Consider the following 55,286-nt stretch of genomic DNA (forward strand, 5'->3'; position numbering starts at 1 on the left):
CGCGACCTCCTTGACGAAGTCGGCGGTCGCCGGCGCGACGCCGAGCGCGGAGTTGACGCCGGTTTTCTCGCCAAGCGACTGGGCAAGGGCGGGGCCCGCGAAAGCGACGCAGGCGAGAGCGATGAGAGTGCGTTTCATGGTCCAATTCTCCAAAGGATCGCGCAACCGCTTTCCGGCCGCGTTGCGCCGACCAACACGTCGTGAGGAAGGAGGTTCCAAACGGCCAATCCGTTGGGTGCCTCGCACTCCGCGGATTGATCGGGTCCGTCGCCTTGCGACGCAACCGTTCCGGCAGGAACGCTCCGCCGTCATCGCGAAAGCGTCGGCGCGCACGTCATCGATCATCCCTTTCCCGGCAAGATGGATTCGAGCACCTGCCGCGCGGCGCCCTTGATGACGCCGCTCTCGTTCGGGTCCCCCTTCATCAGGGCGAGCGAGAAGTTCTTGGCCTGTTGAAGCGTGATATGCGGCGGCAGCGGCGGCACTTCGGGGTCGGTCTTCACCTCCAGCACGACGGGCATCTCGCATCCCAGCGCCTGCTCCCAGGCCGAGCCAAGCAACTCCGGGCTGTCGACGAAGATGCCGCGCAGGCCGATCAACTCGGCGAAGCGGGAATAGGAGACGTTGGGAATGCGCTGCGAGGCCTCGAATTTGGGATCGCCGTTGATGATGCGCTGCTCCCATGTCACCTGGTTGAGGTCCTCGTTGTTGAAGACGCAGACGATGAAGCGCGGGTCGCGCCAGGAGCGCCAGTACTTCGCGGCGGTGATCAATTCGGCCATGTTGTTCATCTGCATCGCGCCGTCGCCGACCAGCGCGATCACGGGCCGGTCGGGATGGGCGTATTTCGCGGCGAGCGCATAGGGCACGGCGGCGCCCATCGAGGCGAGGCCGCCGGACAGCGAGGCGATCATGCCGCGCCGCATCTTCAGGTCGCGTGCGAACCAGTTGGCACACGAGCCAGAATCGCTGGTGATGATCGCACGGTCGGGCAGGCGCGGGGACAATTCCCAGGCAACGAGCTGCGGATTGACCGGCGCGGCCGGCTGGTGAGCCCGGCCGTCAAGCGTCTTCCACCATTCTGCGACGCCGTCCTCGATGCCCTGACGCCAGGCGCCGTCGCCCTTGGCCTTCAGGCGCGGCAACAGCGCGCGCAGTGTCTCGGCCGCATCGCCCACGAGCCCGACTTCCATCGGAAAGCGGATCGACATCATGCCGGCGTCGATGTCGATCTGCACGCCGCGCGCCGCGCCTTCCTTCGGCAGGAACTCGGCATAGGGGAAGGCGGAGCCGACCATCAGCAGCGTGTCGCATTCCATCATCATGTTATAGCTGGGCTCAGTGCCGAGCAGGCCGATCGAGCCGGTGACCCACGGCAGGTCGTCGGGCAGCGCGGCCTTGCCGAGCAGTGCCTTGGCGCAGCCGGCACCCAGGCGGTCGGCGACGGCGATCACCTCGTCGGTGGCGCCGAGCGCACCGGCGCCGATCAGCATCGCAACCTTCTTGCCGGCATTGAGCACGTCCGCCGCGCGATCGAGATCGGCCTCACGCGGGATGACGCGCGGGGCGCTGTAGCCGATGCCGGAATGCAGCGTGCCGTGAGCGCGGGGCGGGCTTACATAGGGCTCGTCCTGCAAATCATTGGGCAGGATGATCACGGTCGGGGCCCGCCGCGCCAGCGCGATCCGAACCGCGCGGTCGATCAGGTGCCGCACTTGTGCCGGCGAGGAGGCCTGCATGACGTAGGCACCGGCGACGTCCTTGAACATCGAGAGAAGGTCGATCTCCTGCTGATAGTGGCCGCCGAGAGCGTTGCGGGCCTGCTGGCCGACGATCGCCAGCACCGGCTGGTGATCGAGCAGGGCGTCGTAAAGTCCGGTGATCAGATGCGATGCGCCGGGTCCGGAGGTCGCGATGCAAACGCCAAGCTCTCCGGAGAACTTCGCATAGGCACTCGCCATGAACGCCGCCATCTCTTCGTGCCGCGCCTGCACGAAGCCGATCTCGCCTTCCTTGCCTTGAGCCCGGTTCATCGCGCCGAACACGCCGTTGATGCCATCGCCGGGATAGCCGAAGATGTGGCGCACGCCCCATTGATGCAGACGCTGGACGATGAAGTCGGAGACGGTCTGGGACATCGCGGGTGGCTCTCGATTGTGCTGAAGCTCAGAGAACGACTCCTCTTTCGCGATGTTCCTGGGTTGCCGTCGGGAACATCGGTGCCGGAACGATCGCTCGCCTGTCCGGTTGATTCCCATTGGCTGAGTGGAGGAACGACGATGCTGAATCAGGGTGAAATGGATCGCGACGAAATGGGCCGGCTGATCGGCAGCGACAAGGTCGAGGGAACCTCGGTCTATGGGGCCGATCGAAACAAGATCGGTTCGATCGAACGCGTGATGATCGACAAGGTCAGCGGCAAGGTGTCCTACGCCGTGCTGGGCTTCGGCGGATTTCTGGGCCTTGGCAACGATCACTACCCGTTGCCTTGGCAGTCGCTGAAGTACGACACGGAACTTGGCGGGTATGTCACCGGCATCACCACCAAGGAACTCGAAGGCGCGCCGAAATACGCCGAACGGAGTGATTGGAACTGGGGTGATGACGCCGCGGTACGCGGCATCAATTCCTATTACGGCGTTCCGTTTGCGTGACCCTGCAAGTGAGGACAGAACAGTGAGTAAGGAGACCCCTGCGGACGATCCCCGGCAAGAGAGCGACTGGGGCTCGCACCGGCAAACCGACAAGCCCTGGAAGGGCAATCCGGAAAAGGAGCAGGGATCGGACGAGGCGAAGCCCGATCTCGAGAAATGGCACGAGACCAAGACGCACTGACAGATAAATTTTCGGTGACGACGGAGCAAGCGCGGCATCCCGATGCCGCGCTTGCTTTTTGAGCAGGCACTCGCGAATGGCAGTAGCGCCTTCTCGAGCGGAACCATGCTTCGGCAATGCGGTTAGCTCGCGGCCGGCGAGGCGGCTCATGCCACCCCGGCGCAAGGTCTATTCCTGAAAGAGGTGTTGCCCGTGGATGCTCAGACCCGGGAGCGTGGGCCGTCCGCGGAGCGGCCGCAGAGGACGACGGAAGCTCCAAGTACGCCTCCCGATCCAAAAAGCGAGAACAGGCAGCCGGCCCAGGCACCATCGCTGCGTGACCGGCTTCGTGCGCACTGGCTGCTGGCCACCGGCGGCGCCATCGTGCTGATCGCAGCCCTCATCGGCGGTCTGCTCTATTGGCTCGACGCCCGCCACTATGAATCCACCGACGATGCCTTCGTCGCCGCGCGCAGCTTTTCGGTGGCGTCAAAGGTCGGCGGCTACGTGACCGACATCCCGGTGACGGACAACCAGCACGTCAGTGCCGGCGATCTCCTCGCCAAGATCGACGAGCGCGATTACCGTATTGCCATCGATCAGGCCAATGCGCAGGTGGCCAGCGCCAAGGCGAACATCGCCAATGTCGAAGCGCAGATCGAATCGCAGAAAGAGCAGATCAAGCAGACCCAGGCTCAACTCGAACAGGCGCAGGCTCAGCTGCAATTTTCGCAAGAGGAGTTCAAGCGCGCCGAGGAACTCGTCGAGAAGGGGGCCGGCACGGTGCAGCGCCAGCAGCAGACCCGTTCCGATCTTCAGGCCCAGCAGGCCAACACCGAACGCGCCAAGACGGCGGTGACGTCGGCACAACTCGGTATCAAGACATTGCAAGCCCAGCTCGAAGGCGCCGAGGCGCAGCTCGAGCAGTCGCAGGCGCAGCTCGATCAGGCCAAGCTGAATTTGCAGTACACCCATGTCGTCGCGGCGCAATCGGGTCGTGTCGTCAAGCTCTCCGGAGCCAAGGGCACCTTCGTCACGGCGGGACAGAGCCTGATGATGTTCGTGCCGGACGAGGTCTGGATCGTCGCCAATTACAAGGAGACGCAATTGGGCGACATGCGTCCGGGTCAGCCGGTCGAGATCCGCATCGATGCCTATCCCGGCCGCAAGCTCACCGGCCATGTCGATTCCGTGCAGCCGGGCTCCGGCACCGCGTTCAGCCTGCTGCCGGCGGAGAACGCGACCGGCAATTACGTCAAGGTGGTGCAGCGCGTGCCGGTGAAGATCGTGGTCGACAACTGGCCGGCTGGTCTGCCCGTCGGTCCCGGCATGTCGGTCGTGCCCTGGACCAGGGTGCGATGACGGACGCAGTGCAGGGCGGCGCGTCCGCAGGCGGCTGGTCGCCGGAGCGCTCGGCTGCAGGCGGACATAATCCCTATCTCATCGCCTTCGTGGTTTCGATCGCGACCTTCATGGAGGTGCTGGACACCACCATTGCCAATGTCTCCTTGCGTCACATCGCAGGCAGCCTCGCCGTCGGCATCGACGAGAGCACTTACGTCATCACCAGCTATCTCGTCGCCAACGCCATCGTGCTGTCGATCTCCGGCTGGCTCTCGACCGTGATAGGCCGCAAGCGCTTCTACATGATATGCGTCGCGACCTTCACCTTTGCTTCGCTGCTCTGCGGCTTCGCGTGGAATCTTGAATCACTCGTCCTGTTCCGCATCCTGCAAGGTCTCGGCGGCGGCGGCATGGCGACCAGCGAGCAGGCGATCCTCGCCGACTCGTTTCCGCCGCACAAACGCGGCCAGGCCTTCGCGATCTACGGCGTCGCCGTCGTGGTGGCGCCCGTCATCGGTCCGACCCTCGGCGGATGGATCACCGACACCTACACATGGCATTGGGTGTTCCTGATCAACGTGCCGATGGGCCTGCTGTCGCTGTCTCTGGTCGGCACGCTGGTCAAGGAGCCCTCGGGCGCGCAGGAGGAGCGGGAAAGGCTGCTGAGCAGAGGCTTGCGCGTCGACTATATCGGCTTCCTACTCGTTGCGATCGGACTGGGATCGCTGGAATTCGTGCTCGACGAGGGCCAGCGCAACGACTGGTTCGGCTCGAACATGATCATCGTCTTCGCGGTGCTCGCCGTCGTCTCGCTGGTCGCGCTGATCCCGTGGGAGCTGACGCGGGAAGATCCGATCGTCGATCTTCGCCTGCTCGGCCGGCGCCAGTTCGCCGCCTGCTTCCTGGTGATGCTGGGCACGGGCGCGGTGCTGATCTCGACCACCCAGCTGCTGCCGCAGCTGTTGCAGACCGAGCTGAATTACACGGCGATGCTGGCGGGCCTCGCGCTGTCACCGGGCGGTATCGCCACCCTGGTGCTGATGCCGGTGGTCGGCCGGCTCGTCAGCACGGTGCAGCCGAAATATCTGATCATGCTCGGCGCTGCCATCGTCGCGCTCTCGATGTGGCATCTCACCGGGCTCACCGGCGATATCACCTATGGCTATGCGGCGCTGTCGCGCATCTTCCTCGCGCTGGGCCTGCCATTCCTGTTCCTGCCGGTGACGACCGCGTCCTACGATGGCGTGCCGCCGGACAAGACCAACCAGGCCTCGGCCCTGATCAACGTTGCCCGCAACATCGGGGGATCCATGGGCGTCGCCTTGGCGCAAACCGTGCTGGCGCAGCGCCAGCAATTTCACCAGAGCCGCCTGATCGAGCACGCCGCGCCGTCCGACATCGGCTATCAGCAGACCATCGACGCGATGACGCGCTACTTCCAGGCCCAGGGCTCCAACGCGAGCGATGCAGCATCGCAAGCGCTTGCGTGGATCGGGCGCACCCTGCAGCAGCAGGTTGATCTGCTCGCCTATATCGACGTGTTCTGGACGCTTGCGATCATCGCAGTGCTGATGATCCCCACGGCGGCGGTGCTGCGGCCGATCAAGCTGGGTGGGTCGGCGCGGGGGCATTGAGCCCTCCCGTCATTGCGAGCGCAACGAAGCAATCCAGACTGTTGACGCGGAAGCACTCTGGATTGCTTCGTCGCTGCGCTCCCTCGCAATGACGCGAATTTTGGGGGGCAGCTCACCCCACCGCCTCTTTCCGTCCAGGCCCCGCATGCACATGCACCTGCTTGGCATGCAGCGGCTCGCCGCATTCCGAGCACACCATCACGGGATCGAACAGCTTGCCGCAGGACTTGTGCTCGTGCAGCAACGGGCGGCCGCGCTCGTCGCCCATATGGGTGTCGCCCCAATGCACCATCGCCATGATGATCGGGTAGAGGTCGAGGCCCTTTTGCGTGAGGATGTACTCGTAGCGCTTGGGCGCCTCGGAATAGGGAACGCGGCGCAGGATGCCGAAGCGCACCAGCTTCTTCAGCCGCTCCGAGAGCAGGTGCCTTGTGATCTGCAATGAGGACTGAAATCCCTCGAACCGGCGCACCCGCAGGAAACATTCGCGCAGGATCAGCAGCGTCCAGCGGTCGCCGACCACGGCCACGGTGCGGGAGAGCGAGCATTGCTCTTCGTCCAGCGTGTCCCACTTCATGATCGGTCTCCGGCCCGGCCTCGTCAGTCAGAAAAAGGAACGGACTTGAATGTTCGAGACAATTTCGTGGTGAAGCTAGCATTTCGCCTAAAAATTTGACAGTTCTATTTTAGAACTATAGCCTCCATCTCAATCACACAGCGCTCTCACGGAGGAGGCGACCTTGCCCAAGCGAAACGCGACAGCCGCCGTGATCGGGGCCGGCGATTTCATCGGATCCGAGATCGCCAGGAAATTTGCCTCTGAAGGGTTCACGGTCTTCGCCGGCCGCCGCAACGGCGACAAGCTGGCGCCGCTGGTGAGCGACATCGAGGCCGCCGGCGGCGAGATCCACGCCCGCTCGCTCGATGCGCGGAAGGAGGAGGAGATCATCTCCTTCCTCGACGACGCCGACAGGCATGCCCCGCTTGAGGTCTGCATCTTCAACGTCGGCGCCAACGTCAATTTTCCGATCCTCGACACCACCGAGCGCGTGTTTCGCAAGGTGTGGGAGATGGCCTGCTATTCCGGCTTCCTTGCGGGCCGCGAAGCAGCGCGGCTGATGCTGCCGCGCGGCGGCGGCAACATCTTCTTCACCGGCGCGACGGCGTCCTTGCGCGGCGGCAGCGGCTTTGCCGCCTTTGCCAGCGCCAAGTTCGGACTTCGTGCGGTGGCGCAGGCGATGGCGCGCGAACTCGGTCCGAAGAACATCCATGTCGCTCATCTCATCATCGATTCCGGCGTCGATACCGAGTGGGTGCGGCAGCGCCGGCTCGAGGCGCTGGGGCCCAATGCGCTCGACAATCCCGATCTGCTGATGCCGCCCTCGGCGGTCGCGGATGCCTATTGGCAGCTCTACCAGCAGCCGAAGAGTGCCTGGACCTTCGAGATGGAGATCCGCCCGTTCGGAGAGAAATGGTGACCGCGGCGCAAAAGTCCGGTTAAACTGGACCCAATGACCAGGCAAAATTTCCGGGAGGTATTTGAGTGAAGACCGCGATCACCGAGCTGTTCGGCATCGAGCATCCCATCATCCAGGGCGGCATGCATTTCGTCGGCTTTGCCGAGCTGGCCGCTGCCGTCTCCAACGCCGGCGGGCTCGGCATCATCACCGGCCTTACGCAGAAGACGCCGGAATTGCTCGCCAAGGAAATCGCGCGCTGCCGCGACATGACCGACAAGCCGTTCGGCGTGAACCTCACCTTCCTGCCGACCTTCGCAGCGCCGCCCTATCCGGAATACATCGCGGCCATCGTCGAGGGTGGCATCAAGGCGGTGGAGACGGCGGGCCGCAGCCCCGAACAATACATGCCGGCACTGAAGGCCGCCGGCATCAAGGTCATCCACAAATGCACCTCGGTGCGTCACTCGCTCAAGGCCGAGCGGATCGGCTGCGACGCCGTCAGCGTCGACGGCTTCGAGTGCGGCGGTCACCCCGGCGAAGACGACATTCCCAACATGATCCTGCTGCCGCGGGCGGCGGAGGAATTGAAGATTCCGTTCGTGGCGTCCGGCGGCATGGCCGACGGACGCAGCCTCGTCGCGGCGCTGTCGCTGGGCGCGGCCGGCATGAACATGGGCACGCGCTTCATCGCCACCAAGGAAGCGCCTGTGCATCAGAACGTGAAGAATGCGCTGGTTGCGGCGACCGAGCTCGACACCCGCCTGATCATGCGGTCCTTGCGCAACACCGAACGTGTGCTGAGGAACGCCAATGTCGATCGCCTCATCGAGATCGAGCGCGAGAAGGGCGACAAGTTGAAGATCGACGACATCCACGACCAGGTTGCGGGCGTCTATCCCCAGATCATGCTGGAGGGCAAAATGGATGCCGGTGCCTGGAGCTGCGGCATGGTTGCCGGGCTGATTCACGACATCCCCTCCTGCAAGGAACTCGTCGATCGCATCATGAGCGAGGCGGAACAGATCATCCGCAGCCGTCTGATGGGGTTCCTCGACGGAACGGGTCCGGCCCGAAAGGTCGCCTGACACCGCCAAAGTTCTTAACCACGGCGGCACTTGGCCGCTGGAATTGCGCGCGACGCCTCCTAAATAGAGGTAAATTACCTCTTTCAAAATCAATTTCAGGAGGCGTACGTGGTCCTGAAGAGCATTCCTTTCGCAGTTGCCGTTGCCCTCGTCATCGGATGGGGCGGCTTCGCACGCGCCGACGACTACAAGCCCGACGAATATCTCGGTCTCGATCTCTCCAGGGCCGTGCTGTCGCCGAAACGGCTCGGGCCCGAGACGCAGTTCGCGCCGGTTGCGCTGGAAGCGCGCGGCGGCAACGAGGCGCAGGCCCGCGCCGAGCCGGTCGACGTGCCGAAGAAGGTTGCCGCCGAGCGCGTCCGAATAGCCGAACCGAAGGTCGCGCATGCGAGGCCCGCCCAGCCGCGCGGCGCGGCGCGCGCCAAGCTCGCCCATCGTCACGGCAACCCGCTCGACGCGCAGGCGATGGACACCCGCATCCAGACCTGGCCGTGCCGCACCGGCGGCATCTGCGACTGGAAGCGGTAACACGTATCGGGCGATAGCTCGATTGCTGCCATCCTTCGAGACGCCTGCCTTCGGCAGGCCCTCAGGATGACGCCGGGTGTATCTTGCGCCAGATCAGCGAACGGCATTCCCAGTCAGCCTTACCCTGAGGAGACCGCGCAGCGGTCGTCTCGAAGGGCGAGGCGCTTGCTCTGTCGCCGCCGCGATCACATTCGTCATCCCCGCGTCGCAAAACCGTAGGCGCGGGGTCAAGAAACCGTAAGCCGGGAGTCAAGGAGCGCAGGCACCTTCCGTCGCGATTCGACGAAGGTTTCCTGAATGGCAACGCTCCGCGCTTCGCGCGCATGGACCCGGCGGCAATTCCTGGTCCGCTCCACCTCCAGCTTCGCCGTCGCCTCGCTCGGCACGCTCGCCGCGCCCCATCTCAGCCGCGCCGCCGACCGGCCGCGGATCGCAGGCGGTATTCAATCCGGCGATGTCTCCGGCGGCTCCGCCGTGATCTGGGCGCGCGCCGACCGGCCCGCGCGGATGCAGGTGGAATGCTCGACCGTCGAGAGTTTCAGGACCATCATCGCGTCAGCTTCGCGCGACGCTGTGCCCGACGCCGATTTCACCGCCAAGCTGCAGCTCGACGATCTGCCGTCCGGCCAGGACATCTTCTACCGCGTGCGCTTCGACGACATCGCGACCGGCATTGCCGGCGAAAGCCGCGTCGGCCATTTCCGCACCGCGCCGGCCGCCGGCCAATCGATCTCGTTCCTGTGGTCCGGCGATGTGGCGGGGCAGGGCTGGGGCATCGACGTCGCGCGCGGCGGTTATCGCAGCTATCGCACCATGCTCGACAACCACCCGGATTTCTTCATCCACTCCGGCGATCACATCTACGCCGATTGCACGGTCCCTTCCGAACAGAAGCTGCCGAACGGCGAGATTTGGCGCAACCTCGTGACCGAGGAAAAGTCCGAGGTCGCGCATACGCTGGCGCAGTTTCGCGGCAATTACAAATACAACCATCTCGACGAGAATTTTCGCGCCTTCCACGCCGAGGTGCCGATGTTCGCGCAATGGGACGACCACGAGGTCACCAACGACTGGTCGCCCACCGGCAGCCATGACGAGGCCGGTTATGAGGACGACGGCACTCCGCGCCTGGTCGCGCGCGCCCGCCGCGCCTTCTTCGACTTCATGCCGATCCGCGACATCGGCGCGCGGCAGGGCCGGGTGTACCGCAAGATCGCCTACGGCCCGCTGCTCGACGTCTTCATGATCGACATGCGCAGCCATCGTGACGACAGCTGGAACAAGGGCGGTGATCACCGCGGCTGGATTCTGGGCGCCGAGCAACTCGCCTGGCTGAAGCGGGAGCTGGCGGCATCGCGCGCGACCTGGAAGGTGATTGCCGCCGACCTGCCGATCGGCCTCATCAGCCTCGACGCGGTCGCGCTGGGCGATGGGCCGCCCGACCGGCGCGAGCATGAAATCGCCGATCTGCTCGGCTTCATCAAGCGCGCCGGCCTCCGCAACATCGTCTGGCTGACCGCCGACATGCATTACACCGCCGCGCATTATTACGATCCTGGCAAGGCCCAGTTTCAGGACTTCGAGCCGTTCTGGGAGTTCGTCTCCGGCCCGCTGCACGCCGGCACCTGGGGCCCGGGCGAGCTCGACGATACCTTCGGTCCGGTCGCGATGTACCAGAACGGCTGCAGCGAAGCGCAGGGCGAGAATTTGGCGCCGTGTTTCGGATTGCAATTCTTCGGCCGCGTCGACATCGACGGCACCAGCGGCGTCATGACGGTGACCCTGAAGGACGTCGACAATCGCGACCTCTGGTCGGTCGACATCGTGCCGCAGCCGCAGGCACGGCCAGCCGTGGTGGCGCAACATTCATGAGGGACGGCGGGTTCTTTCCGTCGTCATGGCCGGGCTAAACACTTGACCCGGCCATGACGTCGGTAGACATCGTGGCATGAAGCTAACCCGATCTTGATTGGCCGCCGCCCTGCTGGCGCGCTAGACTACTGGCTCCCGCCATCTCTTTTCCATTACCAGAGAGACTGTTCCCCGCGGCCTCACCGCGCGACCGGCGGGATCGATATGTCAGGAGCCTGTTCATGGACAATCTGAAGACCCAGGGCATTAACATGCCAAAGCTCGGCCTCGGCACCTTCCGCATGCAGGGCGATGCCTGCCGCGCCGCGGTCGAGAGCGCGCTGTCGATCGGCTATCGCCATATCGACACCGCCGAGATGTATGCCAACGAAGAATTTATCGGCGCTGCCCTTGCCGCGGCTCGCCTGCCGCGCAGCGAGCTGCACGTCACCACAAAAGTCTGGCACGAGAATTTGGCACCTGACGCGATCCGCCGCGCCTTCGATGCCAGCCTGAAGAAGCTCCGGCTCGACCATGTCGATCTCTATCTCGTGCACTGGCCGTCGAAGGCCGCGAACTGGGGTGCGGTGTTCGAGACGCTGATGAAGCTGAAGGAGGAGGGCCGCACGCGCGCCATCGGCGTTGCGAACTTCACCACGGCGCTGCTCAAGACCGCGGTCGAGGACGTCAAGGCGCCGATTGCCTGCAACCAGATCGAATATCACGCCATGCTCGATCAATCGAAGGTGCTGGCCTATCTCAAGGCCAAGTCGATCCCGCTGGTGGCCTATTGTCCGCTGGCGCAGGGCCGCATCGCCTCGGATCCGGTGCTGGCGGAGATCGGGGTCAAGCACGACGCGACTGCCGCGCAGGTGGCGCTGAAATGGCTGCTCGACCAGGACGGCGTCGCCGCGATCCCGAAGGCCTCGCGCCGCGAGAGCCAGCAGGCCAATCTCGATGCGCTGAAGATCACGCTCGACGATGCCGACCGCGCAAAAATCGCCGCGCTCCCGAAGGACAGGCGCTGCGTCAATCCGGGCTTTGGGCCGGCGTGGGATTAGAAGGCGAGCTGCAAAATAGTCGTAGGGTGGGCAAAGGCGCAGTTGCGCCGTGCCCACCAGATCTCTTCAATCATCGTCGAAGCGGTGGGCACGCTTCGCTTTACCCACCCTGCAAGACTGCGCGCGCAAAGAAATGGCCCCGCGAGGGGCCATTTCCGTATGCGCTCTGCATTTAGTCCCAGTGACGATGGCGCTTTATCACCACGACCCGGTCGCGATTGTGCCAGCCACGATGCCAGCCATGGTCGCGGTGGCTGCGGAATTCGGCGCGAGCGCCGTACGGGCCGTGATGATGGTGATAACCGCCACGCTTGATCACCACGGTCTCTGCGCTTGCCAGCGTCGGCGCCGCGATCGCAAGAGCACCCAGGGCCGCAACCACAAAACCAATCTTCTTCATGATGTCCTCCTCCAAAAGAATGCACATCTAAACCGCACACAGATGCGAACGTTCCGGAGGAACTGCGGGAAAATTCTGAACGTCTGTTCAGGTGGCTAATCGCAACGTTGTTGTCTCGGCGTCGGCGCGCCCGTCGCGACGTATTTGCCGTCCCGGATCGTGTACTCGCCGCGCTCGCTGCGATTGTAGATCGCGCGGAGGCTACCGTCCTTTTCCAGCTGCAGCCCGAACTCACGTGTCTGATGCAGCGAGGGGAGGTATACCATCACATTGAGCAGGCCCTCGGCGCCGATCGTGGCCGACACCACCTCGTTCTCGTCCCTGGCCTCGCCGAAATCGCGCCGGTACATCACCCTTCCGTCCTTCCGGACTTCGTAAGTCAGCAGCGCGCCCTTGTCGCGGTCGGGCCGGGCCGCGCAGTCGACCGCCCACGAGCCGAGCAGGCCCCATTGCTCGACCGTCGCGGTCAAAGTCCCGGCACCTGCCGTGGAGGGGATCGCCGCCCACAGGATCGCAGCCGCGATCCAGCGGCTCAAACAATGCGCCATGTCCTGAAAGACCCCGCCTCGAAGATTTCCAATGTAGCATCCCGCCCGCGTGCGTCCATGGCCGCCGCCCATCGCTCGCGAATTTGATCCGCGTCAATGAGACCGGCCTTGTCCGGGGTAGAATGGCGGTCCCGAAGGCGAACCTGGATAGACCAATGCTGAATCAAGTCATGGATTTTGCGGGCGAAGTGCTGCCGGGGAGCTGTGCTGTGCCGCCGTATTCCGAGACCGCGTTTCTGACCGAGCTGGGCGATCGCTTGAGGTCCTCGCGCATGCGCTGCGACCTGTCGCGCCGCGAGCTGGCCCGCCGTTCCGGGATTTCCGAGCGCTATATCGCCCAGATCGAGGCCGGCAAGGGCAACGTCTCGATCGTGCTCTTGCTGCGGCTGGCCTCCGCGATCCACGGCAGTCAGCCACAGGCGGCCTGACGCTTCGAGGTGACTGCAATGGGGCAACTCGTACTCGCGGCCAAGGTCACCCATGTTCCATCGTTGATGCTGTCGGAGGCGCCCGGGAGCCCGCTACGAGACGCGCGCAAAGCCGCCGTCGGGTCGCTGCGGGAGCTCGGCCGGCGGGCGAAACAGCGCGGCGTCACCAGCTTCGTGGTGTTCGATACCCACTGGCTCTCCAATTTCGGCTACCACATCAATGCCAATGCGCGGCACCGCGGCGCGTTCACGAGCCACGAGGCGCCGCAGATGATCCAGGATCTGCGCTACGACCTGCCGGGTGACACGCGCCTGGGCGAAGCCATCGCCGGCAGGGCCGGGGACGCCGGCCTCAACGTGATCGCCCATCAGGTGGCCAGCCTCGGGCTCGAATACGGCACCATCGTGCCGATGCACTATATGAATCCAGACGGCTTCGCGAAGGTGGTTTCGGTCGCCTCGCCGTTGTTCACCTCGTTCGAGGAGAGCCGGATTCTCGGCGAAGCGGTCCGGCGCGCCATCGATGACTCCGGTGAACGGGTCGCCGTTCTCGCCAGCGGTTCGTTGTCGCATCGGCTGTGGCCGAACAAGAAGCTTGGCCCGGAGGCCTGGACCTCGATCGCCAGCGAGTTCAACCGCCAGGTCGACCTGCGCGTGCTCGAGTTGTGGCAGAGCCGCCGCTATCGCGAATTCCTCGACATGCTTCCGGACTACGCCACCAAGTGCAACGGCGAAGGCGGCATGGCCGACACGATCATGCTGTTCGCCGCGCTCGGCTGGCATGATTATCGCGGCGCGGCCGAGCAGCTCTGCGACTATTTTCCCTCGTCCGGCTCCGGCCAGGTCAACGTGGAGTTTCACGTCGAGGCGTGAGGGCGGCTCAGGCCCGCTTCTCCACATTGGCGCTGCGGGCGGGCACGCCGAACTCCTTGCGGCAGACCTCGGCCAGCACGGCGACGCCCTCGCGGATCTGCTGATGCGAAGGGCTTGCAAAACACAGCCGCAGGCGCGAGCTGGAGTGGCTCTTGTTGGTCGACCATTCCGGTCCCGGATTGATCGAGACGCCGGCGGCGAGCGCGGCCTGATACAGCTTCAGCGTATCGACCTGGTCGGGCAGCTTCACCCAGAGGAAGATGCCGCCCTTCGGCTCCTCGAATTCCGCCGCGGTCCCGAACTGCTCGTTCAGCGCTTCCATCAGCGTGTCGAGCTTGGTGCGCAGCGCCTTGGTCAGCGCCGGCACGTGGCTTGCGAAATGCGGCTTGCAATAAGCGGCAAGCACCATCTGCTCCAGTGCGCCGGAGCCGGCATCCGTCTTCAGCGCCAGCATCCGCGACATCACCTCCCACGGCGCCACGATGAAGCCGACGCGCAGCGCCGGCGCGATTGATTTCGAGAACGAGCCGATATGGATCACGCCGTTCGGGCTCATGGCGTAGAGCGCCGGCGGCCGCTGCCCCGACCAGACCAGGTCGGCATAGCAATCGTCTTCGAAGATCGGGACGCCATACTCGGTCGCGAGCCGTATCAACTCGGCGCGGCGGCTCTCCGGCATGATGCTGCCGGTCGGATTCTGTACCGTCGGAATGGTGTAGATGTATTTCGGCCGGATGCCGCGGCTCTTCAGGTCGGCCAGCGTCGCGCCCAGTGCGTCCATGCGCATGCCGTCCTTGTCGAGGGGGATGCCGACGACGTTGACGCCGAGCCGCGCCAGGCGGGTCAGGGAGCCCTGATAGCTGTCCTGCTCGAAGATCACGGTGTCGCCCCGGGTCAGCAGCGTGGCGTTGACGAGGTCGAGCGCCTGGAGCGAGCCGGACACGATCATGAGATCGTCGACGGTGCAGGTGATGCCGGCATCGCGCTTGAGCTTTGCCACCAGGAATTCGCGCAAGGGCAAATAGCCCTGCGGGCCATGCGCCAGCCCGTAAGTCGCCAGCGACCGGCCCTCCTTTTGCAGGGCGGAATTGGTCGCCTCGATCAGGCCCTCGAGCGGCAATTGCTCGGAATCGTTGTTGCCGCCGACGAAGCTGTATTTGGCAAGGCCCGTCCAGCGCGCAGAAGGGGCCGGCAGCCCTGCGGGAAACAGGGGCGCGAAATCGAAGCTGGACGTCATGGGCGTTCCTCGTCGTTTTTTATTGAGCAGCCGGCCTGGCGAGGACCGTGTGCCGTGATGTCGATCATGTCATCATGCCAGTGTTTTGCCCGACGCGTCAAATAGGGTTCGTAAAATCCGCATCTGTTTTGAGCAGGCCGGCAAGCCATTGATTTCGCAGAACCGTTCTACTGTGCATGGGGTTGTTTTCGCGGTTTTTGATCTGCGGCCGCGCAGCGCTGGCTCGAAGCGCGGCAACGGCCTCTATTTCTTCATGGCCGTCCTGGTCGGACGGCCCTGGCTGATGAACGCGTAATGCGCATTGGCGACGCCGCCAACCATCAGGGCCTCGATCACCGGCTCGGCGATCTCGCCTGTCGCGGCCCAGTCGACCAGGAAATTGGCCCCGGTCCCGCCGCGCACGTCATCGGTCGGAATGAAGATCGAGACGGTGGCCAGCGGCCTCAAGGCCACCGGCGCCTTCAGATAACTCTCGACCTGCTTGCCTGCGGTGTCGAAATAGGCGATGCGTTTGAGCACCAGTGCTTGCGTCTCGGAGGCGTTGTGAACACTCAGGGTCACCGAGAAGTCGACGCGCAGCTTGCCCTGGCTCATTGCGACGCTGGAATAGGCGGGCACGTAGAACCCGCCGGAGACGGCTAGTTCCTCCTTCGGCATTGCGGTGAGGGAATCGGCAAAGTTCTGTTCGATATTGACCTTGGATTGTGCGGCGGCGGGCACGGCAAAGGCGAGCGGGCATAGCAGCATTGCTGCGAACAGCCCGCTTCGCATGTGACGAATTGCTCGCTTGCCGCGCCGCAACCCGGCTCTAGGGTGCGGCAAAACGGACCAATTTGGCATGCACGAGCTCATTCGCGACATCACTCTCTGTATTCTGTTTGCCTGGATGCTGGGCCTGCTCGCCCATTTCTCCCGGCAACCGCTGATCTTGGCCTATCTTATCGCCGGCTTCTGCATAGGTCCATTCGGCGCCGGCTGGGTCCATTCGCAGGAATCGATCAGCGTCATCTCCGAGCTCGGCCTGATCTTCATGCTGTTCATGATCGGGTTGGAGATCGACCTTAAGAAGATCGTGCGGGCGGGAAAGGTGATCCTGTTCGCGGCGGGCGGCCAGCTGCTCGGCGGCTGCCTGCTCGGGGTCCTGTTCTTCGTCGGCATCGGCCTGTCGCTCGGCGGCGGCCATTTCGATGCGGTCTATCTCTGCGTCGCCTGCGCGCTGTCGAGCACCGTGATCATCGTCAAGGTGCTCTACGAGAAACGCGAGCTCGACACGCTGCCGGGGCGCATCACGCTCGGCGTGCTGGTGCTCCAGGACATCTTCGCGATCCTGTTTCTGGCGGTGCAGCCGAGCCTTGCCAATCTGGAAGTCAGCGTCATCCTGCTCTCGATCGGCCGCGTCGCGGTGCTGGTTGCCGCGGCGCTGCTGGTCAGCCGCTACGTGCTGCCGCGCGTGTTCCACCAGATCGCCCGGCGTCCGGAGCTGATCCTGCTCGGCGCGCTGGCCTGGTGCTTTCTCGTCGCCGAGACCGCCGAGCGGCTGTCGCTGTCGCGCGAGATGGGCGCGTTGATCGCCGGCGTTTCGCTCTCGACCTTTCCCTACGCGCTCGACGTCACCGCCAAGGTCACCACGCTGCGCGACTTCTTCATCACGCTGTTCTTCGTCGCGCTCGGCATGACCATTCCCGTGCCCGGCCTCTCCGTGATCGGGCTGGCGCTGATGATCGCGGCTTTCACGGTGGTCAGCCGCCTCGTCACCACCTTCACGCCGCTCTATCTGATGAAGCAGGGCCTGCGCGCCAGCCTGTTGCCGGCGCTGAACCTCGCGCAGATCTCCGAGTTCTCGCTGGTGGTGATCCAGACCGGCGTCAACGATCACCATATCGCAGCGCAGACGGCGAATGCCGCCTCCTTCGCCTTCGTGGTGCTCGCGGTGCTCTCGACCTTCGCGATGAGCCGCAGCGACGAGATCACCCGCTGGGCGATCGGCCCCTTGAAGCGGATCGGCCTGCGCGATCTCGACCACGGCAACGGCCATGGCGAGGAGGCACACGAGGGCGGCCATGGCGAGGCCCGCCGTATCGTCATCCTCGGCTTTTTCCGTGCGGCGAGCGCCCTGCTGGCCGAGATCGAACGGCAGGCCCCGGTGCTGCTGGAGCAGATCACCGTGATCGATTTCAACCCCAATGTGTACCAGACGTTGCTGTCGCGCGGCCTGCACGTGATCTATGGCGACATCAGCAGCGCCGATACGCTGCTCCATGCCGGGGTTGGCAAGTCCGAGATGATCATCCTCAGCGTGCCGGATGCGCTGCTGAAGGGCGCCAGCAACGAGAAGCTGGTCCGCCACGTCCGCGCCCTGAACCCGACCGCCATGATCGTTGCCACGGCCGATCTCCTGTCGGACGTGGACGAGCTCTATGCCGCCGGCGCCAGCTACGTCACCGTGACCCGGCTCAGCGACGCTCATGAACTCCTTACCGTGATCGAGGCCGCGCAGGCCGGCCTGCTCGACGACAAGCGCGCCGAGCTCGATCAGCGGCTTGGTGAGCGCCGCGAAGTGCTGCCCTGACGGGCGCCTGAATTCCTGGTATCTTCGGTGCAAGCCTGTCCCAGCTTGGCAGGCCTGCCCGCGGCATATGCGGTTGCGTCCAGGACACTAGCGCCCCGGCTCAACTCCGGCTAAGCCTCCCGCTCATAACCGATAGAGATTGGGACATGCCCGATAGCGTCCAGGAAGTCTTGCAGGCCTTTGCCCGGGGTGAGCTCGTCGTCGTCACCGACGACGACGACCGTGAGGGCGAGGGCGACCTCATCGTCGCCGCCTCGCTCTGCACCGCCGAGAAGATGGCGTTCATCATCCGCCATACCTCCGGCATCGTCTGCGCGCCGATCACGACCGAGGATGCGCGCCGGCTGCGGCTCGATCCGATGGTCGCCCACAATGATTCCGCGCACACCACCGCGTTCACGGTGTCGATCGACTACAAGCCCGACGGCGGCACCGGCATCTCGGCCGAGGAGCGCGCCTCCTGCTGCCGCGCGCTGTCCAATCCCAATGCCGGCGCCAATGATTTCGCCCGCCCCGGTCACATCTTTCCGCTGATCGCCAAGGACGGCGGCGTGCTGCTGCGCTCCGGCCATACCGAGGCCGCCGTGGATCTCTGCAAGCTCTCAGGCCTGCCGCCGGTCGGCGTCATCAGCGAGCTCATGAACGACGACGGCAGCGTGATGAAGGGCGAGCAGGTCGCCCGCTTCGCCGCCCAGCACAAGCTCAAGCACGTCACCATCGCCGACATGATCGCCTATCGCCAGGCGCGCGAGAAGCTGATCGAGCGGGTCTCGACCTTCGTCACCGAAAGCCCGATCGGCCCCTTGCAGGGCTATGCCTATCGTTCGCCGTTCGATTCCATCGCCCACGTCGCATTCGTCTACAACGGCGTCGGCGACGGCAAGAACGTGCTGACGCGCTTTCACAAGCCGAACATCGTCAAGGACATCTTCACCGGCCACAAGCGCATGGCCGCCGTGCTCGAGCATTTCAAGAAGTCCGGCCGTGGCGTGCTGGTCTATTTGCGCGACGGCGCGGCCGGTGTCCCCGTGGCGGCGCTGCCGGACGAGTCTGCGTCGGAAGCCGACCGCAACCGCCAGTGGCGCGAGGTCGGCGTCGGCGCGCAGATCCTGCGCGACCTCGGCGTCACCTCGATCCGGCATCTCACCTCCTCGGTGCACGATTACAAAGGCCTGTCGGGCTTCGGCATCGAGATCGTCGCCAACGAGCTGCTCGAAAGCTGACGACGCCGTTGCCGGGTTCGCGCCGGAGCGCGCCCCGGAATGACCGAAATCAGGATGCAATTGCACTTGTTGCCGCGGCGCTTTAGTTTGTCGGGCAAATTTTGACGGAACCAGACGAAAGGACGTTTCATGAGCGTGCGCCCCCAGGCCAAGGACAAGCCGGCTGCGGCTTCTTTCCAGTGGGATGATCCGTTCCTGCTCGACGAGCAGCTGACCGAAGACGAGCGCATGGTGCGCGACACCGCTCGCGCCTACGCCCAGGACAAGCTGCTGCCGCGCGTCACCAAGGCTTATCTCGAGGAGAAGACCGACCGCGAGATCTTCAACGAGATGGGTGAGCTCGGCCTGATCGGCATCACGCTGCCGGAGGAATATGGCTGCGCCAATGCGAGCTACGTCGCCTATGGCCTCGTCGCGCGCGAGATCGAGCGGGTCGATTCCGGTTATCGCTCGATGAACTCGGTGCAGTCCTCGCTGGTGATGTACCCGATCTACGCCTATGGCGACGAGAATCAGCGCAAGAAGTACCTGCCGAAGCTCGCCAGCGGCGAGTGGGTCGGCTGTTTCGGCCTGACCGAGCCCGATGCCGGCTCCGACCCGGCCGGCATGAAGACCCGTGCCGAGAAGGTCGCGGACGGCTATCGCCTCACCGGCAGCAAGATGTGGATCTCGAACGCGCCGATCGCGGACGTGTTCGTGGTCTGGGCCAAGTCGGCCGCGCACGACAACCAGATCCGCGGCTTCGTGCTGGAGAAGGGCATGAAGGGCCTGTCCGCACCGAAGATCGGCGGCAAGCTCTCCCTCCGCGCCTCGATCACCGGCGAGGTCGTGATGGACGGCGTCGTGGTTGCGGAAGACGCGCTGCTGCCCAACGTCTCCGGCCTCAAGGGTCCGTTCGGCTGCCTCAACCGCGCCCGCTACGGCATCTCCTGGGGCGTGCTCGGCGCGGCCGAGGATTGCATGCATCGCGCACGCCAGTACACGCTCGACCGCAAGCAGTTCGGCAAGCCGCTCGCCGCGACCCAGCTGGTGCAGAAGAAGCTCGCCGACATGCAGACCGAGATCGCGCTCGGCCTGCAGGGTAGCTTGCGCGTCGGCCGCCTGATGGACGAGGGCAAGTTCGCGCCCGAGATGATCTCGATCATGAAGCGCAACAATTGCGGCAAGGCGCTCGACATCGCCCGCGTCTCGCGCGACATGCACGGCGGCAACGGCATCTCGATCGAGTACCACGTGATGCGCCACGTCCATAACCTCGAGACGGTCAACACCTACGAGGGCACTCACGACGTCCACGCGCTGATCCTCGGCCGCGCCATCACGGGCATTCAGGCGTTCTTCTGAGAGCGCGCGGGTACGAGGCGGCAGAACTCTCCAACTCCGTCATGGCCGGGCTCGTCCCGGCCATCCACGTTGTAGCTCCAGCGAAGAACGTGGATGCCCGGCACAAGGCCCGGCATGACGAAGTCAGCAAGGAATGAGCAGGCCATGTCCGACAATGACGACGTCCCGTTCAACCGCAACTTTCCGCTGAAGGCCGGCATCGTCGAGGAAGTCCGGCCCGGCGTGCGCCGCGTGCTCTGCAACAATCCGAGCCCGTTCACCTTCACCGGCACGGTCAGCTACATCGTGGGCCGAGGCAATGTCGCGATCATCGACCCCGGTCCTGATGATGCGGCCCATGCGGCTGCGCTGCTCGATGCCGTGCGCGGCGAGACCGTGAGCCACATCTTCGTCACCCATACCCATCGTGACCATTCGCCGAACACCGGGCGGATCAAGCAGGCGACCGGTGCGCCGGTCTACGCCGAAGGCCCGCACCGGGCCTCGCGCCCGCGTTTTGAGAGCGAGAAGCACAATCCGGAATCCGGCGCCGACCGCGATTTCGCACCGGACGTCAACATCGCCCATGGCGACGTCGTCGAAGGCGACGGCTGGCGGCTCGAGGCCGTGGCGACGCCGGGGCACACCGCCAATCATCTGGCGTTCGCCTGGCCGGAGCGAAAATTCAACTTCGTCGGCGATCACGTGATGGGGTGGTCGACCTCGATCGTGGCGCCGCCCGACGGCTCGATGATCGACTACATGGACTCGCTCGACCGCCTCGCCGCACGCGAGGAAGACCTCTATTTCTCCGGCCACGGCCCTGAGATCCCCGACGGCCAGCGCTTCGTGCGCTTCCTGATCCGTCACCGCAAGGCGCGCGAAGCCTCGATCCTGCATCGCCTCGCCAAGGGCGAGACCGACATCCCGACCATGGTCCGCGCGATCTATATCGGCATCGACCCCAGACTGACGACGGCCGCCGGCTATTCCGTGCTGGCGCACCTGGAAGATCTGGTCGCGCGCGGCGTGGTCGCGACGGATGGCGATCCCGTGATTGGCGGAACGTACCGGATGGCGTGAGCAGCGAATGGCGAGTAGCGAGTGGACATCGCTATTCGCTACTCGCCATTCGCTACTCGCCATTCGCCAATTTCACTTCTTCACCGTCTTCGCCGGCACCTTCGGTGGCGCCACCGGGGTCTTCTTCACCGGCTTGAGCGCGTCGGCATCGGCGGCGGTGTTGAGATCGTCGATGAATTTCTTGACGCGGGCGGCATTGCTGCCGAGATCTCTGTCGAAATTTCGCGAGGCCGAGCGGATGTCGACACGGGAATCGTCCCCGTCCGGCACGAATCTTATCGAAATGTCCTCGCGAAACCCCATGATCGGCGTCCGCGCCACCGCCTCGATGCGGCCGATGCGGCGCGGCGGCTGCGGTGCGCGATCGTCGATGACGATCCATTTGCGCTTGTTGACGAGCTGAAGCGCGATCGCATAGGCGCGGTCGACGGAAATCTCGAGCTCGACGGGCTCGATATCAGGGTAGAAGTGGCGCTGCTGCTCCGCCGAATAGAGACCGGCATAGACCGCGGTGTTGGTGCCCTCACCGGTGCGCAGGCGCGATAGCGCCTCGAAACGCGGCGGATCGATCGGGTCGGTGGTGATGTCGTAGATCGGCGGCAGCTTGCGATATTGCAAGGCCAGATAGGCGGGATAGGCCAGGATCGCCCCGTCGATCAGGAACGCGAGCAGGATGCGCGCCATGCCGCGCGAGCCGTTCTGCCAGATCGCGGCAAAGCCGGCGAGCCCGAACAGGATCGACAGGCCTGAGATCGCGAGCCCGCCGAAGAAGGTCGCAAGCGCCGGCTTCGGCTCCAGGAAATCGAAGCGGACGATGATGACCGAGACCACCACCGCCACCACCGCGAACACGGCCAGATTGCGCGCCCAGCTCGCGAGACTGGACACGGGCTCCGACTGATAGGGAGCGAAAAACCTGCGGGCCATCGGGTGAGCTCTGCCGGGGTCTTTTGGGGCGATGCCGGCCGATTTGGCGCGACGATGCGCCGTTGAGACCACGGCCCGGAGGTAAATTCAAGGGAGTCCGGGTTGTTACTGCCTGTCATTCCGGGGCGATGCAGGCATCGTCCCCGGAATGACGCGTGAGGCAGTTACGCCGCCGCGTTCGGGAAGCGATAATCCTTGAACTGGTCGCGCAGCGCCGTCTTCAGGATCTTTCCGGTGGCGGTGTGCGGGATGCCGTCGACGAAAGCGATGTCATCGGGCATCCACCATTTGGCGATCTTGCCGTCCATGTATTTGAGGATGTCCTCGCGCGTGGCCTGCTGGCCCTGTTTGAGCTGCACGATCAGCAGCGGCCGCTCGTCCCATTTCGGATGGTAGACACCGATCACGGCGGCTTCGGCAACCGCGGGATGGCCGACCGCGAGGTTCTCCAGGTCGATCGAGGAGATCCATTCGCCACCGGACTTGATCACGTCCTTGGAACGGTCGGTGATCCGCATGTAGCCGTCCTCGTCGATGGTCGCGACGTCACCGGTGTCGAAGAAGCCGTTCTCGTCGAGGATGCTGCCGTCGAGACGGAAATAGGCCTTGGCGACGGCAGGGCCGGCAACCTTGAGGCGCCCGAATGTCTTGCCGTCCCAGGGCAGCTCCTTGCCGGCATCGTCGGTGATCTTCATCTCGACCGCGAAGGGCGCATAGCCCTGCATCTGCAGCACGTCGAGCCGGGCCTCGCCGGTGGCGTTCTGGAACGGCGGCTTCAGCGCCGCGACGCTGCCGATCGGGCTCATCTCGGTCATGCCCCAGGCGTGGCGCACGTTGGAGCCCATGTCGAGGAAGGCCTTGATCATCGAGCGCGGCATCGCTGAGCCGCCGCAGATCACCATCTTCAGGTCGGGCAGCTTGAGATTGTTGGCGGACATGTGCTGGAGCAGCATCAGCCACACCGTCGGAACGCCGGCGGTGTGCGTCACTTTCTCGGTCGAGAGCAGTTCATAGACCGAGGCGCCGTCGAGCTTGGCGCCGGGCATGACCAGCTTTGTGCCCTGCGAGGGGGCGGAGAAGGCAATGCCCCAGCTATTGGCATGGAACAGGGGAACCACCGGCAGCATTGTCTCGGACGCACTGGTGCCGAGCGCATCGACATTGTTGGCCATCAGCGCATGCAGCACGTTGGAGCGATGCGAATACAGCACACCTTTCGGATCGCCTGTCGTGCCGGACGTGTAACACATCGCGGCCGCCGTGTTCTCGTCAAAGTCCTTCCATTTGAATTTGCCGTCGGCCTCCGCAATCCAGTCCTCGTAGGCGACGACATTCTTCAGCGTGGTCTCGGGCATATGCGCCTTGTCGGTCAGCACGACGTAGCGTTCCACGCTCGGCAGCTTGTCGGCGATCTTCTCCAGGACCGGAATGAAGGTGATGTCGGTCATCACGATGCGGTCCTGCGCATGGTTGATGATCCAGGCGATCTGCTCGGGGAAAAGGCGGGGATTGACGGTATGGCAGATGGCGCCGATCCCCATGATGCCGTACCACACCTCGAGATGGCGCCAGGTGTTCCAGGCGATCGTCGCGACACGGTCGCCGAGCTTGATGCCTTCGCGATCCAGCACCTGCGAGACCTTGAGCGCGCGCTTGTGGATTTCGGCGTAAGTGGTGCGATGGATCGGTCCCTCGACCGAGCGTGTGACCACCTCCTGCTTGCCATGGATTTTGGCGGCGTGTTCGATGATCCGGTGGCAGAGCAGGGGCCAATCTTGCATCAAACCAAGCATTCCGACGTTCCTCCGAGAAGTCGCTGGGCGCGTTGTCGCTCTCAGCGTTGGGCCAAAGATTGCCATGGGTTTTAGCGTGCCGGACTTTCGCCGCAAATGGTCTTGTCGCGGCTATATGTCCGCTGGCGCGGCAATGGTTACCGCTGCGCTCGGGATGTCGCTGGTGCTCGCCGAGAGAGCAGAGGCGCGAAAATATACATCCCCGCTGGATATCTTCGGTATCGCCGCACCACGGCCGCGCCCCGCGGTTCATTCCGCCAGGATCCCGCTCCCGAGGCCGCGCCCCCAAGAGGCGCCCAAGGCTTTGCACGAGAAGGCTTTGGACGAGAAGGCCTCAGGCGAGGCCCCGCCGGAGCCGGGCGGCAAGCCTCTCGCGGACAAGCCCGGTGCCGACAAGCCCGCCGAGGCTGCGGCGCCACCCGAGAAGCCGGTCTCCGCCTGTCGTCTGGCGCTGACCGAGGAGATCGCGATCGCGCCCTCCATTCCGGATATCCGCGGCCCCGGCGCCTGCGGCGGCGAGGATCTGGTGCGGCTGGAAGCCATCGTGCTGCCGGACAAGCGCAAGGTGACGGTCAAGCCGGCGGCGATCCTTCGCTGCACCATGGCCTCAGCGATCTCCGATTGGCTGCGCAACGACATGGCGCCCCTGGCCAGCAGCCTCGGCTCGACCATTGGCGAACTCGATAATTTCGACAGCTTCGAGTGCCGCGGTCGCAACCGCGTCGCCGGTGCACTGCTGTCAGAGCACGGCAAGGCCAACGCCCTCGACGTCAGGGCCATCAAGCTGGCCAACGGGCAGTCGATCGGCCTCACCGACCGCACCATGTCGCGCGAGGTGCGCGAGCGCGTGCTGCATTCGGTCTGCTCGCGATTTTCCACCGTGCTCGGCCCGGGCTCGGACTGGTACCATGAGGACCATATCCATCTCGATCTCGCCCAGCGGCGCAACGATTACCGGATCTGCCAGTGGAACGTCTGGGATCCCCTGCCGCAAATCGCCCCGCTGCTGCCGGCGGAGCGCCCCGAGGAGGCGCCGCCGCGCGAGGTCGCAGCCAAATCCGAGACCAAGGACGGAGCCGACGACGAGGCGGCGGAGAAGCCGGCGGCCGATGCCGGCAAGTCCCAGCCGCACAAGCCGGCAACAAAAAAGCGCCGGTGAAACCGGCGCTTTTGGATCTCGGAGATCAGCAGGCGATCAGTAGCTGCCCGCCTGGCCGGTCTGGCTGCCGCCGAGCGCAAGCCGCGAATTGTAGGGCGAGTCGCCGTGCTTCGGCTCGAGCACCACGACGAGGGTGCCGAGCTTGACGCGATCATAGAGATCGATCGCGTCCTCGTTGGTCAGGCGGATGCAGCCTGACGAGATCGAGGCGCCGATATATTCCGGCTGATTGGTGCCGTGGATCCGGAACAACGTGTCTTTGCCGCCGGAATAGAGGTAGATCGCGCGAGAGCCCATCGGATTGTCCGGACCGGGTGCGACATAGGTCGGCACGCCCAGGCGCGAAATTTCGCCGGGAGTGGGGTGCCAGGCCGGCCATTCGGTCTTGCTGCCCACCTTTGCGATGCCCGACCAGGCCATGGCTTCTTCGCCGACGGTGATGCCGTAACGGATCGCCTTGCCGCCATCCAGCACGTAGTAAAGATAGTGATTGTCGGAATCGACCACGATCGAGCCCGGCGATTCCTTACGGTGGTAGTCGACGATGGCGCGGCGGAACGGCTCCGCAACCGGGGTATTCTCGTACCGGACCTTGGCGAGCAGTTCCTTGTCCTTCGGCTTGAAGGCCTTGGTGTCGGTCGCCTCGAAATGCGTGGCCTGCATGCAGCCCGACAGCATCAGGCCGGCGGCCAGAATTCCCAACTTAACTTTCAGCGACGACATGATTTGGTTCCAATCAAAGCAATACCGTGCAGAAGGCCTGAGCTTACCGCCCAAGTTCCTCGACTCCGTTAATCCCATTATCGTTGAAATCTGCCACAATTCCAGCACTGAAGGGCTTATCCCGCGCTGCGAGACCCGAGCTGTGGCTTTTCTGCCGCAAATTTGCGGTTCCGCGAAGATTTTTGGGCTGAGGGAGCCGGACTGTCGATTCCGGGCCACAGTTGAGCCATGGCGCCGCCACAAATGCAAACGCTCTCTTAATGTGGTTGTCATCGTGAACTTGTCAGAATCGCGCTAAGGGCTGTCGTTCTGTCGCAGGTTCTCTGGAGTTGTGCATGTTTTCGGTGTTTGTTCCCTCCGAGTCCGCCCTGAAGAAGGCTGTCATCGAAGATCTCTCCGCGTTGCCCGAAAGCGCGGTCTGGATTGATCTCGTCAATCCCACCGCGGCCGAGGACAAGGCGGTGGAGCGGCTTGCCGGCATCGCCATCCCGACCCGGGAAGACATGCAGGAGATCGAGATCTCCAGCCGCCTCTATATCGAGAACGGCGCGCGCTACATGACCGCGACGCTGATGTGCCACTCCGATACCGACATGCCCCGGACCACGGCGGTGACCTTCATCCTCGGCGACCACCGCCTGGTGACGGTGCGCTACGAACTGCCGAAGCCGTTCGCCCTGGTCGAGGCCAAGCTCGCCCGCTCCTGCACGCCTTCCATCACCGGCGAGATGGTGCTGATGGAGCTGCTGGACGCCGTGATCGACCGCTGCGCCGACATCCTCGAGCGCTGCGGCGCCGAGATCGACCAGGTCAGCCACGACATCTTCGAGCCCGAGAGTGAGCGCCACGGTCACGCCAAGCAATATTCCCAGATCCTGATCTCGATCGGCCGCAAGGGCGACCTGACCTCCAAGGTGCGCGAGAGCCTTGTCTCGATCGGCCGCGTCGTCGCCTTCCTCTCGGCGGTGGTGGAGGGGGTGAAATGGTCGAAGGACATGCGCGAGCAGCTCAAGACCATGCAGCGCGACGTCTCCTCTCTGACCGACCATGCCTCCTACCTCTCCAGCAAGATCACCTTCGTGCTCGACGCCATGCTCGGCGTCGTCAATCTCGAGCAGAACAACATCATCAAGCTGTTCTCGGTGATGGCCGTCGTGCTGATGCCGCCGACGCTGATCGCCTCGATCTACGGCATGAACTTCAAGGTCATGCCGGAACTGGAATGGGTGCACGGCTATCCCATGGCGCTGGTGATGATGTTGATCGCCGCGATCGTCCCGTACTGGCTCTTCAAGTGGAAGAAGTGGCTGTAATACTACCGAGACCTTACACCGTTCGCAGAGACATCACGCTTGGTGTCGCAGAATAGAGCGGGATTGAGGCAGCGCGGTGATGTGTTCGCCGTGCCGCAATTCCTCCGGTAAAATTTGAGCGGTGGGCTGAACGTTTGCGCGAAACTTGTCTGCGATAAGCAGTGCGTAGCCGCGAGGAACAACCATGGTTGAAAAACACATAACGTCGCCCCGCAACGTCATCGACCTCGCGAATTATCGCCAGGTCCTGGCGAGCGGCAAGGCGTCGTCGATGTCGGCGCGCATGTGCCGGCACTGTGGTGCTCCGCTGCTCGACGGTGAGAACGACGACGACTGCTCGACCGCATTCAGCACGGCCGCTCCGCTGCCGCGCGAAAGGTCACGTCGGATTCGAGTCGATTGAGGAACGGAAGGCGAGGGCGATCCAGGTCTTGCGGCGGCGTTGTCTGGATCGCCTCGCTTCCCTAGACACCAATTTCAATTCTGTCATTGCGAGGAGCACTTGCTGCGAAGCAATCCAGAGTCTTTCCGCGGAAAGAATCTGGATTGCTTCGCTGCGCTCGCAATGACGAGAAGAACTTACACGTGCTGGCCGCCGTTGATGTGGATTTCCGCGCCGTTGACGTAAGAGCTGGTGTCCGTGCACAGCACGTAGATGATTTTTGCCACTTCGTCTGGCGTGCCGAGGCGGTGCAGCGGAATCTGCTGCTCGACGATCTTGTCGGTGCCGGGCGACAGGATCGAGGTGTCGATCTCGCCCGGTGCGATCGCGTTGACGCGGACGCCGACGCGTCCGAAATCGGACGCCATCTCGCGCGTCAGCGATGCGAGCGCGGCCTTCGACGTAGCGTAGGCGGCGCCTGCGAAGGGATGCACGCGCGAGCCCGCGATCGAGGTGACGTTCACGACCGAGCCCTTGGCCGCCTTCAATTCCTCGATCAGCCCGCGCGCCATCATGATCGGCGCGAAGAAATTGACGTGAAAGACGTGCGTCCAGGTGTCGAGGTCGGTGTCAACAGAGCCGAGGCGCGAGCCGCCGGGGCCCTTCGGCGAGATCGCGGCGTTGTTGACCAGCGCATGCAGCATGCCGCCTTCGAGGCGGTCGCGGATGTCGGAGATCGCGCGGGTCGTGTCCGCGGGATTGCTGAGATCGACCTGGATGTGATCCTCAGGGCCTGCATCCCACGGACAATCCTCCGGGAACGGATGCCGCGAGCAGGTGATGACACGCCAGCCCGCCGACGAGAAGCGGATCACGGTGGCGTGGCCGATACCGCGGCTGGCTCCGGTCAGGAGCAGCGTGCGGCGCGGCGCATTGGACGAATGCGGCATGGACATCTTTCAGGTCGCCCCAGAGCTCACGGATACATCCGCGTCTTGGACCACGGTTGGCCGGCCGCGTCACGGCGAAATTCGATGCGGTCGTGCAAGCGGAACGGGCGGTCGTGCCAGAACTCGATTCGCGAAGGCGTGACGCGCCAGCCGCTCCAGCCCGGCGGCCGCGGCACGTCGCCGATGACATGTCGGGCCGCGACTTTGGCGATGGCTTGTTCGAAGGCGAAGCGGCTCTCGAGCTCCTGGGACTGCTTGCTCGCCCAGGCGCCGATCTGCGCCTGCTTCGGTCGCGTCGCGAAATAGGCGTCGGCTTCAGCCTCGGTCACAGGCGTCACGTTGCCGCGGATGCGGACCTGACGGCGCAACGACTTCCAGTGAAAAAGTAACGCAGCCTTAGGATTTGCAGCGAGTTCACGACCCTTCTGGCTGGCGATGTGGCTGTAGAAGACAAAACCCTCGGTATCGAAGCCCTTCATCAGCACCATGCGCACATCCGGCAGCCCATCGGGGTCGACGGTCGCGAGCGCCATGGCGTTCGGATCGTTCGGCTCGCTCTTGATCGCCTCGTTCAACCAGGCCTCGAACAGAGCAAATGGTTCGTCGGCGGCGGTAAAATCACCGGATGTTAAGGGTGTCTGGTGTTTGATCGAGGTCGTGTCGGTCATGTCTGGAGTCCGAGTTGCGTCCCGCGGCCCAAAACGCGTTGTTGTCCGCTGCCGCCCTATATAGGGCATGGGGATGCGTTGGCCTATCGGCGATCCGGCCATCAGGCTTCGTGATGACGATGATTTTGATCGGGCTCGGCACCGGCGGCTGCAGCTTTTCCCGCAATGACACCAGCGCCTATGCCAAGGCCGACGACAGCGACCTCACCGGTTCGATCGCGCGGCCGAAGGACGCCCCGCCAACCGAGACCGATCTCGCCTTCGCCCGCAACGCCGCCTCCGACGTCCTCAGCAAGGGCGACAGGGATTCCAGCCAGCACTGGGAGAATCCGGAGACCGGCGCGCGCGGTTCGGTGACGCCGATCGCGCAGTCCTATGCCGCCGAGGACGGCCGCAAATGCCGCGATTTCCTGGCGAGCTACGTCAACGGGGCGACCGAAAGCTGGCTCCAGGGCGCCGGCTGCCAAAGCACCCGTGGCCGTTGGGAGATTCATACGCTAAAGCCGTGGCGGAGCTAGGATTCGGTTTGCGGGCCTAGTTGCAAAAATGCCACTCCACCCCCACATGGATTGCAGGTGGGGCGGGGAGCCCTTTGAACAATTCGAAGTCCTGAAGGAGACGTGACGGATGCGCGACCCCTATGAGGTCTTGGGGGTGCCGCGGAGCGCAAGCGCTGCCGCGATCAAGAGCGCCTATCGCAAGCTTGCCAAGAAGCATCATCCCGACAGCAACAAGGACGACCCGAAAGCCGCGGAGCGCTTCTCCGAGATCAACTCGGCGAACGAGATCCTCGGCGACGAGGACAAGCGCAAGCAGTTCGACCGCGGCGAGATCGACGCCGACGGCAAGCCGCGCTTCCAGGGTTTTCCGGGCGGTGGCGGGCCGCGCGGTCGCGCGGGCGCGGGTCCCGGCGGGTTCGAAAGCTATACGTTCCGCTCCGGCGGCGGTCCCGGCGCGGGCGGCGGCGGGTTCGAGGATATCCTCAACAGCATGTTCGGCGGCGGGATGCGTGGTGCACGGCCGGGGGCCGGCGGCGCTGGTCAGTTCGAATTCGACACCGGCGGCGTCGGGCTCGATCTCGACGTGAACGTTGCCATGTCCGTCTCGTTGGAAGAGGCGGTCAAGGGTGGTGAGAAGCGCGTCCGGCTGCCGACCGGCAAGGAGCTTAACGTCAAGATTCCGGCCGGCGTCGCCGAGGGCCAACAGATCCGGCTCCGGGGGCAGGGCGAGTCCGCGCAGGGCCATCCTCCCGGCGATCTCCTGATCACCATCAACATCGCGCCCCACGCCTTCTTCAAGATCGACGGTACCGATCTGCGGATCGATCTGCCGGTGACGCTCTATGAGGCGGTGCTCGGAGCCAAGGTCCGGGTGCCCACCCTCGGCAATGCCGTGGAGCTTTCGGTCCCGAAAAACACCTCCAGCGGCCGGACCTTCCGCCTCAAGGGCAAGGGCTTGCCGAAGACTGGCGGAACCGGGGATCTCTTCGTCACCATCAGGATTATGCTACCGGACGGGAACGACGCAGAGCTTGAAGCATTGATGGAGAAATGGCGGGACCAGCATCCCTACAATCCACGTAGCGGGCTTGGTTAGGGCAGGATCCAAACTGAAGGGGTTTCTCCTAAAAGCCTGAGGCATCGTCGGGGAGATGATGCTCATCATATGCCAGGAGCGTGGTAGCGCTTCGATGCTCGACGTGTCGGTTGTCCGGCGGGGCAGCCGATAAAAAGGTGCGGCCTCGAGAGGGGGACCAGCGCGGTACCAAAAACCCCAATCGAGGCCGCTCGCGTCGATCGGCGGATCGAACGCTGCTCATTTTCGCGTGATCATCCGGTGCGATAATGAGACGCGCCGATGTCTTCATTCCAAATTTTCAATGTCGGAATCTGGGCACCGCGTTCGAGCGGTTGTCTAGGTGCCGTTTTTCTCGGCTTGATCGTAGACCGCCTGGGCCACCTTGGTGAGCCGGTCGCGATCGCCTCCGCCGCTGACGACGTAGCCGACGCCGCGTTCGGCCCAGAACAATGCACCGTCCTTGTCCGTCTTGGCGTAACGCATCTGCGTCGCACCATTCTCGGTCTTGGCGGTGTAGATCGTGTAGCGCTCGCCCGAGGCGCCCTCGTACATCAGGAACGAGGCCGGACCGTTCGGACCCGGCAACAGCCGGCCGCCGACGAGCTTCAGTCCGCTCGCCTCCAGGTTCGGCGCGAACACGGTCCAGCCGCAGCGCCGGGTCAGCCAGGCCTGCAGGTGGTCGCGCTCGTTGCCGCCGACCTCGACGGGGTGGCGGACCTCGACGACGTAGAGGCGGTGGGCGTCGAGCGCGTCCGCCGTAAAGCTCTGGAAGGTCGAGGGGGCATTGGCGGCGCCGTGCGCGACCCAGCCGGCAGAACCGCCGGCGAGGAACGCAACCAGCACCGCCGCGGCGGCGCCATAGAGCCATTGCCGCGGACGGCGTTCGAGCCGTTCGAGCTCCAGCCGGGCCGGCACCGGCTCCTGGGCGATGGCATCGTAGCGGGCGTGCAGCATCTCCGCCATGGCGCGCCAGGACTGCACGCGCTCGGCCTCGTCGGGATGGGCGGCAAGCCAGGCCTCGACGTCGGCGCGGCGCTCGGCCGGCAGCTCGCCGTCGACATAGGCGTGCAGTTCGTCCTCGGTCACTGGGATATTGCGGTCGTTCATGTCGATCGTCTCTGGCTCTGTGGCCCTGAATGTCGTCCTAAACTCAACGTCACGCGCGGCATCGGCACGATGCCGGCGGATGCCACGCGATGCATCAACCCTGCCATCATTTCACCCGCCTGAGCGTCGGGCGCTCGCCTTCCAGCGACGCCTTGACGTGGGCGCGGGCCCGCGCAAGGCGCGACATCACGGTGCCGATCGGCACGCCCTGGATGTCGGCGACCTCGCGGTAGCTCATGCCTTCCAGCATCACCAGGAGCAGCACCGAGCGCTGCTCCTCGACCAGCGTCGACAGCGCCCTCTCGATGTCGCGTCCCTCGGCTTCGGTGCCGCTGGCATCCGGATTGTTCTCCGTCAACTGCATGAACTGCGGCCGCCTCGCCAGCGAGCGCCGCCTGTTCTTGTTGAGGTTGGTCAGGATCGTGTAGAGCCAGCTCCTGACATCGCCTCCGAGAAACAACCGCTCCGAACGCAGCGCCCGCACCAGCGTGTCCTGCACCAGGTCGTCGGCCGCGTCCGCGTCGCGCGTCAGCGCGCGCGCGTAGCGGCGCAACGCCGGGATCATGGCTTCCACACTCTGGCGAAACGCATTCATTGTGGGTCTTGACGTCCTGGTATCAGGCGCGAGCGCCTCAAGGATCATAACACCCGAACGGAACGGCTATTCCGGCGCTCGAAACAGCGTTAACGCGGCGTATTTGGGCTGTACCGCGGGGGAGGGCTGGTGTACCTCCAGACCTCACCAAGAGTTCGACGGGACGTTCAAAAATGGCGCAGAATTCGGGTCTGATGCAAGGCAAGCGCGGTGTGGTCCTCGGCGTTGCCAACAACCGCTCGATCGCCTGGGGCATCGCCAAGGCATGCCACGCCGCCGGCGCCGAACTCGCCTTCACCTATCAGGGCGATGCGCTGAAAAAGCGCGTCGAGCCGCTCGCCGCCGAGATCGGTGGTCTCGTGCTCGGCCATTGCGACGTCACGGATGCCGCGTCCATCGACGCGGCGTTCGCGGTGCTGCAGGAGAAGTGGGGCAAGATCGACTTCCTGGTGCACGCGATCGCCTATGGCGAGCAGCTCGACGGCCGCTACGTCGACACCACGGCAGAGAACTTCTCCAAGTCGATGCTGATCTCCTGCTACTCGTTCACGGCCGTGGCGCAGCGCGCCGAGAAGCTGATGACCGACGGCGGCTCGCTGATCACGCTCAGCTATTACGGCGCCGAGAAGTGGATGCCGCATTACAACGTGATGGGCGTTGCCAAGGCGGCGCTCGAAGCCAGCGTGCGCTATCTCGCCGCCGACCTCGGCGAGAAGAACATCCGCGTCAACGCGATCTCGGCAGGTCCGATCAAGACGCTGGCGGCGTCCGGCATCGGCGACTTCCGCTATATCCTGAAGTGGAACGAGGCCAACGCGCCGCTCCGGCGCAACGTCTCGACCGAGGACGTCGGCGGCAGCGCGCTGTATCTCCTCTCCGACCTCTCGCGCGGCGTCACCGGCGAGGTGCATCATGTCGATTCCGGCTATCACGTGCTCGGCATGAAGCGGCCTGACGCGCCGGACATTGCGTTCGGTGGCAAGGACTAGTCCTCATCCGGAATGCCCGTGCCCACGATCTATTACCTTCGTCACGGCGAGACCGAGTGGAATGCACTCGGACGCCTCCAGGGCACCAAGGACATTCCGCTGAACGCGCGCGGCCGTGACCAAGCCGTGCAGGCCGGCGGCATATTGGGCGATCTGTTAAAACGCGAGGGCCGTGACAAGGCGGCGTTGCCCTACGTGTCGAGCCCGCTGGGCCGCGCCCGGCAGACCATGGAGCTCGCGCGCGGCCGGCTCGAACTGCCGGTGGCGGACTATGCGCTGGACGATCGGCTGCGCGAGATCGGCTACGGCAGCTGGGAAGGACTGACGCTGGCCGAGAGTGAGGCCACCGATCCCGAAATCTATGCCAGGCGGCTCGCGGACAAATGGACGGTGGGCCCCGCCGGCGGAGAGACCTACGCCGATGTGCAGGTCCGCGTCCGCGCCTGGTACGACCAGCTTCGGACCGACACCGTCGCGGTCGCCCATGGCGGCACCTGCCGGGCCCTGATGGTCTCGCTCGGCATCGAGACCCCGGCCAGTGCCGCCGAACTCTATATCGAGCAGGGCGCGGTCTACGTGTTCCGCGACGGCCGGCTGGAGAAGTTCAACTAAGCCCGGCGTGCTGCCCCATCCTCGGCCGTGATGCCGGGCTTGTCCCGGGCATCCACGCACTTACTCGCTCGTGGCCGGCCCAGAACGTGGATGGCCGGGACAAGCCCGGCCATGACGACTGGGGCATATTTGACCCCTATATCAGGGCGAGTTAAGCCAGCGCTGACTTACCAGCCAGCGAGCAGCGATGTCCTTCAACACCTTCGGCCACATGTTCCGCGTCACCACCTTCGGCGAGAGCCATGGGGTGGCGATCGGTTGCGTGGTCGACGGCTGCCCGCCGATGATCCCGCTCACCGAGGCCGACATCCAGCAGGACCTGGATCGCCGCCGGCCGGGCCAGTCGCGCTTCACCACCCAGCGCCAGGAGCCGGACCAGGTCAAGATCCTGTCCGGCGTGATGGCGCATCCGGAGACCGGCGTGCAGGTGACGACGGGGACCCCGATCGGACTCCTGATCGAGAACACCGACCAGCGCTCGAAGGACTATTCCGAGATCAAGGACAAGTTTCGCCCCGGTCACGCCGACTTCACCTATGAGGCCAAATATGGCCTGCGCGATTATCGCGGCGGCGGCCGCTCCTCCGCGCGCGAGACGGCGACGCGTGTCGCCGCCGGTGCGATCGCGCGAAAAGTGCTGCCCGACGTCAGGGTGCGCGGCGCGCTGGTGCAGATCGGCCCGCACAAGATCGATCGCGCCAAGTGGGACTGGGACGAGATCGCCAACAATCCGTTCTTCTGCCCCGACAAGGACAAGGCCGCGTTCTTCGAGACCTATCTCGACGGCATCCGCAAGAGCGGCTCATCGATCGGCGCGGTGATCGAGGTGGTCGCCGAAGGCGTGCCGGCCGGTCTCGGCGCGCCGATCTACGCCAAGCTCGATTCCGATCTGGCGGGCGCGATGATGACCATCAACGCGGTGAAGGGTGTCGAGATCGGCGCCGGTTTCGGCGCGGCCGAGCTCACCGGCGAGGAAAACGCCGACGAGATGCGCACCGGCAATGACGGCACGCGCTTCCTGTCCAACCATGCCGGCGGCGTGCTGGGCGGCATCTCCACGGGGCAGCCGATCGTGGTGCGTTTCGCGGTGAAGCCGACCTCCTCGATCCTGCAGCCGCGTCTCACGGTCGATCGCAAGGGGGCGGACACCGAGATCTTCACCAAGGGCCGCCACGACCCCTGCGTCGGCATCCGCGCCGTCCCCGTCGGCGAAGCCATGATGGCCTGCGTGCTGGCGGATCATTTCCTGAGGCATCGCGGGCAGGTCGGCTGAGCGCAGCATCTTGTCGCTGGCGGGATCGCTGCCGATCCGGCACGATGAAGCCATGAGCACCGTTTCATATCGTGATGTCGTCGACTGGCTGATCTCGGCCCGGCACCCCGTGGACAACCCCGAGGGCTGGATGACCGAGTGCTGCGAGCGCATGGTCGAGGCCGGCCTGCCGCTCTGGCGCGTCGGGGTGTTCATCCGAACGCTGCATCCGGAGGTGTTCGGCCGCAACTTCATCTGGACCCGGGGAGTGGCCGGGATCCAGATGGGCACCGTCGACTTCGAGATCCAGACCACGCCGGAATTCCAGGCCAGTCCGCTGAGCATCGTGTTCAGCGACGTCGTCGAGGTGAGGGGCAATCCGCATGGTCCGGAGGCGGAGCGCTTTCCTGTCCTGCTCGATCTCCGGAACGAGGGCGCGACGGACTATCTGGCGTTGCCGCTTCACTTTCTCGACGGCACGCTGCATGCGATGAGCGTGAGCACCCGGCAGCCGGGCGGCTTCGATCCGGACCATGTCGCGGCACTGCGCGTGATCATCGAACCGCTGGCGCGCATCATCGAGATCATCAGCCTGCGCCGCACCGCCGAGATGCTGCTCGACACCTATGTCGGCAACAGCGCCGGCGCGCGCATCCTCGGCGGCCAGATCCGCCGCGGCCACAACGATACCATGCAGGCCGCGATCTGGTTGTCGGACCTGCGTGGCTTCACCGCGCTGTCGGACCGGCTGCCGGCCGAGACCGTGGTCGAGATCCTCAATCACTATTTCGACTGTCAGGTCGCCGCGATCCGCGGCCATGGCGGCGAGGTGCTGAAATTCATGGGCGACGGCCTGCTCGCGGTGTTTCCGATCGACGAATATGTCGGCGACGCCGCCCATGTCTGCGCGCGCGTGCTGGAGGCGGCGCGCGAATCCCGCGCCAGCGTCGAGGCGCTGGCCTTTCCGGTCGGCGATGTCGTCGAGCGCTTCCGCTTCGGCGTCGCGCTGCACGTCGGCAACATCCTCTACGGCAATATCGGCGGCGGCAACCGTCTCGACTTCACCTGCATCGGTCCGGCCGTCAATCTCGCCGCGCGGCTCGAAAAGATCGCCGGCCGCCTGGGGCGGACCGTCGTTGCCTCGGAAGGTTTTGCCAAGGTCTGCCGCCACGACTGGCACGAGCTCGGCGAATTTCCGATCGCGGGATTTTCCAAGGCGCAGCGCGTATATGGGCTCCGTGAGGAGACGCCGGCGGTGACGGCCTAGCGGCCGGCATCGTCGGCGGAACTAGTCAGTGCGGACATAGGACTGTCTCAGCCCAAGTGTCAGGATCGTCAGGGTGATCCACAGCCGCAGCATCGCAAAACTGAAGATGAAGACGAAATAGATCAGGTTCTTGCTGAACTGGCTCGCCGACGAGGTCTGCCAGAAATTCCAGATCGCGATCCGCACGGCTTCCTGTCCGTAGGCGAGGGCGACGTTGACGGCGCCGAGCACGATGACGGCAGCGCCGAGCCACAGCCCGCGCCGTGCGAATTCGCCGATCGCGGCGAACAGGGCGACCTTGCCGTCGTCGCGCTCGGCGCGGAGGATCATGAGCAGCACGAGTGCGGCGATCCATGCGCTCCAGAATCGGCCGGGATGGGTGAACTGGTCGAATGCCATGCCGTCGAGGCCCGCCATCAGATGATACGAAGCCCCGTAGCCGATCGCTGCGCCGCCGAGCGCCGCTGCGATCATCACGAGCATGATCCGCCACAGGATCGAGAAGGAGAGCTTGAACTGCTCGCCCATTGTCAGCGTGCCGAGCGAGGATTGGCCGCCGGCCGCCTCGATCGATTGTCGTGCCGTCGCAAAGAAGGCCAGCAGCACCGAAATGTCGGCAACGATGATGGCCGGCAGCGCTACGGCGCCCCCGCCGAACGCGATCACGCGCATGGCGGCCGCGAGGATCAGCCAGGGCAAAGCGTGCAGAAGCTTGAACGGACCGAACGAGGTTTCGGGGCGGGCCGGCTCGAGTGCGAGCTGTTTGCGCAGTGCGACTGTCATCGCGTTGTGGTGACACAGGAGATTAAACCTGCGGTAGCGCTGATCGCTAAAATTGATCCGAAGGGGACAGGCCGTGCCCGTTATTCCTCCGGCTCGGTCGTGAACAGCAGCGGATAGCCCTTGGTGCGGGCCGCGTCAGTGGCGCGCGTGGCCTTGGTTTCGGCGACGTCCTTGGTGAACACGGCGACGACGCAGGCGCCCAGCTTGTGGGCCGTGATCATCACCTTGTAGGCCTGATCCTCGGTCATGCGGAACTCGGCCTTCAGGATCATCGTGACGAACTCGCGCGGCGTGTAGTCGTCGTTGATCAGGATGACCTTGTGCAGCTTCGGCCGCTCGACCTTGGTCTTGGTTCGCGTCTTCGGCTTGGTGACAGTGTTGCTCATTCCGCCTCCCGGACCCGGCGGGCTCGGGTTCCCTGCCGCAGCGATCAGTCTGCGGTCTTCGCACCATATTGCAGGACCTGTACCTTCTCCAAGGTGATCAGCCCGCTCGACATCATGCCATCCAGGATGGGCAGGAATGCGTTGATGTTGTCCTCGCTGTCGACGATCTCGATCAGCAGCGGCAAATCCTCCGAAAGCCGCAGGATCTTCGAGGTATGCAGCCGGCTCGACTTGCCAAACCCCATCGGCCCGCGCAGCACGGTGGCGCCGGCGAGGTGCCGCTCGCGCGCGGTCATCACGATCGCTTCATAAAGCGGCTTGCCCTCGTAATGGTCGCTCTCGCCGATGAAGATCCGGAGCGAAACTGCCTGATTGGGGATTTGCATGGTCAGCGCCTTGTCAAACGGTTGTAGCGGTTCGCCATCATATGGCCTGCCCATACCGACACCAGCCAGCAGGTCAGGGATGCGGCGATATAGGCGAGCGCGGTGTATTTCATGCCGCCGTGGACCAGGCGAAAGGTCTCCAGGCTGAAGGTCGAAAAGGTGGTGTAGCCGCCGCAGAACCCGGTCATGACGAATTGCCGGTGCTCCGGCCGCGCCAGCATGCGGCCGTCGGGGCCGGTCAGGCTCGCATAGAAGCCGATGATCAGCGAGCCCGTGGCGTTGATGAACAGCGTCGCGAACGGAAAGCCCGGCCCGGTGTCGAGCGCGAGCCCGACCAGGTAGCGGGTCAGCCCGCCGACCATGCTGCCGGCGGCAACCCAGGCGTAAAGCATCGCAGCGCGCCGGCGCTCGGCGGAGGGGGAGTTCATTGGCCGCTAGCCTCCAAGGCCGTCTGCCAGGAGGAAACCGCAACTGACGGCGGCAAGGCAGAGCCCGACCGAGAACACGACGTTGCCGAGCGCATGCATCGGTTCGCCGCTACGCGCGAGCGTCAGGGTCTGCAGGCTGAACGAGGACACCGTGGTGTAGCAGCCGAGAAATCCCGTCACCGCGAACAGCCACGGATTGGGCGTGGCGAAGACCGAGCCCGGATGGGTCGCCAGCGCGCCGAAAATGCCGATCAGGAAGGCGCCGGTGACGTTGATGGTCATGGTGCCCCAAGGAAACGTCTCGCCCAGCCGCCGCGCGATCACGCCGGAAACGAAATAGCGCGCGCAGCCGCCGAGCACGCTGCCGGCCATGATCGCGATTGCTCCGCTCAGCACGATGAACGACCTCCCATCCTCATTTGTCCTCCGATGCCAGACCGTTGCCGACGGCCAAAAGTCCCACGAGCGCGACCAGCGCGAAACCGAGCCCTGCAAAGAACGTTCCTGCCGGACCATAGGCGTCCCACATCGCGCCTGCGATCACACTCGCGGCCAGCAAGGCAAGGCCGGTGAACAGGTTGAAATAGCCGAACGCGGTGCCGCGCAGGCTGGGCGGCGCGGCGTCGGCAACGAGCGCCGAGAGCAGGCCTTGCGTCAGTCCCATATGCAGCCCCCACAATACGACGCCGAGTGCGAGGCCTCCAAGGCTCGGCAACAGCGCGAGCGCGAGATCGGCACACGCGAGGAAGACGAGCCCGAGCGCAAGCAGGCCGGTCCGGTTGATGCGGTCCGAGAGCACGCCGGCTGGATAGGCCGACAGCGCGTAGACGACGTTCATCAGCACCAGCACCGCCGGCACCCACATCGCATTGAGCCCGATATTCTGTGCTCGCAGGATCAAAAAGGCCTCGCTGAAGCGCGCGAGGGTGAAGACGATTCCGACGGCCACGACGCGCCAATAGACCGCACCGAGCTGCCGCATCGCGGCGAGATTGAGCGGATTCCCTGCAGGCTCCCGGCTCGGATCCGGCTCCGGCTCGCTCACCGCGAACGCGATCAGGCCGAGCGACAGGAATGCCGGCAGCACCGCCACCCAGAACACCGAGGCAAAGTTATCGGCGGTCCACCACATCATGCCGATCGCCACCAGCGGTCCGACGAAGGCGCCGATGGTGTCGAGCGACTGCCGCAGGCCAAAGCTGGCCCCGCGCAGGCCGCGAGGTGCGATATCGGCGATCAGCGCATCGCGCGGCGCGCCGCGAATGCCCTTGCCGACGCGGTCGATGAAGCGCGCCGCCACCAGCCATCCGACGCTGGGTGCAAGCGGGAATAGCGGCTTGGTGAAGGCCGCGAGCCCATAGCCGAGCGCCGCGAGCAGCTTGCGCCGGCCGAGCCAGTCGGACAATGCGCCGGAAAAGATCTTGGTGATCGAGGCCGTCGCCTCCGCGATGCCCTCGATGAAGCCGACGGTGAGCGTCGAAGCGCCGAGCACGGTGACGAGATACACGGGCAGGAGCGCGTGGATCATCTCCGAGGAGATGTCCATCAGCATCGAGACGAAGCCGAGCACCCAGATCCCCCTGGGCAGCGCGCGACGTGCAGCATTCGGTGTCGTCGTCGTCACGTTTGGCCTTCTCCTGGCCTCTGCACCAGACAACAAAAAACCCGCCATTGGCGGGTTTGTCCATGCTCCCGCCAAAGGCAGAGGCGTAAACAACGCCCCTCCTCAAGCAGGAGTCATCAGCCCATCACGGTCCAGGATTCGGGTTCGAGGCCGCCGGGCGGTTGTCGGGGGACTCCATCCCCATCTGTGAGGCCAACCTAGCACGGAAATCGTGCCGGACAAGTAGGTGGAACCCCCTGTCCCATGGCTGGTCGTTCCGGCTTCGCGCATCGTGAGCCCCGATGACGCGAGCAATTTGGCGCGTTCCGACGGACGAGAGCGGAACGCCGTGGCCGCTTGCGCAAAGCGCGTGCACTCCGAAGCCGCAAATCCTTAACTCGAATGTGAAGCGCAAGCGATCTTCGTGCTTTGCGGCTCGGCGATTGCATGTCACCATCGCGTCATACGACGGGAGACTGCGATGCGGTTGCTGTTCTCGATCGGGGCTGTGCTGGTGGCCGGCATCTTTGCCGGAGGGGACGTCGCGGGCATCGCGGCACCAGGACCAAAATTCGAACCGCCAAAGAACGAGCCGCAGCGGCTTGCGGCCGACAGGGACGCGCAGACGGTCGATGTCGAGCTGATCCTCGCCGTCGACGTGTCTTACTCCATGGACATGGACGAGCTCGCGATCCAGCGCGAGGGCTATGCGCAGGCGATCCAGTCGAAGGAGTTCCTTCAAGCGCTGAAGCTCGGCCCGAACGGCCGGATCGCGGTGACCTATTTCGAGTGGGCCGCCTCGAGCGACCAGAAGATCATCATCCCCTGGCGGCTGGTCGACGGCCCCGAGACGGCGGACGCGGTCGCCGCCGAGATCATGAAGACGCCGATCCGTCGTGCCTCGCGCACCTCGATCTCAGGCGCGATCACGTTTGCAATGCCGCTGTTCGACGAGGATCCCTATCGGGGCCTGCGCCGCGTGATCGACATTTCCGGCGACGGCCCCAACAACAATGGCGGCCCTGTCACGGTCGCGCGCGATGCGGCGCTGGAGAAGGGCATCGTCATCAACGGCCTGCCGATCATGGTCAAGGAGCCGTCCTATTCGACCATGGATATCGACAATCTCGATTTCTACTACGAGGATTGCGTCATCGGCGGTCCCGGCTCTTTCGTCATCACCATCAAGGACCGCGACAAGTTCAAGGAGGCGATCCGCACCAAGCTGCTGATGGAGGTTGCCGGCCGCACGCCGGAGCGTCCCGTGATGCGGGTCGCCGACAAGGAACCGCGCGTCAACTGCCTGATCGGCGAGAAGATCTGGTCGGACCGCTGGGGGCGCTGAAGCCCCGCTGAGACCTTTTGTCCATCCAACCGGCAGTTGAGTTTAACGACTCGTTAACCGGTGCAGGGCCCTAATCAGTCGGTTTCTGTCCGTTTCCAGCCGGCATCCTGATATTGTTGGCGCGAACGAAAGCGGGTTTGTCAGACCTGTCTCCGAGCACTCCAATGGCCGTCATCTCATCGAGCACCAACCAGATCTCGCCCGCCAACGAGCGCCTGTACCATCAGAGCGCGCTGGTCGGCGACTGGAAGGGCAATTGGGTGGGCAACGGCAATCAGCCAGTGGGCTTCAAGGTCGTAAACATCCGCGGCGCCCGGGCTCAGGTCGAGTACACCCATAACGGACACACCGAGCGCGGCTTTGCCGAGGTTCAGGGTACGCTCATCACCTTCGGCGGGGTCACGGTCGGCACCAAAGACGGCAAGAACATGGTGATGCTGTTCTCCTTCGGGGGCGCCGGCAAGCAGACCGCGAACCTTGAGAAGCAGGCCCCGCCGGCTTCCGACAGCAATCTCATGGGAAGCTGGGGCGGCTATTCCAGCGAGAACGGCAAGAGCGCGAGCTTCAAGGTGCTCGCGGTCGATGGCAAGGAAGCCCAGGTCAGCGTCACCACCGACGGCGTCACCCGCCAGGGCACCGGCTACGTCTACAAGAACGTCATCATGTTCGGCCAGGCGCAGATCGCGACCGACGACGGGCAGAACGGCAAGATCATCTACCAGGTCGGCACCAAATCCTTCATGGTGCCGGTGACGAAATATCCGCCGGCCGATACGTCGTCCTCCGTGGACAGGACGGCATAGCTTTCACGGAAACGGTGCGCCGGATTGCGCCAGTGTCTTCACCTGGCGTTCGATCCGTCTCGGACCTGCGGCTACGGCAATGGCACGGTCGCTGCGCTGGCATTGGTGATGGCCGAGGGGTATAATCCACGCGTTCTGACGGTAGATTTTCATGTTCAGCCTCGCCTCGTCACGTCGCCTTGCAATTCCGCTCGCGCTGCTTTGCCTGACCGCCGCACCGGTTCGAGCGCAGGTCGCTCCGCTGCGATATTGGATTCCCGGCGGCCCTTTCGGCCTCGGCGGTGGTGCGGGTCAGAGTTCCGATACTGACGGCAATTTCGCCGGCTTCAATGCCGTCGGTGCGGATTGGCGCAGCAACTCGACCGGCCTCTTCGTCGGCAGCCAGCGCGGCAATCTCAATTGGAGCGGGCTCGGTCAGACCGGGCCGGCCGGCAATTTCAGTGCGCTCTCATATGACAGCACGCAGTTCGGTTATGCCACCAAGACGATGGGCGGCTTGCCCGTCACGTTCTTTGCCGGTGTCGACACGTTGAAATATGGCAATGGCATCGGCAGCTCGGTTGCCCCGCTGACCTCGGGCGCGGCACCCGGCACCAGCGCATTTGCCGGTGTCGAATTCAAGCCGACGTCCAACCTCAGCCTGTCGTTCGGCGCCGGTTTCATCCAGCAGGATTCCGGTCGTATGGATAGCGATATCAGATCGAACATGCTGCCCGGCGAGTCGCCAGCCCTGAGCGGCCTTCGGCGTTAGGATCGCATCACCAGTTCCGGCGGACGCCGCAGCGATTTCGGCAGGTCCGGGCCGTAGCCGAAGCGCATCACGATATCTGGACGCCGCTCGCCAAGCCCGAGCGAGGTTGCAAATTGCGGCCTCAGTGCCGCCACCTCGACCGGCTGGTTGACGAAGGAATATTTCAGTCCCAGCGCGGTTGCCTGCAAGCCGAAGCGCTGGCAGGCGCGGCCGACCGCGATCCAGTGCGACGTGTCGCTGCGCTCGGCCGCGAGCACGACGACGCCCGCGGAGCTGGCAAGCTGTTCGCGGTATTTCTTGTTTTCTCCGCTCTCGGTGAAGAAGAGCTTGAGCATTGGCCGCGCCAGCCATGAGGGCAGGGACGGGTTTCCCGAGGCGGGCGCGAACAACCCGTCCATGGTCGTGAGCGCCTCTGTCTCGTCGAAGCGAATCCAGCTCACGAGTTCGCGCATGAAGGCCTTGTCGCGCATTTGCGCCGAGTTGCCTTCGAGCACATAGTCGGTGACGCCGGCGATCGCGGCGCGCTCGGTCAACAGGATGGCCGTGACATCAGGTTCGCGACAGGCGTTCTCGAGCTGGCGCAAGATCTCGGGCGCGGCTTGCCTGCCGTCGAACGTCGCGCGGGTGCATTGCCTGACCGGAATTGCAGCCGCCAACGCCGTTGCGGCCGGTGGGGCCTGCTCGAGCGCGATCACGATCCGGTCGCCGTCAATGACCGGATCGGCGCGCCAGCCCAGCGTGGATGCGGCGAGGATGAGGTTTTCGGCGGCACAGCCGAGACTGACGAAGAGGTGGTGATCGTCCGGATCGACGGCCGGACAGCGGAGCGCGAAGTCCGGTGCAATCGCGATCTCGTTGCCGCGAGCGGAGAAGATCCACGGCTGGGTGTTGTGGCTGTTGGCGGCGAGGGTGGCAAAGCGCACGAGCTCGCGATCCCGAGGTGCGGCCTGCAGCGGAACTCGCGATGACTTCACCGCCTCGTCAAAGGTCATCGCCGCAGCTGCAGCTGGGCTATCGACGGCCGCCGTGGAAAGTCCGAGCGCTGCCGCGATGAATTGGCGTCGGTCAACCACGAACGTCCGCTCCACGTTGAATTGCGCACGGCTCTTCTAGCGCCAGTGAAGGGCCGCGCAATTGACGGACGTCAAGGGTGGAGGATCCTCGCTCGGCCGTGAGTTTCAGGTCTATCGCGTAAATCGCGCCACCAACTCCACATGCGGCGTGTGCCGGAACTGATCGACGGGCACCACGGCGTCCAGCCGGTAGCCGCCGTCGATCAGCAGCCGCGCGTCGCGGGCAAAGGTCGCGACGTTGCAGGACACGGCGACCACTAATGGTACCTTGCTCGCGGCGAGCTTCAACGCCTGCGCCTGCGCGCCCTGGCGCGGCGGGTCGAACACCACGGCCTCGAAATCACGCAGCTCCGGCGGCACCAGCGGGCGGCGGAACAGATCGCGCGGCTCGGCCTTGATCGGCTTCAGGCCCGGCGTGCGCGCGGCTTTCGCCAGCGCGGCGATGGCGCCGGCGTCGTTGTCGAAAGCCGTGATGCGCGCCTTCTCCGCGAGTCGCAGAGCGAACGGCCCGACGCCGCAGAAGAGATCGAGAACCTCCTTGGCCTTGCCGATGCGTTCCGCGACGAGCGCTGCCAACGTCTCCTCGCCCACGACGGTTGCCTGCAGGAACGAGCCCGGCGGCAGCGTCACCTCGGCGCGACCCATCGTCACCGTGGGCGCCAGGCGTTGCAGCACCAGCTCGCCATGCCGCGTCAGCCGTGCCAGACGATGCTGCTCGGCGACGCGCGAGAGCGCGGTGACGAGCGGCGTCGGCAGCGGGCCGGAGCCGCGAACGTCGACATCGAGGCCGTTGGCGGTGGCGGTGACCTGGATGTCGAGCGGCTTGGTCACCGGCATCCTGGATGTCAGCGGCTCCGCCAGCGCCCAGGCGGCATCGAGCGCGCCATTCAGCGCCGGATCGAGGATCGGGCAACGATCGATTGGAATGACGTCGTGCGAGCTCGCCGCTGCGAAACCGACCTTGAGGACGTCATGCGTGCCGAAGCGGCCGTGCAGCGTGATGCGCCTGCGCCCGGCGCCGTGGGCATCGACCAGCGGCGCGACCTCGCAATCGATGCCGGCCTGCGCCAACGTTTCCACCACGATGCCGCGCTTCCAGGCGTGATATGGCTCGGCCGCCCAATGCTGGATGGCGCAGCCGCCGCAGACGCCGAAATGCGGGCAGAATGCGTCGATACGCTCGGGGCTTGCGACGTCGACCGCGAGCAGCTTGCGGCGGTCGGGATGGTTGCCCACGACGTGATCGACCTCGACGGTCTCGCCGCCAAGCGTGTAGGGCACGTAGACCGCATCGCCCGTGGTCAGCGAGATGCCGTCGCCGCGATGGCCGACATGGTCGATGGTCAGGCGTTCAACCACGGCGCGCGCCCAGGAAGAATTCGATGTTGCCGTCGCCGCCCGCAATCGAGGAAGGGAACACTTCGATGTCGGTGCAGCCGAGCGAAGCGGCAAAGGCGGCGATGTCGTCGCAGATCTCCCGGTGCACGGCGGCGTCGCGGACGATGCCCTTCTTGTTGTGCTTCCTGTCGGCCTCGAATTGCGGCTTGATCAGCGCCAGCAGGCTCATCGGCGCTGCCGCCAGAGACAGCGCCACCGGCAACACTGATCTCAGCGAGATGAAGCTGACGTCGATGACGACGACATCGGGCCGCGCCGGCAGCCGCTTGCCCTCATAGCCGCGGATGTCGGTTTCCTCCATCGACACGATCTTGGGATGGTCGCGCAGCGAGGGATGCAGCTGGCTGGTGCCGACATCGACGGCGAACACCAGGCTCGCGCCGTTCGCCAGCAACACCTCGGTGAAGCCGCCGGTGGAAGCGCCGACGTCGAGGCAGACATGGTCCTCGATCTCGATGGGGTAGCGCTCCAGCGCGCCGGCGAGCTTGACGCCGCCGCGCGAGACGTAGGGGTGCGCGGGTTCGGCCTGGATCACCGCGTCCTCAGCGATCGTCTCCGACGGCTTTGCGACCTGCTTGTCGTCGGCGGTCACGAGACCCGCCTCGATCGCCGCGCGCGCCCGCGCCCGGCTCTCGAACAGGCCACGCTCGACCAGCAGAACATCCGCACGCTTGCGGGCAGGGGACATCGGATCTCCGAAAGAAGGTTCGAGCGCTTAAGTAGCGATCAATCGCGCGGCTGCCATCCGGACGCAAGTCTCGAACGCGGCCAGATCGCGCCAGACGTCGATCGGCATCGCGACCGGCGTCACCAGCGGACAGCCGTGCAGCTCCAGGGCGTGGATCATCATGAGGTTGTCGACCAGGCCGAAATCCTCCACCGTCAGCCCCTGTGCGTCGACCAGCCGTCCGTCCTCGGATCTGACGTCCGTGAAACGACCGACACGGTCGGCATAGGTGGCGCCGTCGTTGCAATAGGCCATGCAAAATCTGCGGCGCCCGGCCATGTAGCCGAGTTCGTAAACGGTGCCGGGATCGGCGCCGGCGCCGCGAAACGGGGTGAGGTTGGCAATGATGGCGTCGGCCGCATCCATCATCGCCTCGTTGCCGCAAAAGATCTGCCTGGAGGCATCGGGCGCGGCGAGGTCGATGGCGTTGTCGAGGGGATAGAGGCCAGTAAGCCCGTGGCGCTCGCAGATCGCGACCTTCCGCCGGCCGATCTCGATCGCATCCGGCAGGAACACGTCGGGGCCTGCCAGATAGATCTTCATGGAAGTCGGTACCGGAACATTGAGGCAGAGATGCAAACCATAGCGCGTGGTCTGCTCCCTCCCCCGCTTGCGGGGGAGGGGTGGGGAGAGGGTGTCTCCGCGGGCGAGAACCCCCAAGAGGAGAGAACACTCACCGCGCTTTCAGCGCGACCTCTGCCGCAAGCGGGAGAGGTGACTCACGATCAAGCCAGCTTGACCGTCTCGGCCTTGACGTCCTTGCCGAGCGCTTCGAACACCTTGGCGACGATGCCCTTGGCATCGAGACCGGCGCGGCCGTACATCGCGGCCGGGGTGTCGTGGTCCTGGAACACGTCGGGCAGCACCATCGAGCGGAACTTGACCATGCCGGTGTCGAGCGCGCCCTGATCCGTCAGGTACTGCGCGACATGCGAGCCGAAGCCGCCGACCGAGCCTTCCTCGATCGTGATCAGCACGTCGTGGTCGCGGGCAAGCTTGAGCACCAGCTCGGTATCCAGCGGTTTCATGAAGCGTGCATCGGCGATGGTGGTCGACAGGCCGTGGGCTGCGAGCTCGTCGGCCGCCTTCTCGCATTCGGCGAGGCGCGTGCCAAAGGACAGCAGGGCGATCTTGCTGCCCTGGCGGACCACGCGACCCTTGCCGATCTCGAGCGGAATGCCGACTTCCGGCATCTCGACGCCGCGGCCTTCGCCGCGCGGATAGCGCAGCGAACTCGGACGGTCGTTGATGGCGACCTGGGTCGCCACCATGTGCACGAGCTCGGCTTCATCGCTAGCTGCCATGATCACCATGTTCGGCAGGCAGCCGAGATAGGCGTTGTCGAACGAGCCGGCATGGGTAGCGCCGTCGGCGCCGACGAGGCCGGCACGGTCGATGGCGAAGCGGACGGGCAGGTTCTGGATCGCGACGTCATGCACGATCTGGTCGTAACCGCGCTGCAGGAAGGTCGAGTAGATCGCGCAGAACGGCTTGTAGCCTTCGGTCGCAAGACCCGCGGCGAAGGTCACCGCGTGCTGCTCGGCGATGCCGACGTCGAAGGTGCGGTCGGGGAAGGCCTTGTTGAAGATGTCGACACCGGTGCCCGACGGCATCGCCGCGGTGATGGCGACGATCTTGTCGTCTTTCTGCGCTTCCTTGACGAGGCTCTGGCCGAATACGTTCTGGTAGGCCGGGGCGTTCGGCTTGGACTTGGCTTGCGTGCCGGTCGCGACGTCGAACTTGACGACGGCGTGGTACTTGTCGGCGGAGGCTTCCGCCGGACCGTAGCCCTTGCCCTTCTGCGTCACGACGTGGACCAGGATCGGGCCGGTCTCCATGTCGCGCACGTTCTTCAGGACGGGCAGCAGATGGTCGAGATTGTGGCCGTCGATCGGGCCGACATAGTAGAAACCGAGCTCTTCGAACAGCGTGCCGCCGTCCATCATGAAGCCGCGGGAATATTCCTCGACGCGGTTGGCACGGTTGGCGATGATCTTGGGCAGACGCTGGTTGATCTGCTTGGCGGCCTCGCGCAGCGTGCGATAGGTCTTGCCGGAGTAAAGGCGCGACAGATAGGCGCTCATGGCGCCGACCGGCGGCGCGATCGACATGTCGTTGTCGTTGAGGATGACGATCAGGCGCGAATTCATTGCACCCGCGTTGTTCATGGCTTCATAGGCCATGCCCGCCGACATCGCGCCGTCACCGATGACTGCGATGACGTTGTTGTTGCCGCCGGCGAGGTCACGTGCCACCGCCATGCCGAGGCCGGCGGAGATCGAGGTCGAGGAATGCGCCGCGCCGAACGGATCGTAGTCGCTCTCGCTGCGCTTGGTGAAGCCCGACAGGCCGCCGCCGGTGCGCAGCGTGCGGATGCGGTCGCGCCGGCCGGTGAGGATCTTGTGCGGATAGGCCTGATGGCCGACGTCCCAGATCAGCCGGTCGCGCGGCGTGTCGAAGACGTAATGGATCGCGGTGGTGAGCTCGACCACACCGAGGCCCGCGCCGAAATGACCGCCGGTCACCGAGACGGCATCGATGGTCTCCTGCCGCAGCTCGTCGGCGACCTGGCGAACCTGCTCGATCTTGAGCTTGCGCAGGTCGTCCGGCGTCCGGATGGTGTCGAGAAGCGGCGTTTTACTGTATGCGTTCACGGCGATTTCCAATTTGTCAGCGCCGGAAGGTCATTCCGGTGCGCGATGGGTTTGCACAATATCGGCGCAGCGCGAGTCCTCAAACCGTCGGAGCCACCTGCATGGGGCAAGGCCCCGTCTTCAAGCTTAGGTAAGCTTAAGTGCGCTCCGGTTCAGTCTCTGTGATCCCTGTCACTTAGATCGGCTTCGTCCGTCCCAGCCAATTTCATCAGCAGTTTGAAGCGCTTGTCGTCGGAATTCTCTGCCCACGCAAGGCTTGCAAAAAGCCACACTCCGCGCAGCTTTACACCAAAGCTTGGGCCAAAGCCAACCCGCAGGACCGATTAGGGGTATGCAGATGCAACCGGCGGGCCAGAGTGGTTAACCTTGGGCCGGGGCCAGGGGTTCCAGTCTTGCCCGGTTTCCTGGCAGGATTTGCGCCTGAATGCGATCCTTTTTGGTCCTGAGGGACCGATTTCCGGAACGGATGACACCGATCCGGCTGCATGGAACCGCGCTCCTCAGCGGATAGCGCCGTGCGATCGCGAAATCAATGTGGGTGCGGCCACGCGCTCGTGATGAGGTTCGCGAGGCCTGCCATCAGGAGACTGACCGGGACAGTCTCGGTTTTCCTTACTGTACGTCCAGCGGCGCGGTGCCGGTGGCCTGGCCGCTGGCATCGGTGGTGATCTTGTCGACGCGTGCCTCGGCCTGGCGCAGCAATTCCTCGCAGCGGCGCTTCAGCGCTTCGCCACGCTCGTAGATCGTCACGGATTCCTCGAGCGGCACCTTGCCGTCCTCGAGTCGCTTCACGATCGTTTCGAGTTCCTCGATCGCGCGCTCGAAGGTGAGCCTGGAGACGTCGACTTGAGTGTTTTCGGCCATATCCGTTTCCGATTGCCCGATTCGCTTTCCGCAGGAGAAAACAAAGTTTTGCGGGCGTAATGTGGCGGGTGCTTCAGGCGCCCATCAGGGCGCCGACATGCGCCGTAACAGATTCTTTCAGCCCTTGCAGGTCATAGCCGCCCTCGAGCACCGAAACAACGCGGCCCCCTGCGGTCTTGTCGGCGAGATCCATCAGCTTGCGCGTCACCCAGGCATAATCCTCCGCGCGCAAATTCAGCGAGGCCAGCGGATCGCGGTAATGCGCATCGAAGCCGGCGGAGATGACAAGTAGCTCCGGGCTGAATTTTTCGAGCTGCGGCAGGATCAGGTTTTCGAACGCAGAGCGGAATTCCGGCCCGCCATCCTCGGAGGCGAGCGGCGCGTTGACGATGGTGTCGTGGTCGCCGCGCTCGCCGGTCGCACCGGTGCCCGGAAACAGCGGCATCTGGTGCGTCGAGCAGTACATCACGGTCGGGTCCGACCAGAAGATGTCCTGCGTGCCGTTGCCGTGATGCACGTCGAAATCGACGATGGCCGCGCGCTTGATGCCGTATTTGCGCTGCGCGTGGCGCGCGGCGATCGCGACATTGTCGAAGAAGCAGAAGCCCATCGACTTGCCGATCTCGGCGTGATGGCCGGGCGGGCGCACCGCGACGAAGGCATTGCGATGCTCGCCCGCCATCACCGCTTCGGTCGCCGCCACCGCGCCGCCGACGCCGCGCATCACCGCTTCCCATGTGCCCGGCGACATCGAGGTGTCGCCGTCGATATAGACGAGGCCGCTGCCCGGTGCGATGTGGCGCAGCTCGGTGACGTAGTGCTCGTTGTGGCAAAGCGTGACGAGATCGAGATCGCCCTCGGGCGCCTGGTCGCGCACCAGAAACTGGAAGCGCTCATGCGACAGCGCTTCCTCCACCGCACGCAGGCGATCAGGCCTTTCAGGGTGTCCCGGCGGCGTGACATGGTCGAGGCAGGCCTTGTGGGACAGGAGAAGCGTGCTCATCAGGTCGGCCTCATGGATGCGGGCTTTCGACGTCGCTTGGCGCATCCGGCGCCAAAACGCAATGCAAAACCCAATCTATGCGCTTGAACGGGAATGGCAAAGGGTTGTCCCGTTCCGGCCCGTTTGATCCAGATCAATTCACGCGCAGGATGCGGCTCAGCGGGAGCGGGCCGACCGGGCCGTGCGCCCGGAAGAACGCGAACAGCGCGTCCGCGTCGTAGCCGCCATATTGCAGCGCCGTGCCTTGTTTGGCGACGGTAAAACCATCGCCGCCGACCGCAAGGTAATCGTTGAGGGTGACACGATACCCGCTGGCCTGCTCGATCGGCCTGCCGTTGAGCGTCATCTTGTCGGCCATCACGCGCTCGCCGAATGGCTTCGACGCATCCCAGGCATAGCTGAACCCGTTCGACACCTGGAGGATCCGCGGCCGCTTCGGGTCCAGCCATTGCTGCTCGAGCATGTCCTTGAGCTGGCTGCCCGTCAGCGTCATCGTCACGAGGCGGTTGCGGAACGGCTGGCTGGCGAAAACGTCGCCGAAGGAAATCGCTCCGTTCTCCTTCGGGACGATGTCGGTGCGGATGCCGCCGGGATTGGTGAGGGCGATGACAGCGCTGCCATCCTGGGCCGCCCTGGTCGCGGCAAGCTGCGCGTCCGCGATGACGTCGCCGAGCGTGCTTTCGCCGGCCTCGTTCGGCACGCGCGACAGCGTCTGCGTCACCGATCCGGCCGGCCGGTTGGCGATCGGCGCCGACAGCCTGTCATAGGCCTCGATCAGCGCGCTCTGCTCGGCGTCCTTCGCCAGCGATGCGTTGGCGACGATGACGTTCTCGGCTTTGGTGCTGACGATGTCGCGGGTGACAGGATCGAGCTTGAGATCGATCGCGGTGACCAGCGTGCCGTATTTGTCGCCACTGGTGACGAGCCGCCCGTCGATGTCGCAGACATAGGCGCGGTGGGTGTGGCCGCTGACGACGACGTCGACCGCGCGGTCGAACTTCTTGACGATGTCGACGATCGGCCCCGTAATGGCAGGGCATTCATTGTAGTCGCCGGCGGGCTCGCCGCCCTGGTGGATCAGCACCACGATCGCCTCGACGCCGCGCGCCTTCAGTTGCGGCACTATCGCATTCACCGTCGCGGCTTCGTCGCGGAATTCGAGGCCTGCGATGCCCGATGGCGAGACGATGCCTGCGGTCTCCTTCAAGGTCAGCCCGATGAAGGCGACGGGGATGCCATCGAATTCCCTGATTTCATAGGGCGGCAGCACGCTGTTGCCCGTCGCGGTATCGATGGTGGACGCGGCCAGATAACTGAATTTGGCGCCGGTGAACGGATGCGGCCCCTGGCAGCCGTCGACCGGATGGCAGCCGCCGTTCTGCATCCTGAGCAGCTCGGTCTTGCCCTCGTCGAATTCGTGATTGCCGACCGAGCTGATCGCAAGCCCCATCAGCGAAAGCGCTTCCACCGATGGCTCGTCGTGAAACATCGCCGACAGGAACGGGCTCGCCCCGATCAGATCGCCGGCGGCGACGAAGATCGTGTTCTTGTGCCCCTCGCGCAGTTGCTTCACCAGCGTCGCCATGTATTCGGCGCCGCCGGCCGCAACCATCACCTTCCTGGCTCCGTCCTCGGGATCGGCGATGCGGATGCCGCCCGGCGACGGGCGCAGATTGCCGTGAAAATCGTTGATGGCAAGGATGCGCAGCTCGACCGGCGCGGCGGTTTGGGCCGAGGCGGGAAGGGCGGCGATGAGGGCGAGGGCGGCGAGGATGGATCGGTATCGCATGAAACCAAGATTAGTCGTTCAGCACGAAGATTTCACGAAGGTTCTCGCCGTCATTCCGGGGCGACGCGCAGCGTCGAGCCCGGAATCCATTCATCCACCAACTCCGCGGCCCGATGGATTCCGGGTTCGCGCAGCGCGCGCCCCGGAATGACGGCTTTTGACTTGGCGCGGGCTTACCCCTACCGCTTCTTCCGGCTCGCGAACGCGTTGAATGCGGCCACCGCTTCGTTCGACTTCAGCCGATCGCCGAACAGATGGCCTTCCTGATCGATGCGGCGGGTCAGTTCTTCGGCCGGTGCGCGCAGCAATTTGCGGGAGGTTGCGACCGCCTCGGCCGACAGCCGGCAGATCTCGCGCGCCACCTTGCGCGCCTCGACCTCGGTATGTCCCGGCGACACCACGGTGTTGACGAAGCCTGCCGCGTGCGCCTCCGCGGCGGAGAAAGTCCGCCCCATCACCAGCATCGCGAAGGCACGCTGATATCCCATCGTGTTCGGCATCAAGAGGCTGGCGCCGCCGACCGGAACCAGCCCGAGATGAATGTAGGGCGCGGAGAAGGTCGCAGCGTTCGAGGCCAGCACGTAGTCGCAGTGAAACAGCATCACGGTGCCCATGCCGATCGAGGCGCCGTCGACGGCGGCGATGATCGGCTTGACGTTGAGGGCGAGCGAATAGAGAAACTTGGCGCCTTCCGACAGCGTCTCGGGGCGCGCGGTGTCGGCGTGCATGAAATCGTCGATGTCGTCGCCGGCAGTGAACACGCCGGAGCCGCCGGTGACGACCATGCAGCGGATATCGGGGTTATTCTGCGCGGTATCGATCGCGCGGCTCATTTCCCGATACATGTCCTGGGTGATGGCGTTCTTCTTGCCCGGGCGGCGCAGCGTGATCACGCGCGTTCCGCGCTCCTCGGTGACGACGATGTTGCCGTTCGGCATGAAAACCCCCTGCGCCCGCGGCGACGCTTCCGCTCGCGAGACTTGCAAGCATCAGCCTACATCATCCCGCAGGCGTGCCAATGCGCTGTCTCAACCTTTTCGGTGTCGAATTCCGTTGAGGTCGACGCAGGCGCCGCCGCCGCAACAATCGGCTACAATGTTTCATTTGAAATACCGCTGGTTGTGGTGCACGATCCCGCGCGGTTCCATTGGCCCGATTGCCCGATCGATGATTGCTGCAAGCCGCGTCGACGAATCCTCGCTGCACTACCGCGGCTGGCGCGTCGTGCTGGCCTGCTTCCTGATGGCCTTCTTCATGTTCGGCTTCGGCCTGTACGGACAGGGCGTCTACCTCGCCGAGCTGCAGCGCGCCCATGGCTGGCCGGGCACGCTGGTTTCCGCGGCCAGCACGTTCTCGTTTCTCCTGACCTCCGTCCTCGTCGTCTTCACCGACGATCTGCTCGCGCGCATAGGCTTGCGGTCGCTGATTCTGTGCGGCCTGGCGGCGCTCGGCGCCTCGACGGTGCTGCTGGCGCTGATGCAGACGCCCTGGCAGCTGTATCTCGCCTATTCGCTGATGTCGGTCGGCTGGACCGGCATGGGCACCGTGGTGATCGCGACCGTGCTGAATTCCTGGTTCGAGCGGCGCCGCGGGCTTGCGCTCAGCCTTGCGTTCAACGGCGCGACCTGCGGCGGCATCGTCCTCGTTCCGCTGCTGCTGTCGCTGACCGCCAGTATCGGCTTCCGCTCCGCCATGCTGGCGGCCACCATGGCGATGGTGGTGCTGGTGTTGCCGGTGGTCGTGGTCTTCATTGGCTGGCCTGCCGCGACCTCGCCGGTATCGGGCGGACGCACGTCCGGCGGCAGTTCGACCGTGCCAAGCCATTCCCGCAAGACGCTGCTCGCCAATGCGGCGTTCTGGACCATGGTGCTGCCGATCGCGATCGCGGTTCTAGCCCAGATGGGGTTCATCATCCACCAGGTGAGCTTTCTCGAACCGCTGATCGGGCGCTCCGCCGCAGGGTTCGCGGTCACCATCATGGCGGGGATGGCGGTGGTCGGCCGCCTGTCGCTCGGTCTGTTCGTCGACCGGCTCGATCCCAGGCTCGCCTGCGCGGCCTCGATGACGAGCCAGGCCGTGGCGCTGTTCGTTCTGCTGCAGAGCACGAGCCCGACGATGCTGCTGCTGTGCTGCGCCGTCTACGGATTCTCGATCGGCAACATGATCACGTTCCCGCCCCTGATCATCCAGCGCGAGATCGGCGCCGGCGCCTTCGCCGCCGCGATGGGATTGGGCACGTCGATCAGCGGCATCGTCAGCGCCTTCGGTCCCGGCATCGTCGGCCTCGTGCGGAGTGCCACCGGTAGTTACACCACGGCTCTTGCGATGTGCGTCGTGCTCGATCTCGTGGCCGCGGGAATCGTGCTGTGGCGGCCGGGGAGGACCGCGAAGGTCCTGGCCTCGTAGCCCGGATGGAGCGAAGCGTAATCCGGGATTCGTGCCATGAGCGACGCCGGCCCCGGATTGCGCTGCGCTCCCTCAGGGCTACAGCCCTTCTCACCCCAGCAACACCGCATC

58 protein-coding genes and 1 riboswitch (2 of these 59 running past the window's edge) are annotated in these 55,286 nt (G+C 64.7%); of the genes, 28 read left to right on the top strand and 30 right to left on the bottom strand.

Features of this window, described 5'->3' with window-relative positions:
* Positions 1-138, bottom strand: the 5' end (the start) of a protein-coding gene (locus tag CIT40_RS09375; RefSeq protein WP_094892174.1) for a DUF4142 domain-containing protein. The gene continues 414 nt to the left of window position 1, outside the view; only the first 138 of its 552 coding nucleotides appear in the window; the start codon lies at positions 136-138; its stop codon lies off the left edge, out of view.
* 203 nt (positions 139-341) lie between these two features.
* A complete protein-coding gene (locus CIT40_RS09380) occupies positions 342-2,138 on the bottom strand; it encodes a thiamine pyrophosphate-requiring protein (protein ID WP_094892175.1) in 1,797 nt (598 codons plus the stop codon).
* Between the two features lie 141 nt (positions 2,139-2,279).
* Here CIT40_RS09380 and CIT40_RS09385 point away from each other — a divergent pair, with 141 nt between their 5' ends.
* The 4 genes from CIT40_RS09385 (at position 2,280) to CIT40_RS09400 (ending at position 5,792) form a co-directional block, all read left to right on the top strand.
* On the top strand, positions 2,280-2,654 hold the full coding sequence (locus CIT40_RS09385) for a PRC-barrel domain-containing protein (protein WP_094892176.1): 375 nt from the start codon (positions 2,280-2,282) through the stop codon (positions 2,652-2,654).
* A 22-nt stretch (positions 2,655-2,676) separates the two neighbouring features.
* A complete protein-coding gene (locus tag CIT40_RS09390; protein WP_167443335.1) occupies positions 2,677-2,835 on the top strand; it encodes a hypothetical protein in 159 nt (52 codons plus the stop codon).
* A gap of 192 nt (positions 2,836-3,027) precedes the next feature.
* The gene (locus CIT40_RS09395) at positions 3,028-4,176 is read left to right on the top strand and encodes an HlyD family secretion protein (protein ID WP_094892177.1); all 1,149 of its coding nucleotides are present in this window, start codon (positions 3,028-3,030) and stop codon (positions 4,174-4,176) included.
* Positions 4,173-5,792 (top strand): DHA2 family efflux MFS transporter permease subunit, encoded by a 1,620-nt coding sequence (locus CIT40_RS09400; protein WP_094892178.1) that lies wholly within the window; start codon positions 4,173-4,175, stop codon positions 5,790-5,792. Before CIT40_RS09395 ends, CIT40_RS09400 begins: the two co-directional genes overlap by 4 nt.
* 112 nt (positions 5,793-5,904) lie before the next feature.
* On the opposite strand, the gene CIT40_RS09405 is transcribed toward CIT40_RS09400, so the two are convergent.
* Entirely contained in the window at positions 5,905-6,369 is a 465-nt protein-coding gene (locus CIT40_RS09405) for a winged helix-turn-helix transcriptional regulator (RefSeq protein ID WP_094892179.1), read from the bottom strand.
* A gap of 163 nt (positions 6,370-6,532) precedes the next feature.
* Here CIT40_RS09405 and CIT40_RS09410 point away from each other — a divergent pair, with 163 nt between their 5' ends.
* The 5 genes from CIT40_RS09410 to CIT40_RS09430 all read left to right on the top strand — a co-directional run bounded on the left by CIT40_RS09410 (position 6,533) and on the right by CIT40_RS09430 (position 11,777).
* Positions 6,533-7,270 carry an SDR family oxidoreductase gene (locus CIT40_RS09410; protein WP_094892180.1) on the top strand — a complete coding sequence of 246 codons (738 nt, stop codon included), beginning with the start codon at positions 6,533-6,535 and terminating at the stop codon, positions 7,268-7,270.
* A gap of 65 nt (positions 7,271-7,335) precedes the next feature.
* Entirely contained in the window at positions 7,336-8,337 is a 1,002-nt protein-coding gene (locus CIT40_RS09415) for an NAD(P)H-dependent flavin oxidoreductase (protein WP_094892181.1), read from the top strand.
* Between the two features lie 108 nt (positions 8,338-8,445).
* Complete coding sequence (locus CIT40_RS09420; protein ID WP_094892182.1) at positions 8,446-8,865, top strand: hypothetical protein; 420 nt, start codon at positions 8,446-8,448, stop codon at positions 8,863-8,865.
* A 297-nt stretch (positions 8,866-9,162) separates the two neighbouring features.
* Positions 9,163-10,737 (top strand): alkaline phosphatase D family protein, encoded by a 1,575-nt coding sequence (locus CIT40_RS09425; RefSeq protein ID WP_094892183.1) that lies wholly within the window; start codon positions 9,163-9,165, stop codon positions 10,735-10,737.
* Between the two features lie 221 nt (positions 10,738-10,958).
* Positions 10,959-11,777, top strand: a complete 819-nt coding sequence (locus CIT40_RS09430; RefSeq protein WP_094892184.1) for an aldo/keto reductase — start codon at positions 10,959-10,961, stop codon at positions 11,775-11,777.
* A 172-nt stretch (positions 11,778-11,949) separates the two neighbouring features.
* On the opposite strand, the gene CIT40_RS09435 is transcribed toward CIT40_RS09430, so the two are convergent.
* Together CIT40_RS09435 and CIT40_RS09440 are read right to left on the bottom strand one after the other, a co-directional pair.
* Complete coding sequence (locus CIT40_RS09435; protein WP_094892391.1) at positions 11,950-12,177, bottom strand: hypothetical protein; 228 nt, start codon at positions 12,175-12,177, stop codon at positions 11,950-11,952.
* Positions 12,178-12,272: 95 nt separating this feature from the next.
* Positions 12,273-12,725 (bottom strand): hypothetical protein, encoded by a 453-nt coding sequence (locus CIT40_RS09440; protein ID WP_162307423.1) that lies wholly within the window; start codon positions 12,723-12,725, stop codon positions 12,273-12,275.
* A gap of 155 nt (positions 12,726-12,880) precedes the next feature.
* Between CIT40_RS09440 and CIT40_RS09445 the strand changes: the two genes are divergently transcribed.
* On the top strand, positions 12,881-13,153 hold the full coding sequence (locus CIT40_RS09445; RefSeq protein WP_026202606.1) for a helix-turn-helix domain-containing protein: 273 nt from the start codon (positions 12,881-12,883) through the stop codon (positions 13,151-13,153).
* Between the two features lie 18 nt (positions 13,154-13,171).
* Complete coding sequence (gene hpaD, locus CIT40_RS09450; protein ID WP_094892186.1) at positions 13,172-14,026, top strand: 3,4-dihydroxyphenylacetate 2,3-dioxygenase; 855 nt, start codon at positions 13,172-13,174, stop codon at positions 14,024-14,026.
* A gap of 7 nt (positions 14,027-14,033) precedes the next feature.
* Here hpaD and CIT40_RS09455 read toward each other — a convergent pair whose 3' ends face one another.
* Positions 14,034-15,263, bottom strand: coding sequence for an aminotransferase-like domain-containing protein (locus tag CIT40_RS09455; RefSeq protein ID WP_094892187.1), 1,230 nt, complete (start codon positions 15,261-15,263; stop codon positions 14,034-14,036).
* 243 nt (positions 15,264-15,506) lie between these two features.
* Positions 15,507-16,034: a DUF3124 domain-containing protein gene (locus tag CIT40_RS09460; protein WP_162307424.1), complete on the bottom strand. Its 528-nt coding sequence runs from the start codon at positions 16,032-16,034 to the stop codon at positions 15,507-15,509.
* 67 nt (positions 16,035-16,101) lie between these two features.
* Here CIT40_RS09460 and CIT40_RS09465 point away from each other — a divergent pair, with 67 nt between their 5' ends.
* The 4 genes from CIT40_RS09465 (at position 16,102) to CIT40_RS09480 (ending at position 21,461) form a co-directional block, all read left to right on the top strand.
* Positions 16,102-17,832, top strand: a complete 1,731-nt coding sequence (locus CIT40_RS09465) for a cation:proton antiporter (protein ID WP_094892189.1) — start codon at positions 16,102-16,104, stop codon at positions 17,830-17,832.
* A 146-nt stretch (positions 17,833-17,978) separates the two neighbouring features.
* Positions 17,979-19,055 (top strand): 3,4-dihydroxy-2-butanone-4-phosphate synthase, encoded by a 1,077-nt coding sequence (gene ribB, locus CIT40_RS09470; RefSeq protein WP_094892190.1) that lies wholly within the window; start codon positions 17,979-17,981, stop codon positions 19,053-19,055.
* Positions 19,056-19,184: 129 nt separating this feature from the next.
* Positions 19,185-20,399 carry an acyl-CoA dehydrogenase gene (locus CIT40_RS09475; RefSeq protein ID WP_094892191.1) on the top strand — a complete coding sequence of 405 codons (1,215 nt, stop codon included), beginning with the start codon at positions 19,185-19,187 and terminating at the stop codon, positions 20,397-20,399.
* A 144-nt stretch (positions 20,400-20,543) separates the two neighbouring features.
* Complete coding sequence (locus tag CIT40_RS09480) at positions 20,544-21,461, top strand: MBL fold metallo-hydrolase (RefSeq protein ID WP_094892192.1); 918 nt, start codon at positions 20,544-20,546, stop codon at positions 21,459-21,461.
* 72 nt (positions 21,462-21,533) lie between these two features.
* On the opposite strand, the gene CIT40_RS09485 is transcribed toward CIT40_RS09480, so the two are convergent.
* Together CIT40_RS09485 and CIT40_RS09490 are read right to left on the bottom strand one after the other, a co-directional pair.
* Entirely contained in the window at positions 21,534-22,388 is an 855-nt protein-coding gene (locus CIT40_RS09485) for a DUF1499 domain-containing protein (protein ID WP_094892193.1), read from the bottom strand.
* A 164-nt stretch (positions 22,389-22,552) separates the two neighbouring features.
* Positions 22,553-24,181, bottom strand: a complete 1,629-nt coding sequence (locus tag CIT40_RS09490; protein ID WP_094892194.1) for a fatty-acid--CoA ligase — start codon at positions 24,179-24,181, stop codon at positions 22,553-22,555.
* A gap of 64 nt (positions 24,182-24,245) precedes the next feature.
* Between CIT40_RS09490 and CIT40_RS09495 the strand changes: the two genes are divergently transcribed.
* Entirely contained in the window at positions 24,246-25,340 is a 1,095-nt protein-coding gene (locus CIT40_RS09495) for an extensin family protein (protein ID WP_094892195.1), read from the top strand.
* Positions 25,341-25,376: 36 nt separating this feature from the next.
* Here the strand turns inward: CIT40_RS09495 and CIT40_RS09500 are convergent, their stop codons facing one another.
* Complete coding sequence (locus tag CIT40_RS09500; protein WP_094892196.1) at positions 25,377-26,063, bottom strand: L,D-transpeptidase; 687 nt, start codon at positions 26,061-26,063, stop codon at positions 25,377-25,379.
* A 335-nt stretch (positions 26,064-26,398) separates the two neighbouring features.
* Between CIT40_RS09500 and CIT40_RS09505 the strand changes: the two genes are divergently transcribed.
* Positions 26,399-27,376, top strand: a complete 978-nt coding sequence (locus CIT40_RS09505; protein ID WP_094892197.1) for a magnesium transporter CorA family protein — start codon at positions 26,399-26,401, stop codon at positions 27,374-27,376.
* A 184-nt stretch (positions 27,377-27,560) separates the two neighbouring features.
* On the top strand, positions 27,561-27,779 hold the full coding sequence (locus CIT40_RS09510) for a hypothetical protein (RefSeq protein WP_094892198.1): 219 nt from the start codon (positions 27,561-27,563) through the stop codon (positions 27,777-27,779).
* Between the two features lie 176 nt (positions 27,780-27,955).
* Here the strand turns inward: CIT40_RS09510 and CIT40_RS09515 are convergent, their stop codons facing one another.
* Both CIT40_RS09515 and pdxH read right to left on the bottom strand, forming a co-directional pair.
* On the bottom strand, positions 27,956-28,708 hold the full coding sequence (locus CIT40_RS09515; RefSeq protein ID WP_094892199.1) for an SDR family NAD(P)-dependent oxidoreductase: 753 nt from the start codon (positions 28,706-28,708) through the stop codon (positions 27,956-27,958).
* Between the two features lie 26 nt (positions 28,709-28,734).
* Positions 28,735-29,376, bottom strand: coding sequence for a pyridoxamine 5'-phosphate oxidase (gene pdxH / locus CIT40_RS09520; RefSeq protein WP_094892200.1), 642 nt, complete (start codon positions 29,374-29,376; stop codon positions 28,735-28,737).
* A gap of 113 nt (positions 29,377-29,489) precedes the next feature.
* On the opposite strand from pdxH, the gene CIT40_RS09525 reads away from it, so the two are divergent.
* Complete coding sequence (locus tag CIT40_RS09525) at positions 29,490-29,894, top strand: RT0821/Lpp0805 family surface protein (protein ID WP_094892201.1); 405 nt, start codon at positions 29,490-29,492, stop codon at positions 29,892-29,894.
* Between the two features lie 109 nt (positions 29,895-30,003).
* Positions 30,004-30,972 carry a DnaJ C-terminal domain-containing protein gene (locus CIT40_RS09530; protein ID WP_094892202.1) on the top strand — a complete coding sequence of 323 codons (969 nt, stop codon included), beginning with the start codon at positions 30,004-30,006 and terminating at the stop codon, positions 30,970-30,972.
* A gap of 318 nt (positions 30,973-31,290) precedes the next feature.
* Here the strand turns inward: CIT40_RS09530 and CIT40_RS09535 are convergent, their stop codons facing one another.
* Together CIT40_RS09535 and CIT40_RS09540 are read right to left on the bottom strand one after the other, a co-directional pair.
* Complete coding sequence (locus tag CIT40_RS09535; RefSeq protein ID WP_109862217.1) at positions 31,291-32,061, bottom strand: anti-sigma factor family protein; 771 nt, start codon at positions 32,059-32,061, stop codon at positions 31,291-31,293.
* Positions 32,062-32,167: 106 nt separating this feature from the next.
* Entirely contained in the window at positions 32,168-32,656 is a 489-nt protein-coding gene (locus tag CIT40_RS09540; protein WP_094892203.1) for an RNA polymerase sigma factor, read from the bottom strand.
* A 173-nt stretch (positions 32,657-32,829) separates the two neighbouring features.
* Between CIT40_RS09540 and fabI the strand changes: the two genes are divergently transcribed.
* From fabI to CIT40_RS09560, 4 genes are all read left to right on the top strand, one after another.
* On the top strand, positions 32,830-33,645 hold the full coding sequence (gene fabI, locus CIT40_RS09545; protein WP_094892204.1) for an enoyl-ACP reductase FabI: 816 nt from the start codon (positions 32,830-32,832) through the stop codon (positions 33,643-33,645).
* Between the two features lie 12 nt (positions 33,646-33,657).
* Complete coding sequence (locus CIT40_RS09550) at positions 33,658-34,257, top strand: histidine phosphatase family protein (protein WP_094892205.1); 600 nt, start codon at positions 33,658-33,660, stop codon at positions 34,255-34,257.
* A gap of 187 nt (positions 34,258-34,444) precedes the next feature.
* Positions 34,445-35,530, top strand: coding sequence for a chorismate synthase (aroC, locus tag CIT40_RS09555; RefSeq protein WP_094892206.1), 1,086 nt, complete (start codon positions 34,445-34,447; stop codon positions 35,528-35,530).
* Positions 35,531-35,582: 52 nt separating this feature from the next.
* Positions 35,583-36,776 (top strand): adenylate/guanylate cyclase domain-containing protein, encoded by a 1,194-nt coding sequence (locus tag CIT40_RS09560; protein ID WP_094892392.1) that lies wholly within the window; start codon positions 35,583-35,585, stop codon positions 36,774-36,776.
* A gap of 21 nt (positions 36,777-36,797) precedes the next feature.
* Here the strand turns inward: CIT40_RS09560 and CIT40_RS09565 are convergent, their stop codons facing one another.
* From CIT40_RS09565 to CIT40_RS09590, 6 genes are all read right to left on the bottom strand, one after another.
* On the bottom strand, positions 36,798-37,559 hold the full coding sequence (locus CIT40_RS09565) for a hypothetical protein (RefSeq protein WP_094892207.1): 762 nt from the start codon (positions 37,557-37,559) through the stop codon (positions 36,798-36,800).
* A gap of 80 nt (positions 37,560-37,639) precedes the next feature.
* Positions 37,640-37,945: an ATP-dependent Clp protease adapter ClpS gene (gene clpS / locus CIT40_RS09570; protein WP_094892208.1), complete on the bottom strand. Its 306-nt coding sequence runs from the start codon at positions 37,943-37,945 to the stop codon at positions 37,640-37,642.
* Between the two features lie 44 nt (positions 37,946-37,989).
* The gene (locus tag CIT40_RS09575) at positions 37,990-38,331 is read right to left on the bottom strand and encodes a DUF190 domain-containing protein (protein WP_094892209.1); all 342 of its coding nucleotides are present in this window, start codon (positions 38,329-38,331) and stop codon (positions 37,990-37,992) included.
* Positions 38,332-38,333: 2 nt separating this feature from the next.
* Positions 38,334-38,759 (bottom strand): fluoride efflux transporter CrcB, encoded by a 426-nt coding sequence (crcB, locus tag CIT40_RS09580; protein WP_094892210.1) that lies wholly within the window; start codon positions 38,757-38,759, stop codon positions 38,334-38,336.
* A 6-nt stretch (positions 38,760-38,765) separates the two neighbouring features.
* A complete protein-coding gene (gene crcB, locus CIT40_RS09585; RefSeq protein WP_094892211.1) occupies positions 38,766-39,155 on the bottom strand; it encodes a fluoride efflux transporter CrcB in 390 nt (129 codons plus the stop codon).
* Positions 39,156-39,174: 19 nt separating this feature from the next.
* Positions 39,175-40,383 carry an MFS transporter gene (locus CIT40_RS09590; protein WP_094892212.1) on the bottom strand — a complete coding sequence of 403 codons (1,209 nt, stop codon included), beginning with the start codon at positions 40,381-40,383 and terminating at the stop codon, positions 39,175-39,177.
* Positions 40,384-40,483: 100 nt separating this feature from the next.
* Positions 40,484-40,574, bottom strand: a riboswitch (Fluoride riboswitch).
* Positions 40,575-40,843: 269 nt separating this feature from the next.
* On the opposite strand from CIT40_RS09590, the gene CIT40_RS09595 reads away from it, so the two are divergent.
* From CIT40_RS09595 to CIT40_RS09605, 3 genes are all read left to right on the top strand, one after another.
* Positions 40,844-41,707, top strand: coding sequence for a DUF1194 domain-containing protein (locus CIT40_RS09595; RefSeq protein WP_094892213.1), 864 nt, complete (start codon positions 40,844-40,846; stop codon positions 41,705-41,707).
* 164 nt (positions 41,708-41,871) lie between these two features.
* On the top strand, positions 41,872-42,510 hold the full coding sequence (locus CIT40_RS09600; RefSeq protein ID WP_094892214.1) for a hypothetical protein: 639 nt from the start codon (positions 41,872-41,874) through the stop codon (positions 42,508-42,510).
* A 151-nt stretch (positions 42,511-42,661) separates the two neighbouring features.
* Positions 42,662-43,261, top strand: a complete 600-nt coding sequence (locus tag CIT40_RS09605) for a hypothetical protein (RefSeq protein WP_094892215.1) — start codon at positions 42,662-42,664, stop codon at positions 43,259-43,261.
* On the opposite strand, the gene CIT40_RS09610 is transcribed toward CIT40_RS09605, so the two are convergent.
* The 9 genes from CIT40_RS09610 to CIT40_RS09650 form a co-directional block, all read right to left on the bottom strand.
* Positions 43,258-44,334, bottom strand: coding sequence for an Acg family FMN-binding oxidoreductase (locus CIT40_RS09610; protein ID WP_334265244.1), 1,077 nt, complete (start codon positions 44,332-44,334; stop codon positions 43,258-43,260). The genes CIT40_RS09605 and CIT40_RS09610 overlap by 4 nt on opposite strands.
* Before the next feature lie 111 nt (positions 44,335-44,445).
* Positions 44,446-45,693, bottom strand: a complete 1,248-nt coding sequence (locus CIT40_RS09615) for a class I SAM-dependent RNA methyltransferase (protein WP_094892217.1) — start codon at positions 45,691-45,693, stop codon at positions 44,446-44,448.
* Complete coding sequence (locus CIT40_RS09620) at positions 45,686-46,420, bottom strand: TlyA family RNA methyltransferase (RefSeq protein ID WP_094892218.1); 735 nt, start codon at positions 46,418-46,420, stop codon at positions 45,686-45,688. The genes CIT40_RS09615 and CIT40_RS09620 overlap by 8 nt, the downstream gene beginning before the upstream one ends.
* A 27-nt stretch (positions 46,421-46,447) precedes the next feature.
* The gene (locus tag CIT40_RS09625; RefSeq protein WP_094892219.1) at positions 46,448-47,002 is read right to left on the bottom strand and encodes a nucleoside 2-deoxyribosyltransferase; all 555 of its coding nucleotides are present in this window, start codon (positions 47,000-47,002) and stop codon (positions 46,448-46,450) included.
* A gap of 182 nt (positions 47,003-47,184) precedes the next feature.
* A complete protein-coding gene (gene dxs / locus CIT40_RS09630) occupies positions 47,185-49,113 on the bottom strand; it encodes a 1-deoxy-D-xylulose-5-phosphate synthase (protein ID WP_094892393.1) in 1,929 nt (642 codons plus the stop codon).
* A gap of 612 nt (positions 49,114-49,725) precedes the next feature.
* Positions 49,726-49,977 (bottom strand): exodeoxyribonuclease VII small subunit, encoded by a 252-nt coding sequence (locus tag CIT40_RS09635; RefSeq protein WP_008132970.1) that lies wholly within the window; start codon positions 49,975-49,977, stop codon positions 49,726-49,728.
* A gap of 73 nt (positions 49,978-50,050) precedes the next feature.
* Entirely contained in the window at positions 50,051-50,980 is a 930-nt protein-coding gene (locus CIT40_RS09640) for a histone deacetylase family protein (RefSeq protein WP_094892394.1), read from the bottom strand.
* A 133-nt stretch (positions 50,981-51,113) separates the two neighbouring features.
* Positions 51,114-52,769 (bottom strand): bifunctional metallophosphatase/5'-nucleotidase, encoded by a 1,656-nt coding sequence (locus CIT40_RS09645; protein WP_094892220.1) that lies wholly within the window; start codon positions 52,767-52,769, stop codon positions 51,114-51,116.
* Positions 52,770-52,948: 179 nt separating this feature from the next.
* Complete coding sequence (locus CIT40_RS09650) at positions 52,949-53,707, bottom strand: enoyl-CoA hydratase-related protein (protein WP_094892221.1); 759 nt, start codon at positions 53,705-53,707, stop codon at positions 52,949-52,951.
* Between the two features lie 229 nt (positions 53,708-53,936).
* On the opposite strand from CIT40_RS09650, the gene CIT40_RS09655 reads away from it, so the two are divergent.
* A complete protein-coding gene (locus CIT40_RS09655; RefSeq protein ID WP_094892222.1) occupies positions 53,937-55,175 on the top strand; it encodes an MFS transporter in 1,239 nt (412 codons plus the stop codon).
* 90 nt (positions 55,176-55,265) lie between these two features.
* Here the strand turns inward: CIT40_RS09655 and CIT40_RS09660 are convergent, their stop codons facing one another.
* A protein-coding gene (locus CIT40_RS09660) for an acyl-CoA dehydrogenase family protein (RefSeq protein ID WP_094892223.1) crosses the window boundary here: on the bottom strand, positions 55,266-55,286 show its final stretch. The gene runs 1,758 nt beyond the window's last position; the window shows 21 of its 1,779 coding nt (coding positions 1,759-1,779); the start codon falls outside the window, past its right edge; its stop codon occupies positions 55,266-55,268.

Origin of the sequence: Bradyrhizobium amphicarpaeae, from assembly GCF_002266435.3 — a bacterium.
GTDB classification, from domain to species: Bacteria; Pseudomonadota; Alphaproteobacteria; order Rhizobiales; family Xanthobacteraceae; genus Bradyrhizobium; species Bradyrhizobium amphicarpaeae.

What these genes read in the sequence shown, in the direction of transcription:
- CIT40_RS09565 (WP_094892207.1), bottom strand. Translation starts at nt 37,559, where the DNA reads ATGACAGTCGCACTGCGCAAACAGCTCGCACTCGAGCCGGCCCGCCCC.
- CIT40_RS09430 (WP_094892184.1), top strand. Translation starts at nt 10,959, where the DNA reads ATGGACAATCTGAAGACCCAGGGCATTAACATGCCAAAGCTCGGCCTC.
- CIT40_RS09495 (WP_094892195.1), top strand. Translation starts at nt 24,246, where the DNA reads ATGGGTTTTAGCGTGCCGGACTTTCGCCGCAAATGGTCTTGTCGCGGC.
- crcB (WP_094892210.1), bottom strand. Translation starts at nt 38,759, where the DNA reads ATGAACTCCCCCTCCGCCGAGCGCCGGCGCGCTGCGATGCTTTACGCC.
- CIT40_RS09530 (WP_094892202.1), top strand. Translation starts at nt 30,004, where the DNA reads ATGCGCGACCCCTATGAGGTCTTGGGGGTGCCGCGGAGCGCAAGCGCT.
- CIT40_RS09655 (WP_094892222.1), top strand. Translation starts at nt 53,937, where the DNA reads ATGATTGCTGCAAGCCGCGTCGACGAATCCTCGCTGCACTACCGCGGC.
- CIT40_RS09515 (WP_094892199.1), bottom strand. Translation starts at nt 28,708, where the DNA reads ATGCCGCATTCGTCCAATGCGCCGCGCCGCACGCTGCTCCTGACCGGA.
- CIT40_RS09500 (WP_094892196.1), bottom strand. Translation starts at nt 26,063, where the DNA reads ATGTCGTCGCTGAAAGTTAAGTTGGGAATTCTGGCCGCCGGCCTGATG.
- CIT40_RS09575 (WP_094892209.1), bottom strand. Translation starts at nt 38,331, where the DNA reads ATGCAAATCCCCAATCAGGCAGTTTCGCTCCGGATCTTCATCGGCGAG.
- CIT40_RS09620 (WP_094892218.1), bottom strand. Translation starts at nt 46,420, where the DNA reads ATGTCCCCTGCCCGCAAGCGTGCGGATGTTCTGCTGGTCGAGCGTGGC.
- CIT40_RS09475 (WP_094892191.1), top strand. Translation starts at nt 19,185, where the DNA reads ATGAGCGTGCGCCCCCAGGCCAAGGACAAGCCGGCTGCGGCTTCTTTC.
- CIT40_RS09445 (WP_026202606.1), top strand. Translation starts at nt 12,881, where the DNA reads ATGCTGAATCAAGTCATGGATTTTGCGGGCGAAGTGCTGCCGGGGAGC.
- CIT40_RS09480 (WP_094892192.1), top strand. Translation starts at nt 20,544, where the DNA reads ATGTCCGACAATGACGACGTCCCGTTCAACCGCAACTTTCCGCTGAAG.
- CIT40_RS09560 (WP_094892392.1), top strand. Translation starts at nt 35,583, where the DNA reads ATGAGCACCGTTTCATATCGTGATGTCGTCGACTGGCTGATCTCGGCC.
- CIT40_RS09385 (WP_094892176.1), top strand. Translation starts at nt 2,280, where the DNA reads ATGCTGAATCAGGGTGAAATGGATCGCGACGAAATGGGCCGGCTGATC.
- aroC (WP_094892206.1), top strand. Translation starts at nt 34,445, where the DNA reads ATGTCCTTCAACACCTTCGGCCACATGTTCCGCGTCACCACCTTCGGC.
- CIT40_RS09635 (WP_008132970.1), bottom strand. Translation starts at nt 49,977, where the DNA reads ATGGCCGAAAACACTCAAGTCGACGTCTCCAGGCTCACCTTCGAGCGC.
- CIT40_RS09440 (WP_162307423.1), bottom strand. Translation starts at nt 12,725, where the DNA reads ATGGCGCATTGTTTGAGCCGCTGGATCGCGGCTGCGATCCTGTGGGCG.
- CIT40_RS09455 (WP_094892187.1), bottom strand. Translation starts at nt 15,263, where the DNA reads ATGACGTCCAGCTTCGATTTCGCGCCCCTGTTTCCCGCAGGGCTGCCG.
- CIT40_RS09525 (WP_094892201.1), top strand. Translation starts at nt 29,490, where the DNA reads ATGACGATGATTTTGATCGGGCTCGGCACCGGCGGCTGCAGCTTTTCC.
- CIT40_RS09435 (WP_094892391.1), bottom strand. Translation starts at nt 12,177, where the DNA reads ATGAAGAAGATTGGTTTTGTGGTTGCGGCCCTGGGTGCTCTTGCGATC.
- CIT40_RS09400 (WP_094892178.1), top strand. Translation starts at nt 4,173, where the DNA reads ATGACGGACGCAGTGCAGGGCGGCGCGTCCGCAGGCGGCTGGTCGCCG.
- CIT40_RS09645 (WP_094892220.1), bottom strand. Translation starts at nt 52,769, where the DNA reads ATGCGATACCGATCCATCCTCGCCGCCCTCGCCCTCATCGCCGCCCTT.
- CIT40_RS09510 (WP_094892198.1), top strand. Translation starts at nt 27,561, where the DNA reads ATGGTTGAAAAACACATAACGTCGCCCCGCAACGTCATCGACCTCGCG.
- CIT40_RS09535 (WP_109862217.1), bottom strand. Translation starts at nt 32,061, where the DNA reads ATGAACGACCGCAATATCCCAGTGACCGAGGACGAACTGCACGCCTAT.
- CIT40_RS09625 (WP_094892219.1), bottom strand. Translation starts at nt 47,002, where the DNA reads ATGAAGATCTATCTGGCAGGCCCCGACGTGTTCCTGCCGGATGCGATC.
- CIT40_RS09505 (WP_094892197.1), top strand. Translation starts at nt 26,399, where the DNA reads ATGTTTTCGGTGTTTGTTCCCTCCGAGTCCGCCCTGAAGAAGGCTGTC.
- pdxH (WP_094892200.1), bottom strand. Translation starts at nt 29,376, where the DNA reads ATGACCGACACGACCTCGATCAAACACCAGACACCCTTAACATCCGGT.
- CIT40_RS09600 (WP_094892214.1), top strand. Translation starts at nt 41,872, where the DNA reads ATGGCCGTCATCTCATCGAGCACCAACCAGATCTCGCCCGCCAACGAG.
- CIT40_RS09465 (WP_094892189.1), top strand. Translation starts at nt 16,102, where the DNA reads ATGCACGAGCTCATTCGCGACATCACTCTCTGTATTCTGTTTGCCTGG.
- clpS (WP_094892208.1), bottom strand. Translation starts at nt 37,945, where the DNA reads ATGAGCAACACTGTCACCAAGCCGAAGACGCGAACCAAGACCAAGGTC.
- CIT40_RS09425 (WP_094892183.1), top strand. Translation starts at nt 9,163, where the DNA reads ATGGCAACGCTCCGCGCTTCGCGCGCATGGACCCGGCGGCAATTCCTG.
- CIT40_RS09380 (WP_094892175.1), bottom strand. Translation starts at nt 2,138, where the DNA reads ATGTCCCAGACCGTCTCCGACTTCATCGTCCAGCGTCTGCATCAATGG.
- CIT40_RS09490 (WP_094892194.1), bottom strand. Translation starts at nt 24,181, where the DNA reads ATGCTTGGTTTGATGCAAGATTGGCCCCTGCTCTGCCACCGGATCATC.
- CIT40_RS09605 (WP_094892215.1), top strand. Translation starts at nt 42,662, where the DNA reads ATGTTCAGCCTCGCCTCGTCACGTCGCCTTGCAATTCCGCTCGCGCTG.
- ribB (WP_094892190.1), top strand. Translation starts at nt 17,979, where the DNA reads ATGCCCGATAGCGTCCAGGAAGTCTTGCAGGCCTTTGCCCGGGGTGAG.
- CIT40_RS09595 (WP_094892213.1), top strand. Translation starts at nt 40,844, where the DNA reads ATGCGGTTGCTGTTCTCGATCGGGGCTGTGCTGGTGGCCGGCATCTTT.
- CIT40_RS09650 (WP_094892221.1), bottom strand. Translation starts at nt 53,707, where the DNA reads ATGCCGAACGGCAACATCGTCGTCACCGAGGAGCGCGGAACGCGCGTG.
- CIT40_RS09640 (WP_094892394.1), bottom strand. Translation starts at nt 50,980, where the DNA reads ATGAGCACGCTTCTCCTGTCCCACAAGGCCTGCCTCGACCATGTCACG.
- CIT40_RS09460 (WP_162307424.1), bottom strand. Translation starts at nt 16,034, where the DNA reads ATGCGAAGCGGGCTGTTCGCAGCAATGCTGCTATGCCCGCTCGCCTTT.
- fabI (WP_094892204.1), top strand. Translation starts at nt 32,830, where the DNA reads ATGGCGCAGAATTCGGGTCTGATGCAAGGCAAGCGCGGTGTGGTCCTC.
- hpaD (WP_094892186.1), top strand. Translation starts at nt 13,172, where the DNA reads ATGGGGCAACTCGTACTCGCGGCCAAGGTCACCCATGTTCCATCGTTG.
- CIT40_RS09405 (WP_094892179.1), bottom strand. Translation starts at nt 6,369, where the DNA reads ATGAAGTGGGACACGCTGGACGAAGAGCAATGCTCGCTCTCCCGCACC.
- CIT40_RS09485 (WP_094892193.1), bottom strand. Translation starts at nt 22,388, where the DNA reads ATGGCCCGCAGGTTTTTCGCTCCCTATCAGTCGGAGCCCGTGTCCAGT.
- CIT40_RS09540 (WP_094892203.1), bottom strand. Translation starts at nt 32,656, where the DNA reads ATGAATGCGTTTCGCCAGAGTGTGGAAGCCATGATCCCGGCGTTGCGC.
- CIT40_RS09550 (WP_094892205.1), top strand. Translation starts at nt 33,658, where the DNA reads ATGCCCGTGCCCACGATCTATTACCTTCGTCACGGCGAGACCGAGTGG.